General features: G+C 62.6%; 52 protein-coding genes and 2 tRNA genes (1 of these 54 only partly in view). 34 read left to right on the forward strand and 20 right to left on the reverse strand.

The window, feature by feature from the left end:
- Positions 1 to 44: 44 nt before the first annotated feature.
- Positions 45 to 236, reverse strand: a complete 192-nt coding sequence (locus PXK01_RS15775; protein ID WP_274860798.1) for a hypothetical protein — start codon at positions 234 to 236, stop codon at positions 45 to 47.
- Positions 237 to 454: 218 nt separating this feature from the next.
- On the opposite strand from PXK01_RS15775, the gene PXK01_RS15780 reads away from it, so the two are divergent.
- Complete coding sequence (locus PXK01_RS15780; RefSeq protein WP_274860799.1) at positions 455 to 2,374, forward strand: AsmA family protein; 1,920 nt, start codon at positions 455 to 457, stop codon at positions 2,372 to 2,374.
- A 107-nt stretch (positions 2,375 to 2,481) separates the two neighbouring features.
- Here PXK01_RS15780 and PXK01_RS15785 read toward each other — a convergent pair whose 3' ends face one another.
- From PXK01_RS15785 to PXK01_RS15800, 4 genes are read right to left on the reverse strand one after another with little or no spacing between them, the layout of a single operon-like run.
- Positions 2,482 to 3,978 (reverse strand): phosphomannomutase/phosphoglucomutase, encoded by a 1,497-nt coding sequence (locus tag PXK01_RS15785; protein WP_274860800.1) that lies wholly within the window; start codon positions 3,976 to 3,978, stop codon positions 2,482 to 2,484.
- Between the two features lie 19 nt (positions 3,979 to 3,997).
- Entirely contained in the window at positions 3,998 to 4,831 is an 834-nt protein-coding gene (gene kdsA / locus PXK01_RS15790; RefSeq protein ID WP_274848692.1) for a 3-deoxy-8-phosphooctulonate synthase, read from the reverse strand.
- Positions 4,832 to 4,835: 4 nt separating this feature from the next.
- A complete protein-coding gene (locus tag PXK01_RS15795; RefSeq protein WP_274860801.1) occupies positions 4,836 to 6,548 on the reverse strand; it encodes a capsule biosynthesis protein in 1,713 nt (570 codons plus the stop codon).
- Positions 6,526 to 7,185: an ABC transporter ATP-binding protein gene (locus PXK01_RS15800; protein ID WP_274848694.1), complete on the reverse strand. Its 660-nt coding sequence runs from the start codon at positions 7,183 to 7,185 to the stop codon at positions 6,526 to 6,528. The genes PXK01_RS15795 and PXK01_RS15800 overlap by 23 nt, the downstream gene beginning before the upstream one ends.
- Before the next feature lie 357 nt (positions 7,186 to 7,542).
- On the opposite strand from PXK01_RS15800, the gene PXK01_RS15805 reads away from it, so the two are divergent.
- The 3 genes from PXK01_RS15805 to PXK01_RS15815 all read left to right on the forward strand — a co-directional run bounded on the left by PXK01_RS15805 (position 7,543) and on the right by PXK01_RS15815 (position 9,963).
- Positions 7,543 to 8,145, forward strand: coding sequence for a uracil-DNA glycosylase family protein (locus tag PXK01_RS15805; protein WP_274848695.1), 603 nt, complete (start codon positions 7,543 to 7,545; stop codon positions 8,143 to 8,145).
- Positions 8,145 to 8,936: an SseB family protein gene (locus PXK01_RS15810; RefSeq protein WP_274860802.1), complete on the forward strand. Its 792-nt coding sequence runs from the start codon at positions 8,145 to 8,147 to the stop codon at positions 8,934 to 8,936. Before PXK01_RS15805 ends, PXK01_RS15810 begins: the two co-directional genes overlap by 1 nt.
- A 241-nt stretch (positions 8,937 to 9,177) precedes the next feature.
- A complete protein-coding gene (locus tag PXK01_RS15815; protein WP_274860805.1) occupies positions 9,178 to 9,963 on the forward strand; it encodes a hypothetical protein in 786 nt (261 codons plus the stop codon).
- Positions 9,964 to 9,977: 14 nt separating this feature from the next.
- Here PXK01_RS15815 and PXK01_RS15820 read toward each other — a convergent pair whose 3' ends face one another.
- From PXK01_RS15820 to PXK01_RS15840, 5 genes are all read right to left on the reverse strand, one after another.
- Positions 9,978 to 10,922, reverse strand: coding sequence for a hypothetical protein (locus PXK01_RS15820; protein ID WP_274848698.1), 945 nt, complete (start codon positions 10,920 to 10,922; stop codon positions 9,978 to 9,980).
- Positions 10,923 to 10,934: 12 nt separating this feature from the next.
- Entirely contained in the window at positions 10,935 to 12,248 is a 1,314-nt protein-coding gene (locus PXK01_RS15825) for a TRAP transporter large permease (protein ID WP_274848699.1), read from the reverse strand.
- Complete coding sequence (locus tag PXK01_RS15830; protein WP_274848700.1) at positions 12,245 to 12,958, reverse strand: TRAP transporter small permease; 714 nt, start codon at positions 12,956 to 12,958, stop codon at positions 12,245 to 12,247. Before PXK01_RS15830 ends, PXK01_RS15825 begins: the two co-directional genes overlap by 4 nt.
- Positions 12,959 to 13,087: 129 nt before the next feature.
- Positions 13,088 to 14,068, reverse strand: a complete 981-nt coding sequence (locus PXK01_RS15835) for a TRAP transporter substrate-binding protein (protein ID WP_274860806.1) — start codon at positions 14,066 to 14,068, stop codon at positions 13,088 to 13,090.
- 56 nt (positions 14,069 to 14,124) lie between these two features.
- A complete protein-coding gene (locus PXK01_RS15840; protein WP_274860807.1) occupies positions 14,125 to 15,366 on the reverse strand; it encodes an NAD(P)/FAD-dependent oxidoreductase in 1,242 nt (413 codons plus the stop codon).
- Between the two features lie 144 nt (positions 15,367 to 15,510).
- On the opposite strand from PXK01_RS15840, the gene PXK01_RS15845 reads away from it, so the two are divergent.
- The 16 genes from PXK01_RS15845 to PXK01_RS15920 all read left to right on the forward strand — a co-directional run bounded on the left by PXK01_RS15845 (position 15,511) and on the right by PXK01_RS15920 (position 31,544).
- Positions 15,511 to 16,416: a LysR family transcriptional regulator gene (locus PXK01_RS15845; RefSeq protein ID WP_274860808.1), complete on the forward strand. Its 906-nt coding sequence runs from the start codon at positions 15,511 to 15,513 to the stop codon at positions 16,414 to 16,416.
- 86 nt (positions 16,417 to 16,502) lie between these two features.
- The gene (locus PXK01_RS15850) at positions 16,503 to 17,237 is read left to right on the forward strand and encodes an aspartate/glutamate racemase family protein (protein ID WP_274860809.1); all 735 of its coding nucleotides are present in this window, start codon (positions 16,503 to 16,505) and stop codon (positions 17,235 to 17,237) included.
- A 115-nt stretch (positions 17,238 to 17,352) separates the two neighbouring features.
- Complete coding sequence (locus PXK01_RS15855; RefSeq protein WP_274860810.1) at positions 17,353 to 18,252, forward strand: MBL fold metallo-hydrolase; 900 nt, start codon at positions 17,353 to 17,355, stop codon at positions 18,250 to 18,252.
- 132 nt (positions 18,253 to 18,384) lie between these two features.
- Positions 18,385 to 19,230, forward strand: a complete 846-nt coding sequence (locus PXK01_RS15860) for an arsenate reductase/protein-tyrosine-phosphatase family protein (RefSeq protein WP_274860811.1) — start codon at positions 18,385 to 18,387, stop codon at positions 19,228 to 19,230.
- Positions 19,227 to 20,225, forward strand: coding sequence for an ArsJ-associated glyceraldehyde-3-phosphate dehydrogenase (locus PXK01_RS15865; RefSeq protein WP_274860812.1), 999 nt, complete (start codon positions 19,227 to 19,229; stop codon positions 20,223 to 20,225). Before PXK01_RS15860 ends, PXK01_RS15865 begins: the two co-directional genes overlap by 4 nt.
- The gene (arsJ, locus tag PXK01_RS15870) at positions 20,222 to 21,487 is read left to right on the forward strand and encodes an organoarsenical effux MFS transporter ArsJ (protein ID WP_274860816.1); all 1,266 of its coding nucleotides are present in this window, start codon (positions 20,222 to 20,224) and stop codon (positions 21,485 to 21,487) included. The genes PXK01_RS15865 and arsJ overlap by 4 nt, the downstream gene beginning before the upstream one ends.
- The gene (gene arsB / locus PXK01_RS15875; RefSeq protein WP_274860817.1) at positions 21,484 to 22,497 is read left to right on the forward strand and encodes an ACR3 family arsenite efflux transporter; all 1,014 of its coding nucleotides are present in this window, start codon (positions 21,484 to 21,486) and stop codon (positions 22,495 to 22,497) included. Before arsJ ends, arsB begins: the two co-directional genes overlap by 4 nt.
- A 335-nt stretch (positions 22,498 to 22,832) precedes the next feature.
- Entirely contained in the window at positions 22,833 to 23,420 is a 588-nt protein-coding gene (locus tag PXK01_RS15880) for a heme NO-binding domain-containing protein (RefSeq protein ID WP_274860819.1), read from the forward strand.
- Positions 23,417 to 24,427, forward strand: a complete 1,011-nt coding sequence (locus tag PXK01_RS15885) for a GGDEF domain-containing protein (protein WP_274848711.1) — start codon at positions 23,417 to 23,419, stop codon at positions 24,425 to 24,427. The genes PXK01_RS15880 and PXK01_RS15885 overlap by 4 nt, the downstream gene beginning before the upstream one ends.
- Positions 24,428 to 24,740: 313 nt before the next feature.
- Entirely contained in the window at positions 24,741 to 25,505 is a 765-nt protein-coding gene (locus tag PXK01_RS15890) for an SDR family NAD(P)-dependent oxidoreductase (protein ID WP_274848712.1), read from the forward strand.
- A gap of 14 nt (positions 25,506 to 25,519) precedes the next feature.
- Positions 25,520 to 26,287 (forward strand): crotonase/enoyl-CoA hydratase family protein, encoded by a 768-nt coding sequence (locus PXK01_RS15895; protein WP_274860821.1) that lies wholly within the window; start codon positions 25,520 to 25,522, stop codon positions 26,285 to 26,287.
- Positions 26,288 to 26,291: 4 nt separating this feature from the next.
- Positions 26,292 to 26,774: a MarR family winged helix-turn-helix transcriptional regulator gene (locus PXK01_RS15900; protein WP_274848714.1), complete on the forward strand. Its 483-nt coding sequence runs from the start codon at positions 26,292 to 26,294 to the stop codon at positions 26,772 to 26,774.
- 3 nt (positions 26,775 to 26,777) lie between these two features.
- Complete coding sequence (locus tag PXK01_RS15905) at positions 26,778 to 28,592, forward strand: feruloyl-CoA synthase (protein WP_274860822.1); 1,815 nt, start codon at positions 26,778 to 26,780, stop codon at positions 28,590 to 28,592.
- A 14-nt stretch (positions 28,593 to 28,606) separates the two neighbouring features.
- A complete protein-coding gene (locus PXK01_RS15910; protein WP_274860823.1) occupies positions 28,607 to 29,479 on the forward strand; it encodes an amidohydrolase family protein in 873 nt (290 codons plus the stop codon).
- Position 29,480: 1 nt separating this feature from the next.
- On the forward strand, positions 29,481 to 29,945 hold the full coding sequence (locus PXK01_RS15915) for a DUF3237 domain-containing protein (protein ID WP_274860824.1): 465 nt from the start codon (positions 29,481 to 29,483) through the stop codon (positions 29,943 to 29,945).
- Between the two features lie 3 nt (positions 29,946 to 29,948).
- A complete protein-coding gene (locus tag PXK01_RS15920) occupies positions 29,949 to 31,544 on the forward strand; it encodes an acyl-CoA dehydrogenase family protein (RefSeq protein ID WP_274860826.1) in 1,596 nt (531 codons plus the stop codon).
- Between the two features lie 15 nt (positions 31,545 to 31,559).
- Here the strand turns inward: PXK01_RS15920 and PXK01_RS15925 are convergent, their stop codons facing one another.
- Positions 31,560 to 33,185, reverse strand: a complete 1,626-nt coding sequence (locus tag PXK01_RS15925; RefSeq protein WP_274860827.1) for a hypothetical protein — start codon at positions 33,183 to 33,185, stop codon at positions 31,560 to 31,562.
- Between the two features lie 217 nt (positions 33,186 to 33,402).
- Here PXK01_RS15925 and PXK01_RS15930 point away from each other — a divergent pair, with 217 nt between their 5' ends.
- The 8 genes from PXK01_RS15930 to PXK01_RS15965 all read left to right on the forward strand — a co-directional run bounded on the left by PXK01_RS15930 (position 33,403) and on the right by PXK01_RS15965 (position 41,359).
- Positions 33,403 to 33,675 (forward strand): hypothetical protein, encoded by a 273-nt coding sequence (locus tag PXK01_RS15930; protein WP_274848721.1) that lies wholly within the window; start codon positions 33,403 to 33,405, stop codon positions 33,673 to 33,675.
- Entirely contained in the window at positions 33,672 to 34,037 is a 366-nt protein-coding gene (locus PXK01_RS15935) for a response regulator (protein WP_274860828.1), read from the forward strand. Before PXK01_RS15930 ends, PXK01_RS15935 begins: the two co-directional genes overlap by 4 nt.
- A 4-nt stretch (positions 34,038 to 34,041) precedes the next feature.
- Positions 34,042 to 36,108: a chemotaxis protein CheA gene (locus PXK01_RS15940; RefSeq protein ID WP_274860829.1), complete on the forward strand. Its 2,067-nt coding sequence runs from the start codon at positions 34,042 to 34,044 to the stop codon at positions 36,106 to 36,108.
- Positions 36,109 to 36,111: 3 nt separating this feature from the next.
- A complete protein-coding gene (locus tag PXK01_RS15945) occupies positions 36,112 to 36,600 on the forward strand; it encodes a chemotaxis protein CheW (protein WP_274860831.1) in 489 nt (162 codons plus the stop codon).
- 17 nt (positions 36,601 to 36,617) lie between these two features.
- A complete protein-coding gene (locus PXK01_RS15950) occupies positions 36,618 to 38,780 on the forward strand; it encodes a HAMP domain-containing methyl-accepting chemotaxis protein (RefSeq protein WP_274860832.1) in 2,163 nt (720 codons plus the stop codon).
- Positions 38,781 to 38,801: 21 nt separating this feature from the next.
- Positions 38,802 to 39,335 (forward strand): chemotaxis protein CheW, encoded by a 534-nt coding sequence (locus PXK01_RS15955; RefSeq protein WP_274860833.1) that lies wholly within the window; start codon positions 38,802 to 38,804, stop codon positions 39,333 to 39,335.
- A 72-nt stretch (positions 39,336 to 39,407) separates the two neighbouring features.
- Complete coding sequence (locus PXK01_RS15960; protein ID WP_274860834.1) at positions 39,408 to 40,280, forward strand: CheR family methyltransferase; 873 nt, start codon at positions 39,408 to 39,410, stop codon at positions 40,278 to 40,280.
- Between the two features lie 2 nt (positions 40,281 to 40,282).
- Positions 40,283 to 41,359: a protein-glutamate methylesterase/protein-glutamine glutaminase gene (locus tag PXK01_RS15965; protein WP_274860835.1), complete on the forward strand. Its 1,077-nt coding sequence runs from the start codon at positions 40,283 to 40,285 to the stop codon at positions 41,357 to 41,359.
- A gap of 109 nt (positions 41,360 to 41,468) precedes the next feature.
- Here PXK01_RS15965 and PXK01_RS15970 read toward each other — a convergent pair whose 3' ends face one another.
- From PXK01_RS15970 to PXK01_RS15995, 6 genes are read right to left on the reverse strand one after another with little or no spacing between them, the layout of a single operon-like run.
- The gene (locus PXK01_RS15970) at positions 41,469 to 42,842 is read right to left on the reverse strand and encodes an FAD-dependent oxidoreductase (protein ID WP_274860836.1); all 1,374 of its coding nucleotides are present in this window, start codon (positions 42,840 to 42,842) and stop codon (positions 41,469 to 41,471) included.
- Positions 42,823 to 43,689, reverse strand: a complete 867-nt coding sequence (locus PXK01_RS15975) for an isocitrate lyase/PEP mutase family protein (protein WP_274860838.1) — start codon at positions 43,687 to 43,689, stop codon at positions 42,823 to 42,825. Before PXK01_RS15975 ends, PXK01_RS15970 begins: the two co-directional genes overlap by 20 nt.
- Positions 43,686 to 44,306, reverse strand: coding sequence for a cysteine hydrolase family protein (locus PXK01_RS15980; protein WP_274860840.1), 621 nt, complete (start codon positions 44,304 to 44,306; stop codon positions 43,686 to 43,688). Before PXK01_RS15980 ends, PXK01_RS15975 begins: the two co-directional genes overlap by 4 nt.
- Positions 44,303 to 46,366 carry a hydantoinase/oxoprolinase family protein gene (locus tag PXK01_RS15985; RefSeq protein ID WP_274860841.1) on the reverse strand — a complete coding sequence of 688 codons (2,064 nt, stop codon included), beginning with the start codon at positions 46,364 to 46,366 and terminating at the stop codon, positions 44,303 to 44,305. Before PXK01_RS15985 ends, PXK01_RS15980 begins: the two co-directional genes overlap by 4 nt.
- Positions 46,363 to 48,057 carry a hydantoinase B/oxoprolinase family protein gene (locus tag PXK01_RS15990; protein ID WP_274860843.1) on the reverse strand — a complete coding sequence of 565 codons (1,695 nt, stop codon included), beginning with the start codon at positions 48,055 to 48,057 and terminating at the stop codon, positions 46,363 to 46,365. Before PXK01_RS15990 ends, PXK01_RS15985 begins: the two co-directional genes overlap by 4 nt.
- Positions 48,054 to 48,620, reverse strand: coding sequence for a nuclear transport factor 2 family protein (locus PXK01_RS15995; protein WP_274860845.1), 567 nt, complete (start codon positions 48,618 to 48,620; stop codon positions 48,054 to 48,056). The genes PXK01_RS15990 and PXK01_RS15995 overlap by 4 nt, the downstream gene beginning before the upstream one ends.
- A 145-nt stretch (positions 48,621 to 48,765) precedes the next feature.
- Here PXK01_RS15995 and PXK01_RS16000 point away from each other — a divergent pair, with 145 nt between their 5' ends.
- From PXK01_RS16000 to PXK01_RS16025, 6 genes are all read left to right on the forward strand, one after another.
- Positions 48,766 to 49,566, forward strand: coding sequence for a GntR family transcriptional regulator (locus PXK01_RS16000; protein ID WP_274849388.1), 801 nt, complete (start codon positions 48,766 to 48,768; stop codon positions 49,564 to 49,566).
- Positions 49,566 to 50,972, forward strand: a complete 1,407-nt coding sequence (leuC, locus tag PXK01_RS16005; RefSeq protein WP_274860847.1) for a 3-isopropylmalate dehydratase large subunit — start codon at positions 49,566 to 49,568, stop codon at positions 50,970 to 50,972. Before PXK01_RS16000 ends, leuC begins: the two co-directional genes overlap by 1 nt.
- Complete coding sequence (leuD, locus tag PXK01_RS16010; protein WP_274860849.1) at positions 50,972 to 51,583, forward strand: 3-isopropylmalate dehydratase small subunit; 612 nt, start codon at positions 50,972 to 50,974, stop codon at positions 51,581 to 51,583. The genes leuC and leuD overlap by 1 nt, the downstream gene beginning before the upstream one ends.
- Before the next feature lie 85 nt (positions 51,584 to 51,668).
- Positions 51,669 to 52,682, forward strand: coding sequence for a TRAP transporter substrate-binding protein DctP (gene dctP, locus PXK01_RS16015; RefSeq protein ID WP_274849391.1), 1,014 nt, complete (start codon positions 51,669 to 51,671; stop codon positions 52,680 to 52,682).
- 56 nt (positions 52,683 to 52,738) lie between these two features.
- Positions 52,739 to 53,239: a TRAP transporter small permease gene (locus PXK01_RS16020; RefSeq protein ID WP_274849392.1), complete on the forward strand. Its 501-nt coding sequence runs from the start codon at positions 52,739 to 52,741 to the stop codon at positions 53,237 to 53,239.
- On the forward strand, positions 53,239 to 54,546 hold the full coding sequence (locus tag PXK01_RS16025) for a TRAP transporter large permease (RefSeq protein ID WP_274849393.1): 1,308 nt from the start codon (positions 53,239 to 53,241) through the stop codon (positions 54,544 to 54,546). Before PXK01_RS16020 ends, PXK01_RS16025 begins: the two co-directional genes overlap by 1 nt.
- A 296-nt stretch (positions 54,547 to 54,842) precedes the next feature.
- Here the strand turns inward: PXK01_RS16025 and PXK01_RS16030 are convergent.
- The 3 genes from PXK01_RS16030 to recJ form a co-directional block, all read right to left on the reverse strand.
- A tRNA-Glu gene (locus PXK01_RS16030) sits at positions 54,843 to 54,917 on the reverse strand.
- 360 nt (positions 54,918 to 55,277) lie between these two features.
- Positions 55,278 to 55,352 (reverse strand) — tRNA-Glu (locus PXK01_RS16035).
- A gap of 100 nt (positions 55,353 to 55,452) precedes the next feature.
- Positions 55,453 to 56,337, reverse strand: partial view of a single-stranded-DNA-specific exonuclease RecJ gene (gene recJ, locus PXK01_RS16040; protein WP_274849395.1) — the 3' portion only. 861 nt of this gene lie beyond the right edge of the window; the window shows 885 of its 1,746 coding nt (coding positions 862–1,746); its start codon lies off the right edge, out of view — the gene reads right to left on this strand; it ends in the stop codon at positions 55,453 to 55,455.

Consider the following 56,337-nt stretch of genomic DNA (forward strand, 5'->3'; position numbering starts at 1 on the left):
CCACCATCAGAATCCATCCCGGTGTCAGCCGCAAGACGCGCCTGTCAGCTCGTCACCGCCATATGCGATTCCCCTGCGCGTTGTCCAAGCGATGAAAGCAATTCTGCGCCCAACTCTTCGACTTTTGACACGCAGGCCAGAACAATTGATGTCGTACGCCCTTCTTTGGATGTATTCGATAGAACCGGAAACAGGCGCGCTGCTTCGCCATGCAATAAATAATCAGGTTTTTCCATAACATTCCTCCACTCACTTAAATCGTGCATTGTTGTGGATTAAAATCAATCAAAAGTTTAAATCGGGATTTGACTCTAAGTCGGTCCGGGCACCGTTTGGTGACATATGCGTGCACAGTCGATTATGAGCAGCTTCGTTTGTTGTGACCTGTCCTACCTCTCTATTGCACCATTCCCGGCGCTCTGTATCCTTGGGGAAATTGGCAGGGGAGGGCGCTATGCGGCTGATCATTCGGGTTCTTTCGGCAATCATCCTGACGCTGGCGCTGCTCATCGGGGTGGTTTTGATGCTGCCCGGAGAGCGGGTGGCGACGCTGGCGGCGCAGCAGCTGGAGGCGCAGACCGGGCGCAAGCTGGAATTTCAGGGCGAGGTGGGCTTTACCCTCTGGCCGGTGCTGGGGATCAGGACCGAAGGGGTGACGCTGTCCAATGCCGATTGGGCCGGGCCTGCGCCGATGCTGGAGGCCGCGCGGATGTCTATCGGCATTTCCGCAGTGGATCTGTTGCAGGGAAACGTGCGGGTCACCGAGATCACCGCGCTGTTGCCGCAGCTGAACCTCGCGACCCGCGCCGATGGCACCGGCAACTGGGTTATGACACCGAATGAGGGGGCTGAAGCGGCTGCGCCCACGTCGCAGGAGAGCTCTCTGCCGGTGCAGATCGAGAAGCTCACCCTGACCGGGGCATCATTGCGCTATGCGCCTCATGGCAGCGCGCCGGTCGAGATGAAGGCGATTGACCTAGCCCTGCATTGGCCCGACCCAAGCGGCACGGTGAACATGGATCTGACCCTGCGCCCGGCCCATGTGCCGGTCGAGATTGCGGGTGAGATCGGAACATTCGCGGACTTCCTTGCGGGGAAGGTGTCCTCGGTGGGGGCCACGGTCAAGGCGCCGGGCGGCGTCTTGCGCTTTGATGGCCGCGCCGGGATCGATGGTGCGGGCAGCGGTCGGATCACGCTGAAGGCCTCTGACAGCGGCGGTTTCATTGCCGCGCTGGGGGGCGGGCAGATCGAGGTGCCAAAGGGGGCGGGCAGGTCGGCCGTTGTCGGTGCCGATGCCACCTATACGCCGGATGGCCGCCTGGCCCTGCGCGATCTGGCGCTGGATCTGGACGGCAACCGGATCCAGGGGGCTGTCGATCTTGTCATGAAGGAGGTGCCGGAGGTGACGGCACAGCTCACGGCGGGGGCCTTGTCCTTTCCGGGGTTTGGATCTGCCGGTTCGGGCAGCGGCCAAGGCGCGGCAAGCGAGGGCTGGCCGAAGGATCGCATCGATGTCTCGGCGCTTTCTGCGCTGAACGGCACGGCGGTTCTGACCTTCAAGAGCCTGTCGGCTGCGGGCTATTCCTTGGGTGAAAGCAAGCTGACGCTGACCATGGATCGGGCGCGGGCCGTCCTGAAGGCACAGCCCGCCGCCCTGTTCGGCGGGCAGGTGACGGGACAGATGGTGGCCAACAATCGCAATGGCCTGTCGGTGGGCGGCAAGCTCTCGTTCAACGGTATCCAGCTGGAGCAGGCGCTGGGGCAGACCGCAGGCTATACCCGCCTGCATGGCGCTGCGCTTGGCGAGTTGGAATTCCTGGGTGTTGGCAATTCGGTCGATGCCATCATGCGCTCGCTCAGCGGCAAGGGCTGGCTTGAGGTCGGCAAGGGCTTCTTCACCGGCTTCGATCTGGAAGGCTTGATGCGCGCGGGCCGGGGCAATGGTGGCAGCACCGTCTTTGAGCATCTGACGGGCAGCTTCACGATGCAGAATGGCAACCTGCAAAACCCCGATCTTCTGATCACCATCAAGGGGCTCAGGGCCGATGGCAAGGGCCGGATCGGCCTTGGTGCGCAGGATCTCGACTATCGCTTTACGCCCACATTGCAGGGGTCTGACGGCGGCGTGGGCCTGTCGATCCCGGTGGCCATCACCGGCCCCTGGAGCGCGCCCAGGATCCGCCCCGATCTGGAAGAGGCCCTGCGTCCCAAGATCGAAGAGGTCGAGGAACAGGCCAAGGAGCGGGTGCGTGAAAAGCTGAGCGAAGAGCTGGAGACGGAAATCGCCCCCGATGCGGATCTGAACGAGGTGATCAAGGACCGGATCGAACAGGAGGCGAAAGAGCAGCTCTTGCGTCTACTGCAGGGGAACTAGGCCGGGATTCTTTGAACTTGGCCGCGCCACGAGAAAACGCGCCCACCGAAGGTGGGCGCGCGGGTCGATTGGCGCAAGCCAGGCGAAATACCTTATAAGCTGTCGGATCAGATCGTCTGATCGTAGTCCCCGACCAGAGGCTCGGTGCGGATCACCGCGTCAATATCGGCAAAGATCGCCCGCATTTCCGCTTCGCTTTCGCTGCTTTCGCAGACCACCACCAGGTTCGGCGTATTCGACGAAGCACGCACCAGCCCCCAGGAACCATTGTCGAGGATCACCCGGGCGCCATTGACGGTCACCACCTCCTTGATGGCACGGCCTGCAATGGTGTCACCGGCGTCGGCCTTGGCCACCAGTTTCTCCACCAGACGCTCCAGCACCGTGTATTTCTCGGTATCGGCGCAATAGGGCGACATGGTCGGGGTCGACCAGGTCTTGGGCAGGGCCTTCCTGAGGTCCGACATCTTCATGTCGGGGTTGCGGTCCATCAGCTTGCAGATCTCCACGGCGACACGCATGCCGCAGTCATAGCCGCGCCCCACAGGTTCGGCGAGGAAGTAGTGACCGGATTTCTCAAACCCCGCCAGGGCGCCGATTTCCTTCACCCGCCGCTTCATGTGGCTGTGGCCGGTCTTCCAGTAGTCGGCGGTGACGCCGTTCTTTTTCAGCTCGGGGTCCGAGGCAAACAGCCCTGTGGATTTCACATCGGCCACGAAGGTTGCGTTGGGGTAGATCTTGGACAGGTCGCGCGCCATGATGACGCCCACCTTGTCGGCAAAGATTTCCTCGCCCTCGTCATCCACCACGCCGCAGCGGTCACCGTCCCCGTCAAACCCGAGGGCAAAATCCGCGCCCGAGGCTTTGACCGTGTCCGACATGTCATGCAGCATTTCCATGGCTTCGGGGTTGGGGTTGTAGTTGGGGAAGGTGTAGTCCAGCTCGTTGTGGCTGGGGACAACCTCGACACCGATCCGCTCGAACAGCTCCGGCCCAAAGGCGGAGGCGGTGCCATTGCCGGTGGCGCAGACCACCTTCAGCTTGCGGGACATCTTGAAGTCGCCCACCAGGTCGTCGAGGTAAGCTTCCTTGACGCCATCGACGAATTCATAGGATCCGCCCGGTCGCGCAACGCCCTCGCCGTTCAGCACGATGTCGCGCAGCTCGGACATCTCATCGGGGCCATGGGTCAGCGGGCGGTCAAAGCCCATCTTGACCCCGGTCCAGCCGTTGGGGTTGTGGCTGGCGGTAACCATGGCGACGGCGGGCACATCCAGGTGGAACTGCGCGAAATAGGCCATCGGAGACACCGCAGGGCCAATGTCCTTGACCTGGATGCCTGCCTGCATGAGGCCCAGGATCAGCGCCTGTTTGATGGCCAGGGAGTAGTCACGGTAGTCGTTGCCCACTGCGATGACCGGATCAATGCCACGCTTGTGCATCTGGGTGCCAAGGCCAAGGCCAAGCGCGGTCATGCCCGGAAGGTTGATTTCCTCGGGGTATTTCCAGCGCGCGTCATACTCGCGAAAGCCGGTGGGCGTGATCATCGGATCGCGCAGGAAGGACCAGGTGTTTGGGGTAACCGGTGAGATTGGTTTCGTCATCTATAATCCCTTTTCGGGGTCAAATCGCAATTGGGTTGGCTTTTGCCACTTGGTCGAAGGCCATCAGGGTTTCAACCAGTTTTGGCATCTCTGAAAGATAGATCATATTCGGCCCATCACAGGGGGCGTTGTCCGGGTCTTCGTGGGTTTCGGTGAAAACTGCGGCAATCCCGGTGGCAACTGCCGCCCGCGCAAGCACGGGTGCAAACTCGCGCTGACCGCCCGATGCTCCGCCAAGGCCGCCCGGCTGGGCCACCGCATGGGTCGCATCCATCACAACCGGATAGCCCGTGCGCGCCATTTCCGGCAGGGACTGCATGTCCACGACCAGGCGGTTGTAGCCGAAGGTCACGCCGCGCTCTGTCAGAAGGATGCGCTCGTTGCCGGTGCTTTCGATCTTCGCCACCACATTGGGCATGTCCCAGGGGGCAAGGAACTGGCCCTTTTTCACATTGATCGCGGCACCGGTTTTGCCCGCCGCCAGCAGGAGCGCTGTTTGACGGCACAGGAAGGCCGGGATCTGCATGATGTCCACCACCGCGGCCACGGGATCACACTGTTCCTTTTCGTGGATATCGGTGATGACCGGCACGCCGATCTCTTTCTTGACCGACTCCAGAACCTTCAGCCCTTGGTCCAGGCCCAAGGCGGGTTTCGCATTGAGCGAGGTGCGGTTGGCCTTGTCGAAGGAGCCCTTGAACACATATTGGGCGCCTGCTTTGTCGCAGGCCTCCTTCAGGGTTCCTGCGATCATCTGCGCGTGATCTGCGGATTCCAGCTGGCAGGGGCCGGCAATCACTGTCAGCGGACAGTCATTGCCGATGGTCAGCCCGGCGATGTCGATATGTTTCATGGCGTTAAGAGGATACCTGTTCCCGGAGAATGGATGCTGTGAGCGAACACATCAGGTAGATACCGGAAAAGATCAGGAAAGCCAAAATCGTATTTTCGAACTTGCGCGGATAAGAGGGTTCCTGGCTCGGGACCGGTTCCACCGCGGTGGTCAGATAGCGCACCTGTCGGTTGGCCTCCATGCGGGTGGTTTCCACTTGTTGCAAGGCCGATTGCAGCATCAGATCGCGGGTCGCCAGATCGGCCTGTGCCATCTGGATCTGCACGCTGAGGCTGGCAAGCGAGTTTTCGCCGGCCGAGGCATCGGTCATCCGATCATTCAATCGCTGGATCAGCGCCTCGAGCCGGGCGATATCCGCCTCGGCGCCATCGACCTTGGCCCGGTTCGGGCGGGCGTTGTCCAGAAGGGCGGCCAGTTCCAGCTGCTTTTCCTGCAATTGCACCTCGAAGGTGGAGATCTGCGAGCGCAGCGACATGATCACGCCTTCGGGGTCAAGCACGGCGCCCTTCTGCTGCAGGCGGACAAGGTGTTCCTGTGCTTCGCGGCGCTGGACCTCGGCGAGCTCCAGCGCGGCTTCGGCCTCGCCCACCTGATCGGCGCGCTTCTGTTCAGAGAGGTGATTGACCTTTTCCTGTGCATAGGAGATCAGCCGACGCGAGAATTCTGCCGAAACCTCGGGATCGGCGGCGGTCACTTCCATGCGGATCACGCCCTCGGTGGGATCATAGCCGATTTTGATGTTGCGCGCGTAGGTCTTGTAGGCTTCCTCGTTGGTCGGCGCGGGATCCAGACGTTGGATGGGGTCGATCCAGTCTTGCGTGAAATGCGATTTGAACCCGACCTCGTCATCCAGCCGCAGCATGGCTTCCTTGGATTGCAGATAGCTTTGCACTGCGATGGAATCCTGGCTGGTGGCAAACTGGGTGCCACTCAGCAATCCGCCAAGCCCGCTGCCACCGGCGCTATCGGCCTTGAGCACAAGGAATTCGGACTTCGCCGCATACATGGGCGTGGCAACCTTGTAGAAATAATACCCGGTGATCAGCGTCGGCAGCATCACGAAGAAGGCCAGCCGTGCCACCAGAAGCCCCAGCTTGCGGCGCCGCCGCCGGGCGATATCGCGCTGGATTTCCTGGATTTCGCGATTGCGCCGCTCGGCCGGGCTCAATTCGGTGGAGGGCAGGGTGGTCTTGGTCGCAGGCACCGTCTGCGGCAGTTGGATCGCCCCCGGCGTCGGGGTGCCTTCGGGGCGTGCGGTGTTCTGCGGGACAACCAGTTCCAGCATATTGGAGCGTTTGAACGGGTCGATCCCCTTCAGCCGAAGCAGGCGCACCGCGTCGAAATCCGATGTGACCGGCAGATTGTGCTGCTGTGCCACGCGTCGGGCCATGCGCAACTGACGGCCCGTCAGCCCCTCGCGGCGGATCTCGTCGATATCGGTGGAGGTCTTCACCTCGCGCGGGGTGCTGACCTGCCCCGAGAGCGCCGACCCCGAGCCTGCCTGCCCAAAACTTGCCTGCCCTGACGCAGCCTGTCCTGGCTCTGTCTTGCCCGGGGCACCTTGCGCGTTTGCGGCAGCCGCGCGGGCCGAGGCGCTGGCGGCTTCGGCGCTGCTGCCGGGGCCTGGGGCCTCAACCGGACGGGCCGCGGCGCTGGCACCTGTTTCAGTGCTGGTGCGGCGGATCCGGAACTTCTTAGCCTTGGGTTTCGTAGTCATAGAGCTGCTTCGCTTCTTCCAAGGTTTCAAACATGTGCAGTTTCCCGTCCAGCAGCACCGCGGCGGAGCGGGCGAACTTTTCCAGCGTCTTGGGCTGGTGGGAAACAATCACGATGGTGGTGGTCTGCAGCCGTTCCTGCAGGATCGAACCGGCCTTGCGGTTGAATTCCACATCGGTGGTGCTGGGCATGCCCTCGTCGATCAGGTAGATATCGAAGTCCAGCGCCAGCATCAAAGAAAAGCTGAACCGCGCCCGCATCCCCGAGGAATAGGTGCCCAGCGGCTGATCGAAATACTCCTTCAACCCGCAGAGCCACCGGCAGTAGGCCTCCACGTAATCGGGATCCAGGCCATAAAGCTTGGCGATATAGCGGCTGTTTTCCATCCCCGAAAGGCGGCTGATGACCCCGCCCATGAAGCCCAGCGGAAAGGAGATCTTGCAACCGCGCCGGATCTCACCCTCATCCGGTTTTTCCAGGCCTGCCATCATGTTGATCAGGGTGGTCTTGCCGGTGCCATTGGGGGCCAGGATACCCATGGATTTGCCAAGCTCCACCCGGAAGGAGACCCGGTCGAGGATCACCTTGCGCTGTTTGCCCGTCCAGAAGGACTTGCTGACATTTTCAAACTCAAGCATGCGCGTTCCGGTCTTGCCTGTCTGGTCCGTTCTCCGGGCTCTTTCCATCCTTGGGCGTCGGACGGGGCCGACTGCGGTGATTTGCCCGGCGCCACAGGCGTCGAGCGGGGTATGCGTGGACCAGGGTGTCTTGCGTCCAACAGATTTGATCCTGCCGGGAATACCTGATCTATATTAACGACCTACGCGTCGATTTGGGCTTTGTTATGTCAAATTGTGACATATTTCAGCAGTGAAGCGTTAACCTTCCTCGAGAAACCCTTCTGACGATGGGTCGTGAAGCAGGACGGTGCGGCAGCCAGCAGGGGGCGGATTTTTGCAAACTATACCCATATTGTTTCCAAATAGGAAACGGTGATGGTTGCTGTCGGACCAGCGAAAAAGACCCTGGAGGCCGAGATTGCCGCTTGTAGCTTGTGTGCGGAGCGGTTTGCGGGCACGGCCACGCAGCATGCGCCGCGTCCGGTGGTCTGGTTTCGACCCTCGGCCAGGATCCTGATCGCCGGGCAGGCGCCGGGGTTAAGGGTGCATGAAAGCGGCCGCCCCTTTACCGATCCGTCGGGAGATCGCTTGCGGCAGTGGCTGGGGATGAGCGCGGCGCAGTTCTACGATCTGGAGCGGGTCGCCATCGTGCCCATGGCCTTTTGTTTTCCGGGATATAGCGCGCAGAAAGCCGATCTGCCGCCGCCGCCCCTCTGTGCCGACACCTGGCGCGCCAGGGTGCTGGAGGCTTTGCCAAAGGTGGAGCTCACGGTGCTGGTTGGCGGCTATGCGCAGGCCTATCATTTCGAGGACAAGATGAACGTGTCCGACCGGGTCGCGGCCTGGCGCGCATATGCGCCGCAGATCTTTCCCTTGCCTCATCCCTCCTGGCGCAATACCGCATGGCTGAAACGCCACCCGTGGTTTGAGGCCGAATTGCTGCCGGTCTTGCGGACCCGGATCAAGGAGCTTTTGTGATGACGACGCCCACCCCTTTGGATCAGGCCCACGCACAGATGGAGGCAGACCCGGCATCGGATGCCGCGCGCCTGCGCTTTTACGAACGGCTGTCGGATTGCGAGCTGTTCCTGATGCTGGAAAAGGAGGTCGAGGGGGACAAGCTGGAGCCCGCCCTGTTCGACACGCCCGAGGGGCGGTTCGTGCTGGTTTTCGACCGCGAAGAACGGCTGGCGGATTTTGCGGGGCGCGCCGTGCCTTACGCGGCGCTGTCGGGGCGCGGCATCGTGGGGATGCTGGCAGGGCAGGGGATCGGGCTGGGGGTCAACCTGGAGGTTGCGCCCTCCGCCATGCTGATCCCGGACGAGGCCATCACCTGGCTGGCGGGCACATTGGAGCACGCTCCGGATCAGGTCGAGGCGGCGGTGGAGGTTTTTGAGCCGCCGGTCGGGCTGCCGGAGGTGTTGCTGAGCGCCCTGGATGGCAAGCTGGCAACGGCCGCGGGGCTGGCCGGATCGGCCTATCTTGTCTCGGTGCGCTACAAGGGCGGCGGGCAGGGGCATCTCTTGGGCTTCGTCGATGCCAAGGACGCGGCGCGCGGCGCCCTGGCCAAGGCGGTGAGCGAGGCGCTGACCTTTTCGGGGATCGAGGCCGGTGCGCTGGATGTGGGGTTCTTCGCTGGATCAGACACGGTGGCGGCCAGCCTGGCAAAGGTGGGCCTGCGTTTCGATCTGCCCGAGCCGGAGGCGCCGCAGGTCTACAGGCCAATCGCGCCTGGCAGCGACCCCGAGAAGCCGCCCCGCCTGAAATAGGGCCGCGCCCCCCCCTGAGAGAGAAATCAGGAGCAGAGGCGGGCAGCTCCCGCCCGTCAAGCAGCACCCGAATGGGTGCGCCTTTCCCGTTGGGCCTAGCGCCGCGCCTTGGCGCGGCGCTGTTGCACTCCGGCGCAGCCCGGGGCCGACATCGGGCCGGGAAAATGTGAAGTCTAAAGGAAATATCAATTCTGTGCGGTCATGGTCGGGGCTGACCACTTGATCGAACCAGAAGGTATTCATGCTCCACTCTGCCCGCGCCCTGGCTTTTGCCCTGTTGTCGCTTGCCCTTACTGCCACGCAGGTATTCGCGGCGGACAGGTTCTCGATTGTCAGCCAGCAGTTCTTTCAGACAGGCGCATCGGTCGCGCGACCGATGCTGACGGTGCCGGTCAAGGCCGAGGTCCAGCCCGGACCGGGGGCCGAGGCCCGGGCCAAGCCGGATCTGGAGGCGGAGATGGAAGCGGTCCAGGCCAACCTTGCCAGCGTGTTCATCGGGCGCAGCGGCAACAGCCTGTTTCGCACCCTGCCGCGGGCCGTTGTCGGCGGCAATGCGGTGCAAAGGCTGATGACGCTGATTGCCGGCGCCGAGGCGGGCAAGGCGCAATATGATGCCGTGCAATATGCGGCAACCATCAAACCGCCGAAACGCCCCACACAGATGACCATCGGCGAGATCTACAAGTGGATCGACGAAACGCCCGGGCAGCAGCATGCCATCGGACGCTATCAGTTCATTCCGGCCACCCTGCGGCGGTTGGTCAAACATGTGGGGGCCAGCCGCTCGGATCGGTTCTCACCGCTGCTGCAAGACCGCCTGGCGCATCAGCTCCTGGAGGAGGCGGGCCTGAGCGAAACCCTGGCGGGGGAGATGAACCGCCATGCCTTTATGCACAATCTGTCAAAGATCTGGGCCGGGCTGCCGACGTCGAGCGGGAAGTCTTATTATCACGGGCTGGCGGGCAACAAGGCGGTGCTGAGCTGGGCCAAGTTCGACGAGGAAATGGCGCGGTTGTTTCCGGGCTGAGACCCGCGCGGAACTCATCCGCTGTACTGGTCGGCTGGCACCGGCGCATAGAGGCGCCGCATGATCACGGCCGTCAGATACATCGGCACCTGGTAACACCCCAGAAAGATCAGCAGTTGATCGGTGGTGCTTGCGGGCAGGGCGATCAGGAACAGGGCAAAGTTGCGATTGCCCGCAACAATCGCATAGGGCACCGCAACCTGCATGTGGCCCTGCCACCGCAGCAGGCGGTAGGTTGCGAGCTGCAAGCCCAAGTTTGCCACCAGCACAAGGGCCATCCATTTGGCAACGAGCATCGGCGCGCTCTGCAGCGCAGGACCAAGGGCCGACATCAGCCCGACGACGATCACCGCAAGCGCAAGGGTCGTCAGCCCGTCGAGCGCTTGTACTTGATCCGGGCGCAGATCCGGCAGGGTCGCGCGCCGCAGGACCCAAGCCGCCGCCACCGTCACCCCGATGGCGCCGGTCAGGCGCAGGGCGGCCCAGATCACCTCTTGCAGCCCACCAAGGCTCGGCGCCAGCAGGAACACCGGAATGATGGTCAGCGGCATCAGGGCGGTTCCCAGCACCAGCACGCGAAAGGCCGGTTCCGGTGCATGTCCCAGCAGAAGGGTGATATTGGGGCTGCCGGTCACCGAAGGCGCGCTCAGCATCAACAGGATGGCAATGGCGGCGGGCGTCGTCTCTATCCCGATGAGCCAGAACAGCAACAGAGCCGCCAGCGGCAGCGCCAGTTGCAGGACCAAAACGGCGCGCAGGGAGGAGAGCCCGTCGGCAAGCCCTCCCAAGGCCGCCCGCGCACCGATGCGAAAGGCGGTCAGGAACAGAAGCAGGGCGACCAGCTGCGGGATCCAGGGCCGCAGGAGCCGGGCCAGATCGGGCAGCAGCAGCCCGGCCAATAGGCCCAGAACCAAGGCGGCCCGGCCATGCCGGGCCACGAAGGCAAGCAATGTCAGCATGCCGTCAGACCATCAACCCGACGGCGCTGCGCGGATGTTTTCGGGCAGCCAGGTAGCCAGTTCCGGCCAGGCCACGAGGATTACCACCATCACCAGCATCAGCCCGACCATCGGGATGGCGGTCTTGGCGATGTAGGAGATCTCGTGCCGGGTCATGCCCTGCAGCACGAAGAGGTTGAAGCCGATGGGCGGCGTCACCTGCGCCATTTCGACGACCACCACGATGAAGATGCCGAACCAGATCACATCGATCCCGGCCTGGCGGATCATCGGCTCGACAATGGCCATGGTGAGAACGACCGAGGAAATCCCGTCGAGGAACATCCCCAGCACCACGTAGAAGAGCGTCAGCGCCACGATCAGCACCAGCGGCGACAGGTTCATCTCGTCGATCCAGCCCGCCAATGCCCGCGGCAGGCCGGTAAAGCCCATGGCCAGCGACAGGAAGGAGGCGCCCATAAGGATCAGCGCGATCATCGCCGAGGTGCGTGTCGCGCCCATCAAGGAGGCGGTGAAGGTGCTCCAGTTCAGCGACCCCTGTGCAAGCGCCAGCGTCATCGAGCCCAGGACCCCCACAGCGGCAGCCTCGGTCGCGGTGGCGTAACCGAGGTACATCGAGCCGATCACAGTGGCGACCAGCAGCAGGACAGGGATCAGAAAGCGGCTTTCGGCCAGCATCTGCCCGAAGGTCATGCTGGGTTCTTCCTGCGGGCGTTCGCCCTTGGACAGGAAATGCCAGCCGATGATATAGGCCATGAACAACCCGGCCAGCACCAGGCCCGGCAAGATGCCCGCCATGAACAGCTTGGTGATCGATTCATTGATCGACACTCCGTAGACGATCAGCGTCAGCGAAGGCGGGATCATCAGGCCCAGCGTGGCCGCGCCCGCAAGGGTGCCGATGATCATGAACTCAGGGTAGCCGCGTTTGCGCAGCTCGGGGATCGACATCTTGCCCACGGTGGTCAGCGTCGCAGCGGAAGACCCCGATACGGCGGCAAAGATGGTGCAGCCCGCAATATTGGTGTGCAAAAGCCCCCCCGGTAGCCAGCGCATCCAGGGCGCAAGGCCACGGAACATGTCCTCGGACAGGCGCGTTCGATAAAGGATCTCTCCCATCCAGATGAACAGCGGCAGGGCGGTCAGCGTCCAGCTGGAGGCGCCGGTCCAGATGGTGGTGATCATCGCGTCGCCTGCCGGGCGCGAGGTGAACAGCTCCATCCCCACCCAGGCGACCCCCATCAGCGCAAGGCCGATCCAGACCGAACTGCCCAGAAGCGTGAAAAGGACAAAGAGAAAGATGATGGTGGCGTAGATCTCGCTCATTCGACGGCCTCCGAAATGATGCTGGCACGGCGGGTGATCAACAGGCGGCAGAGGTAGTCCCAAAGGGCCAGGGCCAGCAGCACGGTGCCAATCGACATCGGCAGCTGCGGCAGCCACATCGGCGTATAGATCCAGTCGGAACCGGTATTGGCCCAGAGGTCTCCCCATTTCGTGGGGGCGGTTGCGAACATGGCAAAGAAAGAGAGCAGCCATTCGGGCACGAAATCCTGCCCCTGGGTGCGGTCGTTCAGCATCTTGGAAAAGATGTTGGTCTTGATCGCGTAGCGGGCGAAATAGGTCGCTGTAAGAGCGCCGATCCACATGGCAAATGCATCCAGCACCAGGCCGACGCGGGGGCTGATGTTGAGGAAGATCGATACCCGGATATGCGCGCCCCGTGTCAGCGCATGGGCCAGCGCCAGGAACGACGTGGCCGCCATCGCATAACCCGCATATTCGGTTGAGCCGGGAAAGGTCAGGTTGCTCCAACGGGCGATCATCTGCGCCACGATCAGCAAGAGGATCAGCAGCATGAACCCCGCCGCCACGACGCCGGAGCCCAGATAGATCTTGTCACTCACCCGTTGCAGCGGGCGCAAGATGCGCCCCATGGGGCCGGGGGCCAGCAGGCAGGCCAGCGCCAGAAGGCTCGGAAGAACAAAAAGCCACAGCCACAAAGGCAGGCCCAGAAATGGTTGCCAGTCGCGCAAGATCGACACCCCCATTGATTGGATGAAGACAGTGATCGGATCAAGAAAGTGATCGGATGAAGAAAGCTGAGGGAATGCACGGCCCCACCCGCAAGCGGCAGGCGGGGCCGTTCAGATCGCTTCGAGCGATCAGTTGCCGTTATAGGCGTCCAGGATCGCCTTGCCGTCATCGCCGACAGAGGCCAGCCATTCCTCGGTCATCTTGGCGCCGATCTCTTTCAGCTCGCCCAGGAACTCGGGGCCGGCGTCAGTCACGGCCATGCCGTTGGCCGTCAGCTGTTCAAAGTACCAGTTTGCCAGTTCTTCCGACTTGGCGGCGCAGGCAGAGCCGGTCTCATCGGCGGCCTTCTGGATCGCGGCCTGGGTTTCACCGCTCAGACCTTCCCAGATCTGCTTGTTCACCATCACGTAGTTGCGCGGCAGCCAGGCGTTGACCTTGTAGTAATGGGTCAGGTGTTCCCAGACCTTGCGGTCATAGCCGGTGGAGCCCGAGGAAATGAAGGATTCCGCAACCCCCGTTGCCAGAGCCTGGCTCAGCTCGGCGGCTTCGATCTGCACCGGGATCATGCCCAGCTCTTCGGCAAAGGTGGCGGTGGCCGTGTTGTAGGAGCGGAATTTCACCCCCTGGGTATCGGCCGAGGATCCGACCTCTTTCTTGAAGTAGAAGCCCTGACCGGGCCAGGGGCAGGTGTACAGCGCGACAAGGTTGAGGTCCGCCAGTTGCGCGTTCACCTTGTCCTTGGCAGCATGCCAGAGTTTTTCGTTCTCGGCATAGCTGGTGGCCACGAAGGGCAGGTTGTCCCAGCCCAGGAGCGGCGCCTCATTGGCATGGGCAGACATGAAGCGCTCACCAATCGGGGCCTGGCCGGTCTGCACCGCGCGCTTGATCTCGCCGCCCTTGAAGAGCGAGCCGCCGGGATGGACGGTGATATCGATCTCGCCGCCGGTATAGTCGCGCACCTTGTCGGCAAAGACGACGCCCATCTCCGAATGGAAGTTGGTCGCCGCATAGGCCATCGGCATGTCCCATTTTTCAGCCGCGACGGCCGCGGCCGAAAGGGCCAGGGCAGATACGGAATAGGCAACTGTCTTTGTAAATTTCGCGATCATGACTGATCTCCCTGTTTTGGTTGGTTTTTGTTTTGTTTTCTTATGGTTTTGGCGCCTCAGGCGAACCGGCTCGGCTCATAGGGGCGCATGTCGATATTATTGGGCCTGCCTGCAATCATGTCGGCCACCATACGCCCGGTCTTGGCGCCGCCGGTGAGGCCCACATGGTGATGACCAAAGGCCGCGAAGACACCGGTTTTACCCACTTCGCCGATCAACGGCAGGCTGTCCGAGGGGGCCGGGCGGTATCCCAGCCATTCCTCTTCGCTCTCCGCGATCATCTGCGGAAAGCATTCCTTGACCTTGCGCCGCAAGAGCGCCAGCGGTGCCTTGGATTTGACCTCGCTGAGGCCGCCGAATTCAACCACGCCTGCACAGCGTAGCCCCTGATCCATTGCTGTCGCAACGAATTTCCCCGAGGTCAGCATCATCGGGCTGTTCGGCGTCTGGCTCGGGTTCTTGAAGACGATGTGATAGCCCCGCTCGGCCTCCAGCGGCACATTGAGGCCCAGTTTCTGCATCAAGGGCTTGGACCAGACGCCGGTGGCCAGCACCGCCTCGTTGCATGTAATGCGACCCTGATCGGTGTCGACAGCGCTGATGCGTCCGCCGGAAAGATCGAAATCCTTCACTTCGGCCCGCATGAACCGCCCGCCCATTTGCTGCAACAGGTTCACCAGGTCGCGCACGTAATTGCCGGGGTTGAGGATATAGCCGTGGTTCTTCATCACCGCGAGCAGCTGCATGTCGGGGGCCAGGATCGGCTCCCTTTCCTGCACGGCCGCACCTTCGACCAGTTCGGGGATGAAACCGGCCTCGCGGCGCAGCTCCCAGACGTATTTGTCCGCCTCAAATGCCGCGCGGTCACTGTAGGCAAAGCAATAGTCGCTTTCCTGCACCCATTTCGCGGCAGGCGTTCCTGCGGTCAGCGCCTGATGCTGTTCGACGCTGTCGCCGATCACATGGCTCAGCCCCTTGGCGATGCGGCGGGTGTCGCCGTCATTGGCGTTGGACAGGTACTTTATCAGCCAGGGCACCAGTTTCGGCCCATAAGACCAGCGCATGAACAGCGGGAAATCGGGGTCCATCAGGTATTTCGGTCCCTTGGGGATCAGCCCCGGTGTGGTCACTGGGACGATGGCGCAGCTCGCCAGAATGCAGCCGTTGCCATAGGAGGCGCCCATGCCGGGCTCCCCCTTGTCCAGGAGTGTGACCTCATGTCCGGCGCGGCGCAGCCAGATGGCGGTGGCGGCGCCCACGATGCCGGCGCCGATCACGACCGTATGCGGCGCACTCATGCGCGGGGGCCTTTAGGGAGGGTGGAAATAGTCATGGAGTATAGGGTCTTCTCAGGTGAATTTGCCCAACCATGCACGGCGCTATTCATCATTTCAAATACTAAGATATGGCTTGATCATCAGAAAAAGTGATATGCCTGCGGAATGAACCTCAGATTTCGCCAGCTTCAGGCCTTTCACGCGGTGATCGAGACCGGCACCGTTACCGGCGCTGCAACCAGCCTCGGGATTTCGCAACCCGGGATCTCCAACCTCTTGAACCAGCTGGAGCGCCAGACCGGGATCAAGCTCTTCGAACGGGTCCGGGGCCGACTGACCGCCACGCCCGAGGCGACGCTTTTGTTTCGCGAAATCGACACTGTGGTGCGCGGGTTCGATCATGTGACCCAGGCGGTGATCGATCTGCAGAACAAACAGGCCGGGCAGCTGCAGGTGGCCTCGCAGCATTCGATGTCCTTTGGCTTCATGCCGCGCCTCATTGCCGAGTTCGCCCGCGAGAGGCCGGATCTGTCGATCTCGTTTCAGTCGCAGTATTCCTCCAAGATCCAGGAATGGGTGCTCTCGGGTCTGTTCGAGATCGGGATCTGCGAAATGCCGCTCCTGTATGACGCGCTGGATGTGCACCCCGTGACCGTGGAATGCCGCATCGCCATGCCCGAAGGCAGCCCGCTGGCTCGCTACGATGTGCTGACGCCCGAACTCTTGGACGGCGAGCCGTTTATCGTGATGGGGCCGGATCACATGACCCATCGCCGCACGCGGGAGGCCTTCGTGCAGGCGGGCGTGCCGCTGAAGGCCAGGATCCACGCACATCTGTTCAAGAACCTGCTCAGTTTCGTCAAGGAAGGCATGGGGGTCGCCATCATCGATCCCTTCATCCTGGATTTCGACAAGGAGGGCGGCTTTGTCTCCCGTCCCTTCCAGCCCGCGGTGATGATGGAGATGGCGGTGATCACCTCCAGCGCCCGGCCACTGTCGGCGATCGGGCAGGAGTTCCTGGTGCTGCTCAAGCAGGCCCTGGCGCCCTATACCTCGGGGCAAACGGGCTGAGGGCGCGGAAAAGGGCATTCTGGGGCTTGGCTCCCGTCCGCCGTGCCGCCATGCTCTGGCGGGCGTGCTGAGGACAGGAGCGGTGGATGCAACAGGGCGGAAAGACGGTCTATGGCGCGGCGGTGGGCATCCTGATGCTGGAAACCCGGTTTCCCCGCATCCATGGTGACATGGGCAATGCCGCGACCTGGGATTTTCCGGTGCAATATCGAGTCGTCGATGGGGCCACGCCGGACCGTGTCGTGCGGGGTGATCCGCAGGCGTTGACCGAACGCTTTATTGCAGCCGGGCGCGACCTTATCCGTGCGGGCTGTGACGGGATCACCACCACCTGCGGGTTCCTGTCCCTGATCCAGGAGGACGTCAAGGCCGCGCTGGGCGTGCCGGTGGCGACCTCTTCCTTGATGCAGGTACCGATGGTGCAGGCCTTGCTGCCTGCGGGGAAACGCTGCGGGGTGATCACCATCTCGGAGCAGGCGCTCAGCCCTGCGCACCTGACCGCCGCCGGTGCCGCACCCGATACCCCTGTTGTGGGAACGGACGGCGGGCGGGCTATGACGCGTGATATCCTGGGGAATGCGCCCCAGATCGATTTCGAGGCCTGCCGTCTGGATATGATCGATGCGGGCAGGGCGATGGTCTCGCGGCACCCGGATGTGGGCGCGATCGTTCTGGAATGCACCAATATGGCGCCTTATGCGCGGGACCTGCGGCAGGTCACGGGGCTGCCTGTCTATTCGATCTACAGTTTCATCACCTGGTTTCAGGCGGGCCTGTTGCCGCGTCGCTTCCCGTTGGAGCTCGACGATCCGCGCTGGTAGCGCAGCCCCGCGCCCGCCCGTCATTGTCCTGCGTCGGATGGTCCCCTGTCTGGCGTCCGGCGCTTTTGGCAGGGTGGGGGCATAGCCACCGGGAGGGCCGCCATTGAAACCGTTTATGATGAGTCTCGTGCTGACCGCTGTTCCGATCATGTCTGTCGCGGATGTGCTGGAGCGGCAGCAGGTCACCGAGGATGTCTGGGCCCTGGTTGGCCCGCACAGCCAGCGCAACGCCGAGAACCTCGGCAATAATGCTACCTTCGGCGTGGTGGTGACGCGCGAAGGGGTTGTGCTGATGGATCCCGGCGGATCCTGGAAAGGCGCGGCGATGATCGACGCCGCCATCGATCAGATCACCGATCAGCCGGTTACTCATGTGATCGACACCGGCGGGCAGGATCACCGCTGGCTGGGCAATGCATACTGGCAGGCCCAGGGCGCGGTGGTGATCGCCTCGGATGCGGCCGTGGCGGATCACAAGGACCGTCAATCCATGCAGATGACGATGCTCTCGCAGCTTCTGGGCGATGAGCTGGCCGGGACCGAGCCGAGCTATGCCGATGTGACCTTCGACAGCGATCATAGCCTGTCCCTTGGCGGGCTGACCTTCCAGATCATGCACCGCGGCCAGGCCCATACTCCGGGTGACAGTTTCGTCTGGCTGCAAGAGCGGGACGTGATGTTCACCGGCGATATCGTCTATGTTGAGCGCATTCTTGGCGTCGGGCCGCAGTCCAATGCCAAAAGCTGGATCGAGGCCTTTGATGCCATGGCCGCCTTTGAACCTGCCCATCTGGTGCCGGGTCATGGCCGCGCCACCACGCTGAAGCGCGCCCGCGCCGATACCTACGACTACCTTGTGAACCTGCGTGCCCGGATCGGAGAACTGATCGAAGAGGGCGGCGATATCATGGAGGCGCCGGAGATCGACCAGTCCGCCTTTGCCGGGCTCGCGCAGTTCGACAGCCTGGCCGGGCGCAATGCGCAAACCGTCTATGAACAGATGGAGTGGGAATAGCCCCGCACGCCAGGATTTGATGTTCGACCCTGCCGCCTCCGTTTCGGGGGCGGTTTTTTTATCAGCCATCGTCATGGGGGTGTTACAAAAGCTTCACTGTATCAATCTTCTTATTTCGAATATTCATGAAGTATGGAAAAAGTGATTCCCTCCCGCCTCACCACCCTGGGCCATCCGCAGCGACTGGCCCTGTTTCGGCTGCTGATGCGCCGCTACCCGGATCGTCTGCCCGCCGGTGAAATCGCCGAGGTGCTGGATCTGAAGGCCAGCACATTGTCGGCCTATCTGGCTTCGCTGATGCAGGCGGGGCTGGTGACCCAGCACCGGGTGGGGACATCGCTGCTTTACATGATCAACATGGCAGCGGTGCGACAGACCTTCGACTATCTCTTTCTGGATTGTTGCCGCGGTCGCCCCGAGATCTGCGCCTCGGCTTCCTTTGCCGAGCCAGCAGGCAAAGTCGAGACGACGCATGAGAAATACAATGTGCTATTCATCTGCACGGGCAATTCCGCGCGCTCGATCTTTGCTGAAAGCCTGTTGCGGGATCTCGCGCCGGGGCGCTTCACTGTCTATTCCGCCGGAACGCGCCCGCAATCGGAGCTGAATCCCTTTGCACTGGAGGTGTTGAACTCCAAGGGCCATGACACCGCGCATCTGCGGGCCAAGAATACCGCTGAGTTCACGGGGGCAGATGCCCCCCGGATGGATTTTGTCTTTACCGTCTGCGATCAGGCCGCCAACGAGGAATGCCCGGCCTGGGATGGTCAGCCGATCAGCGGCCATTGGGGGATGCCGGACCCGGTAAAGGCCGATGGCACCGATGCAGAGAAAAGCCTCGCCTTCCAGCAGGCCTATGGCGCGTTGAAACACCGGATCGAGGCCTTTGCCGCCCTTCCCATTGAAACGCTGGACCGCATCGCGCTGCAACGGGCGGTGGATGGGATCGCCAGCCAAAATCAGGATACTGTCAAATGACCACCTATGCTGTAAACGGCCTTGGCCGGATCGGAAAACTCGCCCTGAAACCGCTGCTCGATCAGGGCGCCCATATCGCCTGGATCAACGACGCGGTGGGGGATCCGGAAATGCACGCGCATCTGTTGGAATTTGATACGGTGCATGGGCGCTGGGAGGCGGAGTTCTCCCATGATGCAGAGAGCGTCACGATCAACGACATGCGCCTGCCCTTCATCGGCACCTCGGATCTGAACGATCTGCCGCTGGAGGGTGTCGATGTGGTGATCGACTGCACCGGCGTCTTCAAGTCCGAGGCCAAGCTTGCCCCCTATTTCGAGGCGGGCGTGAAAAAGGTTGTGGTCTCGGCCCCGGTGAAGGACGGTGATGCGGCCAATATCGTCTATGGGGTCAATGAGGACACCTATGATCCCGCGCGCCATCGCATCGTGACGGCGGCCAGCTGCACCACCAACTGCCTTGCGCCGGTGGTCAAGGTAATCCACGAAAATCTGGGCATCCGTCACGGATCGATCACCACGATCCATGATGTGACCAACACCCAGACCATCGTCGACCGCCCCGCCAAGGATCTGCGCCGGGCGCGCTCGGCGCTGAATTCGCTGATCCCCACCACCACTGGCAGCGCCACGGCGATCACGCTGATCTACCCGGAGTTGACCGGGCGGCTCAATGGCCATGCGGTGCGGGTGCCGCTCTTGAATGCCTCGCTCACCGACTGTGTGTTCGAGGTGGAGCGAGAAACCACGGTTGAAGAGGTCAACGCCCTGTTCAAGGCGGCTGCCGAGGGAGAGCTAGAAGGGATCCTGGGCTATGAAACGCGCCCGCTGGTGTCGACCGATTACACAAACGACCGGCGCTCGTCGATCATTGATGCGCCGTCCACGATGGTGGTGAACGGCACCCAGGTGAAGATCTATGCCTGGTATGACAATGAAATGGGCTACGCCTGGCGCCTGGTCGATGTGGCTCTGATGGTCGGAGCCTCGCTGTGAGCCAGCGCCCCGAGGGCCTTTCGGCCTATATGGCGGTGACGGCGGCCTATTGGGCCTTCATGCTCACCGATGGGGCGCTCAGGATGCTGGTGCTCTTGCATTTTCACACGTTGGGGTTTTCCCCGGTGCAGCTGGCCTATCTCTTTGTTCTTTATGAGATCGCCGGGATGGTGACGAACCTGTCGGCGGGCTGGATCGCCGCGCGGTTTGGGCTGGCGGCAACGCTTTATGCCGGGCTTGCCTTGCAGATCCTGGCCCTGGGGGCGCTGACGCAGCTGGATCCCAGCTGGTCCATCGGCGCCTCGGTCGTCTTCGTGATGTGCGTGCAGGGGATTTCCGGCGTCGCCAAGGATCTGGCCAAGATGTCATCGAAATCGGCGGTAAAGCTCTTGGCCCCTTCGGCAAACGGCGGTTTGTTCCGCTGGGTGGCGGTGCTGACCGGATCAAAGAACGCGGTGAAGGGGCTCGGCTTCCTGCTGGGCGCGGCGCTTTTGGCAACGCTTGGCTTTTCCTGGGCGATCATCGCCATGGCCGTGGTGCTGGCACTGGTCTTTGCCGCCATCGTGGCCTTGATGCCGCCGGGGCTGCCGACCGGGCGCAAGGGCGCGAAGTTTTCCGAGGTCTTCTCCAAATCGGCCAATGTGAACTGGCTGTCGGCGGCGCGGGTGTTCCTGTTCGGCGCGCGCGACGTCTGGTTCGTGGTGGGCATCCCGATCTATTTCTACGCGGTCTTGTCGGATGGATCGGAGGCGGGCAACCGCGCGGCCTTCTTCATGATCGGCAGCTTCATGGCGGTCTGGATCATCCTTTATGGCGCGGTGCAGGCGGCGGCGCCCTGGCTGCTTGGGGCTGCGAAACGCCCCGAGGGCGCGCTGATCCGCGCCGCACGCGGCTGGGCGCTGGCGCTGTTTATGGTGCCAGCCGCACTGACCCTTGCGGTCTGGATGGCCGGAGCACCTGAAACCTGGCTGACGGTGGTCCTGGTTCTGGGCCTTCTGGCATTTGGCGCGCTTTTTGCGGTGAACTCCTCCCTGCATTCCTACCTGATCCTCGCCTTCACACGGGCCGAGCGGGTGACGATGGATGTGGGGTTCTACTATATGGCCAATGCGGGCGGGCGTCTGGCGGGCACGCTTCTGTCCGGGCTGACCTATCAGATCGGGGGACTTGCGCTTGTTCTGGGCACGGCGGCCCTTATGGTGGCCCTGTCGGCGCTTGCTTCGGGCAAGTTGCATGTTGAGGGGGCAAATGCCACGGCATGAGTATCTTTGAACGTTATCTGACCCTTTGGGTGGCGCTGGCCATGGTGGCGGGCATCCTGATCGGCAATGCGGCGCCCGCCCTGGTGCAGATGATCGCGGCGGCAGAATTTGCCAGTGTCAACCTGGTGGTTGCGGTGCTGATCTGGGCGATGGTCTATCCGATGATGGTCGGGGTGGATCCTGCCGCCGTGAAGTCGGCCGTCAAACAGCCAAAGGGGCTGGGCATTACCCTGGTGGTCAATTGGCTGATCAAGCCCTTCTCGATGGCGGCCTTGGGCGTGCTGTTCTTCGAAGGGATATTCGCCGATTTCCTCGCGCCCGAGGACGCGCAGCAATATATCGCAGGTCTGATCCTTCTGGGCGCCGCCCCTTGCACGGCGATGGTCTTTGTCTGGTCGCAGCTGACGCGTGGGGACGAGAATTACACGCTGCTGCAGGTCTCGGTGAACGATGTGGTGATGGTCTTTGCCTTCGCCCCCATTGTGGCCTTCCTGCTTGGGGTCACCGATATCGAGGTCCCTTGGGAGACGCTGGTTCTGTCCGTGCTCCTGTTTGTCCTGCTGCCGCTTCTGGCCGGGATCTGGACCCGGCGCAGGCTGGGGAGCGCGGCGCAGGTCAAGGCCTTTCAGGCGCGGGTGAAGCCCTGGTCGGTGGTTGGGCTGATTGCCACCGTTGCGATTCTCTTTGGTCTTCAGGGCCAGGTGATTCTGGACCGGCCTCAGGTGATTGCCCTGATCGCGGTGCCGATCCTGGTGCAATCCTACGGGATCTTCGCGGTCGCCTATGGAGCGGCCTTTGCGCTGAAGGTGCCCCATCGCATCGCCGCCCCTTGTGCCCTGATCGGGACATCGAATTTCTTCGAGCTGGCCGTGGCCGTTGCGATTTCTCTGTTTGGACTGAACTCCGGCGCGGCTCTGGCCACGGTCGTTGGGGTTCTGGTCGAGGTGCCGGTGATGCTGTCGCTGGTGGGCTTTGCCAACCGCACCCGGAGCCGGTTTCCCGGCAGGTGATCCGCCAGGAGCGGGTTGACGACAAAGCGGAAGCATCGCTACCCTTCGCGCCGACATTCGCTTTCTGCAGCCAGAGTGCGGGGAAGGTGTGCCAAGATCTGCTTGGGCGTCTTCGCGGCAGAGCCTGTTTTGCTCGGCTTCCTGTGATTTCAACCTCGTGCACGAACAGCGATTTGTCGCAGGTTCCGTTGGCCTGCGACGCTGTAGGGGTGTCCTGTTTTGGGGCGAGATATGATGTTCGACTGCGGATTTGCCCAGTCGTTTTTTGCATATGTTGGGCGTTTGTTAACAAAGAGGCCTCAATAGTGGGTTATGGTAGAGAGAGGGGCCAAGATATGCATGGTCTGATCAACAGGGCGATTCAGGCTTTTGTGACCAGCACCTATGGCGCGGACCGTTGGAAAGAGGTGATGGACCTTGCGGGGCTTGGCTTTCGCGAGTTCGAGGCCATGCTCACCTATACGGATGAGCAATCCAACAAGATGCTGCAGGCCATGGAGCAGGTGCTTGGGCGTCCTCTGCCGGAAATGCTGGAGGATATGGGCACCTTCCTGGTCTCCAATCCTCAGGTTGAAGCGCTGCGTCGGCTGTTGCGGTTTGGCGGCGTGAACTACGTTGAATTCTTGCATTCCCTTGATGATCTGCCGGGGCGCGCGCGCCTTGCCGTTTCCGATCTGTACCTGCCGGGGCTGGAGTTATTTGAACAGGCGCCGGGTCAATTCGAATTGGTATGCCAGCCCGGTCTTCCGGGCTATGCCAATGTCATGATGGGCGTTCTGCGGGCGATGGCCGACGATTACGGCGATCTTGTCATCCTGGAGTCCAGCGGCAGCCAGGATGGGGCAGATGTGATTTCAATTACCCTTGTGGAGCGGGAGTTTGCCGAGGGGCGAAGCTTTGATCTGGGGGCCCATTCGCTATGATGACAGACGAACAGCTCGCGGCCATCGCAGATCATATCTGCCCGATGTTCGCGATTGTCGATGGCAAGGGGCGGATCATGCGGGTCGGCCCCACTTTGCGAAAACTGCGGCCTGACCTGAAATGGGAAGGACGGCGGTTCTTCCGCGTTTTCGACCTGTCGCGCCCGCGCCGCGTCCGTTCGATGGAGGATCTGGTCAATACGGCTGGATCCAAGCTGCATCTGCATTTCCGCGATACCCCGCAGACCAGCCTCAAGGGCGTTCTTGTGCCGCTGCCCGACGGGCGGGGGGCCATCATCAACCTGTCATTCGGGATTTCCGTGCTGGAGGCGGTGCGGGATTACGATCTGACCAGCGCCGATTTCTCGCCCACCGATCTGACCATCGAAATGCTCTATCTGGTGGAGGCGAAATCCGCCGCGATGGAGGCGTCGCGACAGTTGAACCTGCGTCTGCAGGGCGCCAAGATCGCCGCCGAGGAACAGGCCTTCACCGACACGCTGACCGGTTTGAAAAACCGCCGTGCGATGGATCACATTCTGGAGCGGCTGATCACCAGCGGTCGGGACTTCGCCCTGATGCATCTGGATCTCGATTACTTCAAGCAGGTCAATGACACTCTGGGCCATGCGGCTGGCGATGCGGTGCTGCAACATGTGGCGCGGGTCATGGTCGACTGCACCCGGCAATCGGATACGGTTGCCCGCGTTGGCGGCGATGAATTCGTTCTGATCTTCAACGATCTGCGCGACGAGCGGCAGCTGCAGGCCCTGGCCGAGCGGTTGATCCGGGAGATCGAGGTTCCCATTCCCTTTGGGGGCAAGGAATGCAAGATCTCTGCCAGCGCAGGGACCACCCTGTCGATCTGGCATGATGGAACCGTATCGGCGGCAAGGATCCTCAACGAATCGGATGCGGCCCTCTATGCGGCCAAGGGCGCGGGCCGGGCGCAGCACTGTTTCTACCAAAAGGGCATGGAACAGGATGTCTTGGAGCAGCATTCCTAGGCGCAGGCAGCTTTTCTGATCTCAATCTTCCGCATCTTTGCCGGGCGGCGTTCGTTCTGTCCGAGCGCTGTTGTGCCGTGGCGTGATGGTCGTGTGTGTTTAAGGCAGACCGTGCGGCCAGGACTCCTGTCCGTGACGCGGGCTCTGCCGTCGAAGAGTGAGTCTGCCAAGCCTGCGCGGCATCAATCGTATATTTTTCAATACATTAGCCTCCCTCAAATACGGCTTGGCAAAATCTAGTTATGTGCTATATCTATATTCAAATAGATATGCGGAATAACGATGATGGTTGTTATTCAAGTGGGAGGGCATCATGCGTATCAATGGGCAAGTGGCTTTGGTCACGGGCGGCGGCAGTGGTCTGGGTGCTGCCACGGCGCGGCATCTGGCGGGCAAGGGGGCCAAGGTTGCCATCCTCGATTTCGACAGTGAACGGGCGGAGGCTGTCGCGGCCGAGATCGGTGGCATCGCGCTGCATGTGGACGTGAGCGATGAGGCCGCCGTCGGGGCGGCGGTGGACAGTGCCGTTCAGCAGCTGGGCAGCGCGCCCCGCATCGCGGTCAACTGCGCCGGGGTCGGCATGGCGGCGCGCATCGTCGGCCGCGAGGGCAAGCTTTCCTTCGATGTCTTTGAAAAGACGCTGCGGGTGAACCTGTTTGGTACCTACAATGTGATGAGCCACGCCGCCCGCCGCATGGCGGAGCTGGAGCCGCTGGAAGATGGCGAGCGCGGCGTGATCATCAACACCGCGTCGGTCGCCTATGAGGACGGCCAGCTGGGGCAGGCGGCCTATGCGGCTTCCAAGGGGGCGATTGCCTCGATGTGCCTGCCCGCCGCGCGCGAGTTTGCCCAAAGCGGCATTCGTGTCGTGGCCATCGCGCCCGGCCTGTTCCAGACCCCGATGATGGAAGGTCTGCCGCCCGAGGTTTCCGCCAAGATCACCGCCAATATCCCGTTTCCCGCCCGGCTTGGCGCGCCCGAGGAATATGCGCTTCTGGCCGAGCAGATCGTTACCAACCCCTTCCTCAACGGAACAACTATCCGGCTGGACGGCGCCGTGCGCCTGCCGCCGCGCTGAAGGACTCCTCCCCAATGAGCGACCCCATCCTGAAGATCGAGATCGAAGACAGCATTGCCACCCTGGTGATGAACCGCCCGGACAAGCGCAACGCCATGTGCGAAGAGCTGCTGGAGGCGCTGGACGCCTTCTTCTCGGCGCCGCCAAAGGAGGTGCGCGTGGTGATCCTGACCGGCAAGGCAGGGCATTTCTGCTCTGGCTTGGATCTGTCTGAACATGTGCACCGCTCGGCCGAGGAGAACCTTTATCACTCGCGCCAGTGGCATGGGGTGATGGAGAAGATCCAGTTCGGCGGGCTGGCGGTCGTCTCGGCCATGTTCGGTGCGGTGATCGGTGGCGGGCTGGAGCTGGCCAGTTCCACCCATGTGCGCATTGCCGAGCCTTCGACAATCTTCCAGCTGCCCGAGGGGCGGCGCGGGATCTTCGTGGGGGGCGGTGCCACCGCGCGGGTGGGGCGCCTGTTGGGCGCGGACCGCATGACCGAGATGATGTTGACGGGCCGCAAATATGACGCCGAAACCGGCGTCGCACTGGGCCTTGCGCATTACGCCGTGGGCGAGGGCGAGGCGATGGGGTTGGCGCGCACGCTGGCCGGAAAGATCGCCCGCAACGCGCCCCTGTCCAACTACCTGATGATCCAGTCCATCGCGCGTATCACGGATATGTCGCAGGCGGATGGATTGTTCACGGAGTCGCTCGCAGCGGCCCTGTCGCAGACCACGCCCGATGCCGAGGAGGGCCTGCGCGCCTTCCTTGAAAAGCGCGCGCCAAAGTTCAGGTGACCAGATGAAGAAAGCTGTATCCGATCGTGATCTGCAGCCCAAGGGCGCGGAGGTCAGTGATGCCACCCTGCGCGGCTTTATCGGCTATCACATGAAGCGCGCCTTCAACGTGCTGCAGGCGGATCTCACCCAAACGCTGAAACCCTTCGAGCTGCGCATGCTGACCTACACGGCGCTGACACTGATCGTGGACAATCCCGGCCTGCGCCAATCGCAGCTGGCCGATGCCATGGATGTGGAGCGGCCCAATCTGGTGATCGTCATTGATGAACTCGAGCGGCGCGATCTGATCGTGCGCGACCGGGTGCCGACCGACCGGCGCGCCTATGCGCTGCGGGTGACGCTGGCCGGGCGGCAGCTTTATGAAAAAGCCTTTGCCGCGATGAGGGACCACGAAAAACGGATGCTTGAAGGCTTGGATGCCGAGACCCGCAACACGGTGGTTGCGGCCCTTGAAGTGATCCAGAAACACCAGGCGAAAGGATGAGTGATGAAACGGACCTCTAGCTTTCTACCCCATGCGGTGAACCGCGAAGACCGGGCGGATGGCAGCATCCTGCTGCGCTCGGACTATGACCTGGGTCCGGTGACGGATCGCACCGGGGACTGGCTGCACCACTGGGCGGATGAAGCCCCGACCCGCGTGTTTCTGGCCGAACGCAGCGGTGCGGGCTGGCGCGAGGAAAGCTACGCTGCGACCCTGCAGCAGGTGCGCGCCATTGCGGCCTCCCTGCTGGCGCGGGGCATGGGGGCGGAGACGCCGATCCTGATCATGTCCGGCAACGGCGTCGATCACGGGCTTCTGTCACTGGGCGCGCAATATGCCGGTGTGCCCACCGTGCCCGTGGCCGAGCAGTATTCGCTGATCCATGGTGCCCACGGGCGGCTGCGTCACGCCATCGAACTGGTGCGCCCCAAGATGGCCTATGTGGTCGATGCCGATCAGTATGGCGAGGCGCTCAAGCTGGACGCACTTGAGGGCGTCGAGATCGTCGCCACCCGCACTGGCGGCGCCAATGTCACGCCTTTCGCGGAACTCTTGAAGGGGGATGCGGGCGTCGATGTGGATGCGGGCTTTGCCAAGGTGACGCCCGATACCGTTGCCAAGATCCTGATGACCAGCGGCTCCACCTCCAATCCCAAGGGGGTGCTGACCACCCAGCGGATGATGTGCGTGAACCAAGCCCAGCTGGCCGACAGCCTGCCGTTCCTGCGCGCGCGCCCGCCGCGTATCGTGGATTGGCTGCCCTGGAACCATGTCTTTGGCGGCTCGCATAACTTCAACATGATGCTGGCCAATGGCGGCAGCTTCTACATCGACGACGGCAAGCCGGTGAAGGGCCTCTTTGACCGCACCGTGGAAAACCTGTCGATGGTGACCGGCAGCCTGGTGTTCAACGTGCCCATGGGCTTTGCCATGCTGCTGGAGGCGCTGGAAAAGGACGCGGGCCTGCGCCAGCGGTTCTTTGAGGATCTGGACATGATCTTCTACGCGGGCGCCTCCCTGCCGCAGGAGGTCTGGACCGGCTTTGAAACCATGGCGATGGAGATCAAGGGCGAGGTTCCGCTGATGACCTCCTCCTGGGGGCTGACCGAAACCGCGCCTGCAACGATGATCCAGCAGGAGCCGACCGAAAGCTCGGGCGTGGTGGGGGTGCCGATGACCGGTGTGACCCTGAAGCTGATCCCGGACGATGACATGCGTTGCGAGATGCGCGTCAAGGGGCCGAACGTGATGCCCGGCTATTTCGAGGATCCGGAAAAGACCGCCGATGCCTTTGACGACGAAGGCTATTTCATCACCGGTGATGCCATGGTGTTTGTCGACAAGGGCGACATCAACAAGGGGATGCGTTTTGACGGCCGTATTTCCGAGGACTTCAAGCTGCTGACCGGCACCTGGGTGCGGGCGGCGGGCCTTCGCATTGAGATGCTTTCGACCCTGGCGCCGCTGGCCGCTGATCTGGTGGTCACCGGGCAGGACCGGGATGAGATCGGCGTGATGATCTTCCCCAACACGGAAGCCATCGAGGCGGCGGGCTACACCCTGGAGGAAGACGGCGGCGCCTTGGTCTGTCCGCAGCTGCTGTCCGAGATCCATCACCGGCTGAACGAACGCGCCGGGCGGATTTCCGGATCCTCCACCCGGGTGGCACGGGCCATCGTGCTGGCCGAACCGCCCTCCCTCACCGATGCCGAGATCACCGCCAAGGGCAACCTCAACTTCCGCAAGGTGCTGACGCGCCGCGCTAATCTGCTGGAGCGGCTTTATGACGATGCCGCCAGCGGTACTGCGAAACTCTGACAGGAACAAAGACAATGGTAGATTTTTCCAAGGTCCGTGCGATCGACTTTCACACCCACGCCGAAGAACCCTGCGGTTGCCATGCCGATGACGGCTATGATGAGCTGCAGGCCACCATGGCCAACTATTTTGGCGCGCCCTGGCAGCATCCGCCCACCGTGCCGGAAACAGCTGCCCACTATCGCAAGCAGAACATCGCCGCCGTGATCTTCCCGGTCGATGCCGAGCGCGAGACCGGCTATCGCCGCTACAAGAACGAGGAAGTTGCGGAACTGGCGGCCGAAAACGACGATGTGCTGATCCCCTTTGCCAGCATCGACCCGCATAAGGGCAAGATGGGCGCCCGCGAGGCACGCCGCCTGATCAAGGATTTCGGCATCAAGGGGTTCAAGTTCCACCCCACCATGCAGGGGTTCTATGCCAATGACCGCATGGCCTATGATCTATATGAAGCCATCGCCGAAGAGGGCGGTATCGCCCTGTTCCACACCGGCCAGACTGGCGTCGGCAGCGGCATGCCCGGCGGCAACGGGATGCGGCTGAAGTATTCCAACCCGATGTATATGGATGACGTGGCGGTGGACTTCCCCGAGATGAAGATCATCCTCGCGCACCCCTCCTTCCCCTGGCAGGAAGAGGCGCTGTCGGTGGCCCAGCACAAGCCCAACGTCTATATCGATCTCTCCGGCTGGTCGCCCAAATACTTCCCGGACATCCTGGTGAAATACTGCAATTCGATCCTGAAGAAGAAGGTGCTGTTCGGGTCTGACTGGCCGATGATCACGCCGGAACGCTGGCTGGCGGATTTCGAGAAGATCGCGATCAAGGACCACCTGCGCGAAGACATCATCAAGGGCAACGCCATGCGTCTGCTCGGGGTCGAGTAAGATGGAGATCCCCGCACCCAAGCTACGCCATGCCTTCCGCCTTCGGGTTGAGCTTGGCCCGCCGATGGAACTGGGGCAGGGGCGTGCGGGTGTGCGGCGGATCATACCGATCATCGGGGGCAGGGCGCTTGGCCCCGATTTGACCGGCGAGGTGCTGAACCTCGGTGCCGACTGGCAGACCATCTATGCCGACGGGGCTGCGCATCTCGATACGCGCTATGCGGTGAAGACCGAGGACGGCGCGGTGATCGAGATCGTCAACGTGGGCAGCCGCCATGGCCCGGCGGAGGTGATCGCGCGCCTGGCCAGGGGCGAGGACGTGGATCCCGCCAGCTACTACATGCGCACGGCGGCGCGGCTGGAAACCGGTGATGACCGCTATCTTTGGGTCAATCACATGCTGTTTGTCTGTTCCGGCATCCGGCGCGCCTCGGCCGTGGAAATCGACTATTTTGCAGTGGAGTAACCAGTGAAGCCATTTGTTGCACCGGTTGAGGATATCCTGTTCACCCTGAACCATGTGGCAGGCGCCAGGGATCTGCCCGATTGGGATGCGGAATTCGCATCGGAGATTGCAGGGCATTTCGCCGCCTTTGCCGAAGGTGAGATCGCGCCGCTGGATGAACCCGGTGATCTTGAGGGATGCACCCTGACGGATGGCCGCGTGACGATGCCCGCCGGGTTCAAGAAACTCTACGCCTCCTATGCCGAACAGGGCTGGCCGGGGCTGACCATCCCCGAAGAGTTCGGTGGTCAGGGCATGGGGGCGATGATGCTGGCGATCACGTCGGAGATTTTTTCCGGCGCCAACCATTCCATGCAGATGGTCACCGGGCTGGTCCCCGGCGCCGCGCGCACCCTGTTGCGGTTCGGCAGCGAAGACCAGCAGGCGTGCTACCTGCCGTCGCTTGCCTCGGGTGAAACACTGGCCACCATGTGCCTGACCGAGCCCGGCGCGGGATCGGACCTGTCGCGCGTGCGCTGCCGCGCGACCCCCGATGGAGGCGGCTGGCAGATCACCGGCGAGAAGATCTTTATCTCCGGCGGCGATCAGGACATGAGCGACAAGATCCTGCATCTGGTGCTGGCGCGGACCTCTGACAATGGCATCAAGGGGCTGTCGCTGTTCCTCTGTCCCTGCACCCGCGCGGATGGCAGTCGCAATGGTGTCACCGTCACCCGGATCGAGGAAAAGATGGGCCTGCATGCCTCGCCCACTTGCCAGCTGGCCTTTGACGGCGCCGAGGCAGAGCTGATCGGTGCCGAGGGGCAGGGGCTGATGGCGATGTTCACGATGATGAACCACGCGCGTTCCGATGTGGCGCTGCAGGGTGTGGCCCATGCGGCCCGCGCCTATGATGTGGCTGGATCTTACGCGGCGGAGCGTCAGCAGGGGCGCGGTGCGGAGGGGCAGACGGTCACCCTGGATGGTCACGCCGACGTGCGCCGCATGCTGGATGAGATCGACGCCGCTGCCCTTGGCGCCCGCGCCATTGCACATCTGGCCTTTGTCACCATGGAGCGGGGCGACACCCCCGATCTGGTGGAGTTCCTGACGCCGCTTGCAAAGGTCAGCGGCACCGAGGCCGGGATCCGCGGCGCCGAGCAGGGCATTCAGGTGCTGGGCGGCTATGGCTACCTGCGCGAATACCGGCTGGAACAGACCTACAGGGACGCGCGGATCTGCGCGATCTACGAGGGGGCCAACGGCATTCACGAACGAATGCTGGCCACGCGGCTGCTGGGCGCGGCGCCCGCCGATGCCTTTGCGGCATTTCTGGCCGGTGAAGGCCATCCGGAGGTCGCAGAGGCATTGGCCGATTGGCAAGAGGCGCGCCAGGATCTGCTGAACCAGGACGACCCGACTCCCTTTGCCCACGTGTTTTACCTGCTGACACGGGATGCGCTTTTGACAGCGCTGTGGCACCGGATGGTGGCGCAGGCCGCAGCGCATCCGCAGCCAGAGCGGCTTTCCCGTGTTGCTGCAGTTCAATTGGCGGAAATTGCTGCCTGGCGCCCGGCGCGTTTGACGCAGCTGCGGGCAATAGGCTCAGGGTCGGCGTAAACCGCGCCCAAAGGCTCAGAAAAAGACGCCGTCCAGATCGTCGCTGTCTGTCGCTGCTTCGGCAGGCGTTGTGATCTGTTGTCCGGCATTCGGGTAGAGTGCGGCGTGTACGGCGCGCTCATCATCCATGCTATAAGTGTCCCAGATCTCCGCAAGCACCGTTTCGTCGGGCGCCTGTGCAGGCGGCATGTCCTCAAGCGACGCGGCCATGTCACCCAGTTGATCGGATACCTCCAACACCTCCTGCATCGATTGAATGGCATCCTGGACCAGTTCCAACAGCCGTGCGGTGACGTCTGCCGCCTGGGTGCGCAGCTGGTCCAGCTGGTCCAGCCGGTGTTGCCCCAGTTCGATCTCGCTTTCATAGGCGGTGATGGCCTGATCCAGCGCGGTGCCGGTGCTGATCAGATCATCGACGCCGAACTTCGAGTTTTCCGCCAGGGTTTGCAGCTCTTTTTGGCTGCCCTGTACCGCCGCAAGACATTTGGCAGCGGTTGCGCGCACTTCAAAGGAAAGAGTTGCCATCGCATGACGGGCCTCTTCCGATCTTGAGGCCAGCAGCGAAGAGTTCATGGCGGAATAGGCCACCGATTTGGTGCTGCTTTCCAGGCGGTTAAAGCTCTGGTTGGCGGCTTCAATGGTCCCGGGCAGGGTATCGGCATCCTTGGCCGTGGAATTCAGGGCATCGCGGATTTCAGCGAATTGCCGCACGATGAAACGGGCGGTTTCCCGGCGTGTATCGAGACTGTCTTCGATGGAGCGGGCAATGGCGCCGGCCGAGTAGATTTCAGCCCCCTTGCGCCAGATCTCCGAGAGCGCCTGCATCGCCGTCGACACCTCCTCGGCGACCCCGGTAACATCGCCTGCGATGCTGCGGGCATGAGCTGCGGCCAGCGCCTCGACGTTCTGGCCGTCGCGGTTCAATATCTGCGCCAGGTGATCCAGGCGCTGCGCCAGACGGTCGGAAAACTGCACAGCGGTCACAAAAACCTTCATCTGCTGATTGCTGCGCTGCACCAGCGCATCTGCCGCCTCGGCAATGGCGGTTGCAGCCTGGCGTTCATCCGTATGCAAACGGCTGATCTCTTCGGCCCGCGCGCTGACGATCTGCATCAGGCGGCTGACCAGGGCCAGCCCATCCCGACAACTGGCCAGGCTTGTGCCCTCGCGGTCTTCGAGTTCAGCCAGGGTCGATAGGACAGATTCCGAGGCATCGCGAATGACAAGCGCGATTCGCGCCAGGTCATCCACATATTCGACAAAGGCAGATGTGCCGTAGGAGGCCGCGGTCGTCTTTGTCAGGGTCGCCACAACCGAAAGCGTCTGACCATGGCGATTGATGTCCGAAAGCTGCCGTTCAACCTCGGCATTGCAGGCATGCGTTTCGCTGGCCGCATGAGCGGTGCAAAAAACGTCCAGGGCGCGATGCATGGCTTGAATGCTGGTGCACAGGGCTTGCAAGGGATCCTTGCCACTGTCCTGCTCGCCTGCCGCCAATTCTGCAAAGCGGCCGAGGTCGGCCAGGGCTGTGGTCTGCAGATCCCGAACCGCTGACAGGCATTCAATCAACCGCGAGAACGCTTTGTTGCCATCGTGAGACAGTCGAATCGCAACGGTCGAGCATTCCGTGAATACATCCATAGAGAGCGATTTTGTTTTACGATCTTTTTGCGGAAGTTGCATGATTTTACTTTATTTTTGCGATGTGAGGATCTTTATATCTCAGCCTGACATTCTTTTGTGAATTTGAGGTAAAGCCGCCTTCTGAATTAGGTGATTATAAAAAATCCCATTAATTGAAATTTCACACTGATACTGCACTTTGGTGGTGAAAACAATCTGAGGGTAAGTTCTTGAGATGAGTGTTCCCGCGGAATTCAATCTGGCACATGATCTTGATGCGCATTCTGCAAAGGCGGAGCAAACGCTGCTGTTGGAGGCGATCGGAGCCTGTCGGGATCAAGAATTACTTATTGAAATCAAAGGGGAAAGCGCCAGTCAGGTGTCCCTTCAAATTCTGTTTGCCGGAATTGAAGAGATGCGCAAGCGCAGTCTGTCATATGTGTTGGGGCCAATCGCGTCGCAATTCGCGACACGGTCGAATGTAAAGAGGAATGAGGGTGAGGAATGACAAAAACCATTCTGACAATTGATGATAGTAAGGCCGTTCGTGATATGGTGGCATTTACTCTGGAGCCTCAGGGTTTCAGGGTTGTTTCCGCGGAAAATGGCGCCGATGGGCTGCAAAAGCTGAGATCGGAGCGGCCAGCATTGGTTATTACCGATCTAAACATGCCGGTCATGAATGGGATCGATTTCATCTCTAACGCGCGGCGTGACGCCGCCGGAACCGGCGTTCCGATCGTGATGCTGACCACCGAATCCTCGCCCGAAATGAAGGCCAAGGGAAAGGCCGCCGGTGCAACCGGATGGATCAACAAGCCGTTCGATACCGACAAGCTGATCGCGGTCACGAGAAAGCTGCTGGGATAAGGCGATGATCGAACAGGCGACCGAAGCATTTGTTCTTGAGGCGCGGGAATTGCTGGCCGAGCTTGAGGACTCGTTTCTGGAACTGGAAGACGATGTCACCTCGGCCAGGATCGACGAGATCTTCCGGGCGCTGCATACGGTCAAGGGATCGGGCAGCATGTTCGGCTATACGGCCCTGTCCCGCTTTACCCATCACTTCGAAAACGCCTATGACCTGGTGCGCGACGGGGCGTTGCAGGTGGAACGGGATCTGATCGATCTGTCGCTTGCGGCGCGGGATCTCATGGTGTCGTTCCTGGATCTGGGCGGCGACGGACCAGAGGCGGAGGCACTGCTTGTCTCGCCAGAGGTCTCTGCCATTGTGGAGCGGCTGTCAAACCTGACCGGGACGTCCGAGGAGAGTATCGAGGCCCCGGGTAAGGTCGAGGCAGATGCGGGCGAAACTGCGGCACCAGCGCCGACAGGGGTGCAGACCTTCCTGATCCGCTTCACGCCGGCACAGGATGCGCTGCGCAATGGCATGCGGCCCGATCTGTTGATGCGGGAGCTTGCCGATCTCGGCAAGATCCAGGTGTCGCTGGACGTTTCGGCGGTGCCGCGCTTGACCGAACTCGATCCGACAGAGGCAGTGCTGGGCTGGATCGTGGAGCTGGAAACCGCCGAAGGGCGCGAGGCGGTGGAAGATGTGTTCATCTTTGCCGATGACGCGGATCTTTCGATCACCGAAATGACGCCCGAAATCTCAGTTGAGGAAACCCCGGCGCCAGAAACCCCGGCGACAGACAGTGCCGAGCCCGCGGTGGCGCAGGTACCGGCTGCTGCGGCCCCGGCGCCCTCGCAGGCCGCAGCCCAACCCAAATCCGAACCGAAGGCAAAGCTGCCGACAGCTGCCAAATCCGAGAGCATCCGCGTCACCTCCTCCCGGCTGGACGACATGATGGATGCGCTGGGGGAATTGGTGATTGCGCAGGCACGTCTGGAGGCGGTGTCGGAGGAGATTTCCGATCCGACTCTGGAAACCGTGGTGGAAGATGTGCAGCGCCTGGTGATGGGGTTGCGCGACGCCACCCTTTCCATCCGCATGCTGCCGATCGAATCCGTTTTCGGCAAGTTTCGCCGCGTGGTGCGGGATCTGTCAGCCGATCTTGGCAAGGATATTCGCCTGATCACCGAAGGTGGTGAAACCGAAATCGACAAGAACGTCATCGACCGCATCAGCGAACCCTTGGTGCATATGATCCGAAACTCTGTCGATCATGGGCTTGAGACCGCTGAAGACCGCCAGGCTCAGGGGAAGACCCCGCAGGGCTCTCTCTGGCTTTCGGCCTGTCAGGAGGGCGGCGAGATCCTCGTTTCGATCGAGGACAATGGCAAAGGTCTGGATGCAGAGGCGATTCGGGCCCGCGCCATCGAGCGGGAGTTGATCGATCCCGAGGCCGAACTCAGCGAACAGGACCTGCACCATTTGATTTTTGAACCCGGTTTCTCCACGGCCAAGGTGGTGTCCTCGGTGTCGGGGCGCGGTGTGGGCATGGATGCGGTGAAAACCACCATCGATGCGCTGGGAGGCAGTATCCATGTGCTGTCCCGCGCAGGCCAGGGCACCCGCATCACCCTGCGGCTTCCCGTGACCATGGCGATCATCGATGGGCTGCGGGTGCGACTGGGAGAGTCGGTCTACGTGATCCCGCTCTCGGCGGTCGAGGAATGCGTCGAGATGGATGAAGCCGAAAGCAAACGCGACAGCGGCCGCTCCCTGCTGCAGATCCGCGATGAAATGGTGCCCTATCTGGAGCTGGACGCGCTGTTCGGTCAGACCGCCAAACCGGATGCCGGGCGCCGCGTGGTGGTGGTCCGGGTCGATGGCATGCGGGCGGGCCTGGTGGTGGACGATATCCTGGGACAAAGCCAGACCGTCATCAAGGGGCTGAGCGCCTATCACAAGGACATCCCCGGTCTGGGCGGCGCGACCATCCTGGGCGATGGCCGCGTGGCCCTGATCATCGATGTGGCCACCCTGATCAGATGGGCCGAGACCCGCCGTGATCAGGGCCCCAGAAAGGCGGCATGAGCGATGCAGACAGATGACATGACACAAGAGACCTCTAACACCGGAATGCTGCTGATCTTCCGCCTGGACGGAGAGGCCTTTGCAATCTCCGTCACTTGGGTGCATGAAATCCTCGATCCGCAGCGCGCCACGCCGGTGCCCAACGCAGGCCCCTTTGCGCCCGGGTTGATAAATGTCCGTGGCGCGGTGGTCCCGGTGATCGATATCCGCCACAGGCTGGGGCTTGCCCCGGGCGCGTCCGAGGACGATGGGCGGATGATCGTCTTCGAACATCCGATCGAATGCACACCGCAAAAACTGGCGTTCTGCGCCGACAGCGTGGAGCAGGTCATCGAATACGACCGCTCCTCCATGGAGCAGGTTCCGCAGCTTGGGGCCGCCTGGCCTCAGGCCTATCTGCGTGGCGCCATCCGCCACAACGGCGAACTTGTGATCCTACTTGAAACCGAAACGACTTTTGCGCCGGCCGCCGACCGTTCCGTGGCCGCCTGAACTCTGGAGACAATGGCATGAAGTTGACTATCAAAAAGAAATTGATCGGTGCTTTTGCCACCGTTCTGATCCTTATGAGTGGCCTGGCCTGGATTTCGATCACCCGTCTTGCAGGGTCGCATTCGGATCTTGAACATCTGGTCAGCGTGACCTCGAAAAGCGCGCTGATCGCGGCAGAGATGGAAGCGGAATTCCTGGAAATCGAGGCGCTGCAGGCGGAAATGCTGCTGGCACGGGACGCAGAAGAGCTGGACGCCTATGAGCATCACCTCAAGGAGGTTGTCGAGACCCTGCATGGCCATCGTGTGACCTTGGGAGAGATCGCGGATCAACAGGTGCAGGGGCAGCTTCAGGAGTTTGATGCGGAACTGGCGCGCTACCTCGCTCTGGAAAAGGAAATCTCGGCCCTTCTGCATGCCAACAGCAATGGGCGCGCGCTGGAGGTTTCGCAGGGCGAAGGTCATGATGCATATGTGCATTTTCAGGACAGTCAGGCCCGCTTTGCCGGTGGGGTAAGCGACCTGACGGGGGGCAGCACGTCTATTGCGCGGATGGCAGGCATCGTGGCTGCGGCCAAGATCGCCGAGAAGAACGCCCTGCTCGAAGCGGACCCCAAGAAACGCCAGGCTTACATTGAACTGGCCGAGACAAAGATGGCGGAAGCAGGATCGATCCTTGAAACCCTGCAGCGCAGCTATCGGCAGGCGGACAATGGCGCCCTCTCCGATTTGGCAAAGGCGTTGGCAGATGTCGAACGCACAAGTGGCCAAGCCCTTGCCTTGGTGCGTGAGGATACCAACGCAGAGGCTGCAGAGCTGTTTGCGGGTCCGACCGCAGAGGTCATTGGCGCCGCCAAGGCCATCCTGGGTGAGATCGTCGAACATAATATCGGTGCCATGCAGGAAGAAACAAATGTGTCGGCCGCGCATTACACCACGGCTCGCACCACGCTGCTGACGGGGGCCGCAGTTGCCATCGTGGTGGGACTTGCCGCCGCGATACTCTTGTCCGTGTCCATAGGGCGTGGGCTGGCCCGGGCGACCGCACTGGTGCGCAAGGTGGCAGCGGGGGATCGCCGGATCGATACCTCCAACACGTCGAAGGATGAGATCGGCGACCTGATGAACGAGATGAAGGCGATGAACGATGCGCTCTGCGGCATGGCCACGGTGGCGGAACGGATTGCCGATGGCGACCTGACGGTGAATGTCACCCGCCGTTCTGACTACGATGGTCTTGGCATTGCGCTGGAAAAGATGATCGAGAAACTGCGCGAAGTCATGGAAGGGGCGACAATCAGCTCTGCGGCTGTTGCCGATGGCAGCATCGCCATGAGCGCGACCTCCGAACAGCTTAGCCAGGGGTCGACCGAACAGGCCGCCGCGGCCGAGGAAGCCAGCGCCGCGATGGAGCAGATGACCGGCAATATCCGTCAGACCGCGGACAACGCGGCCCAGACCGAAAAGATCGCCGTTCAATCCTCCAAGGAGGCTGCCGAAAGCGGTGAAGCCGTGGCCGAAGCGGTGGTTGCAATGAAAACCATTGCCGAGAAGATCAACATCATCCAGGAAATCGCCCGCCAGACGGATCTGCTGGCCCTGAACGCTGCGGTCGAGGCTGCCCGTGCCGGCAGCCATGGCAAGGGCTTTGCGGTGGTGGCCTCCGAGGTGCGCAAGCTGGCCGAACGCAGCCAGCAGGCCGCCGCCGAGATTGGCGACCTGTCCGGGCGTACGGTTGAAGTCAGCGAACGCGCCGGAGACATGCTGCAGGCGCTTCTGCCCAGCATCCAGCGGACCTCGGATCTGGTGCAGGAAATCTCGGCCGCGACCCGCGAACAGAATGTGGGCGCCGATCAGATCAACCTGGCCATTCGCGAATTGGACACGGTCATCCAGCAGAATGCGGCGTCGGCGACCGAAGCGGCGTCGGTCTCTCAGTCGCTGGCGACGCAATCGGACCAGCTGCGCGGCCTGATCTCCTATTTCGATCTGGGTACGGCCTCAGCAGGGGCTTCGGCGCAACGCAGGCCAGCCCCCGAAAAGGCGGCACAGCCCAGCCCCGCAGCCAAACCGGCCCCGGTGCGGGTGGCGCCCAAGGCCGAAGAGGGCGGCTTTGCACTGGACCTTGGCCCGGAGGAACTCTCGGATGCGGAATTCGAGCGTCATCAGGCGGCCTCCTGAGCCATGACAGGGGGTCAGCTGATGAGAGCCGAGACACTCAGGGGCGACCAGCCGTCCGGCGGTGGCTCCTGGGAGATGGAAGCGTCAGAAGAGGCGACACAGGCCACCTATCTGATGTTCCGGCTTGGCGCGCGGATCTTTGCGGTGGATGTGCGCTCCGTGCGCGAGGTTCTGGTGGTTTGCGAAATCCTGCCGCTGCCAAAGGCGCCGCCGGATGTTGTGGGCGTCATTGACCTCAGAAACCAGGGCATCGCCATCGTGGATCTGGCAGCGCGGCTGGGAATGATGCCCGAGATCAGCCATGATGCCAGGATCATCGTCTTCGAAGTGGACGATGGCGGCAGCGCCTTGTCGATTGGCGTGGTTGCCGATCAGGTGCTGCGCGTCCGCGAGGTGCCGGATGAAGACATCGAACCGGTGGCAAAGACCGGTGCGGATTGGCAGGGCGACGGGGTTGACGGTGTCATTCGCACCCAGGACGGGATCGCGTTGATCCTGCAGATCGAACAGTTCCTGGTCACGACCGACAAGGTTGGCGACTTTGATTTTGGGTAATCATCGGGCGCTTTGTTCCGGGCCTGCCGGGCCGGATGCAAACGCTGATCTTGCGAGTATGGGACCTTGGACATGAACCTGGCTGCACCCCCCATTCACAGCCCTATGGTCGAGCCGAGCGCCGACCAGTGCCGCATCCTGGTGGATCGGGCCTTTGCGGCTTCGGGGGTCAAGATCAATCCGGGCAAGACCGAGTTCATCCATCTGCGCGTGTCCCGGCGCCTGAATGCCCTGGGGCTGGACGGCTATGACGCCTATATGGATCTTCTCGATGCCGACACTGCGGGCAGCGAACTGCGCTGCCTTGTGGAGGCGCTGACCACCCATACCACCAGCTTTTTCCGCGAGCGTCACCAATATGACTGGCTGGTCCGCGAGGGCCTGGAGCGGATCGGTGAACGCGGCGCGGGGTTTGAGCGTCCGCTGACGGTCTGGAGCGCGGCCTGTTCGACCGGCGCCGAGCTGTGGTCGGCGGCCATGGTGCTGGAGGATGCGGCCCGCAGCCCCGGTGGCCTCAGGAAATACCAGTTGATCGGGACCGATATCTCCCGCCCGGTGTTGAAGAAAGCCAAGGGCGCGACCTATTCCGCGATCGAGATCGAGGGCGTCGCCCCGGCACAGCGCCAGCGATACCTGATGCGGTCCCGGACCGCGACGGATCTGGAGCGGCGGCCCTACTACCGGATCGTTCCGGAGTTGCGTGAGCGGGCGACGTTCGAATGGGCCAATCTCAGCAACCTGGTCGGCGTTCGCGATTTTGGAGCGGATATTGCCTTTCTTCGCAACGTGCTGATCTACTTTCCCGAAGATGTGCAGGAGCGTGTCCTGTCCGCCGTGGTGGGGCGCTTGCGGCCCGGGGGGATCTTGTTCACCGGCCATGCCGAGGCGGTCTCTCCCCGCGCGGGCCTGCGCTCCATCGGGCCTTCAATCTACGAAAAGGTGTGAGCATGGGACTTGAACGTCGGCGTGGCCCGTGGAAGGTTCTTGTGGTCGATGACAGCGCCGTGGTGCGCCAGGCCATGCAGACAATCCTGGATGCAGACCCCGATCTGGAGGTCATCGGCGTGGCCTCGGATCCTCTGGTTGCGGCAGAGCGCATCAGGCGGCAGGTGCCGGATGTGATCACCCTGGACGTCGAGATGCCGCGTATGGATGGCATCACCTTCCTGCGGCGCCTGATGGCTCAGAAACCGATCCCGGTCGTGATCTGCTCGACCCTGGTGACCGACCGGTCGGAGACGCTGGCCCAAGCCTTGGATGCAGGGGCCGTTGATATCGTCCTGAAGCCGGAACTGGGGATCCGCGAGTTCTTCGAGGAGGCCTGCACCACCCTATGCGATACGGTCAAGGCCGCCGCCCAGGCGCGGTTGCAGATCGTGCGCAGGCCGAAGACCCAGAAGAAACTGAGCGCAGATGCCATGCTGGCGCCTCCGGTCAAGGCGATGGCCCGCACCACCGAAAAGGTCATCGCGATTGGCGCCTCCACCGGCGGCACAGAGGCGTTGCGGGTGGTACTGGAAAGCCTGCCGATCGATTGCCCGCCGACGCTGGTGGTGCAGCACATGCCCGAGACCTTTACCGCGGCCTTTGCCCGCCGGTTGGACAGTGTCTGCGATGTGACCGTCCGCGAAGCGCGCAGTGGCGATCGCATGCTGCGGGGCCATGTGTTGATCGCGCCGGGAAATCACCACACGCTGCTGACGCGCAGCGGAGCTACTTACGGGGTCGAGGTCAAGGATGGCCCCCTGGTGTCGCGCCACAGGCCGTCGGTTGACGTGATGTTCCGTTCGGTTGCGCAATATGCCGGCAAGAACGCGGTTGGTGTCATCATGACGGGCATGGGCGATGATGGGGCCAAGGGCCTGCTGGAAATGCGCGAGGCAGGCGCCCGCACATTGGGACAAAGCGAAGAAAGCTGCGTGGTCTATGGCATGCCCAAGGAGGCGATGAAGGCCGGAGGGGTGGAGGAAGAGGTGCATCTGGATCGTATTGCTGCCGCCATCCGGCGGCTCTCTGCGGCCTGATCGGCCCGGGCAGGGTACCGCAGTCCGCTGTCAGTTCACCTCATGTCCGTGTCGCATGCCCCGGGGACATTCGCGCGCGCCCCGCTGAAAAGGGGAGGACGCGCTGTTCTTACGTGAGGGCGGCGGTTCCGGCGATACGCCCAAGGACCACCGCGGCCAGCAGGCCGTTGCCGGACAGGTAGCCGCTGTCGGCGCGGCCCGACACGCCGCAGGCGGCGCCACCGCCAGCAAAAAGATTTGCAATCGGAACACCTTCGGCGGTGAGGGCGCGTGCTGTTTCGTCCACACGCAGGCCGCCCTGCGTATGAAACAAGGCCCCGGTCACCCGCACGCCGCAATAGGGTGGAGCAAGGCCAGTTGCGCCGAATGTGCGGCCAAAATCATCGGTGCTGCCCGTTGGGATAGTGGCGATGGTTTCATTGAGCGCATCGGCGGGTAACCCCAGGATGCGGGCCAGTGCGTCCAACGTGTCGGCACTCTTGACCGCACCTTGGGCTTCGGCGCGCTTGAAATCTTCGAATTGCCGGGCAATGCCCGCGATACGGGCGTCAAAGATGGTGAAGGCTTCGCCGCCCGGCTGCGACAGCACGGCGCGGGCCGCCTCGGAATAGCCCTGTGCCTCGTTCCAGAACCGTTTGCCGTCGCGGTTCACCTGCACGCCGCCTTCGGTGATCGTGGCCCAGGTGATCAGGATCCCATGAGGATGAGCAACATTGCCGTGGCCCTGATAGGCGCCAAGATGCTCCGTCGCGGCCCCAATCTGATCGGCCCAAAGCACGGCCTCGCCCCGGTTGCCGTCATGTCCGAACCACAGCCCGCTTTCGATCTCTGGCATATGCTGGGCGACCAATGCGCGGTTGCCGCCATAGCCGTTGCAGGCCAGGATCAGGCGCCGGCAGCCGATGGTTTCCACCCCGCCATCGGGGCGGCGCGCGGCGATGCCATGCACCAGGCCGCCCGCAAAGAACAGCGTCTCGGCGCGGCGTTCGCAGATGATGTCGATCCCGGCCTCCTCGGCAGCGCTGCGCAGCGCGTCGATCAGTTCGGTGCCCGCGCGCGTCGGCAGCCCATGCATGCGACGGGCCGAGTGGCCGGGATAGTCGAAATCATCGACAACCGAAAACGGCAGGCCATGTTTCTGCACCAGCCAGTCGATCACCGGGGCGGCATTTTCTGCCAGAAGAGTCACCAGCGCCGGGTCGTTCTCACTGTGGGCCTTGGCCTGGATGTCGGCGGCGAACCGGGTCGGGCTGTCTTCGATACCCGCCTCCTGTTGCAGCCTTGTGCCCGCCGCCGGGATCAACCCCGCCGACAGGGCGGTGGAGCCGGAGGGGATGGCATCGGCCTCGATCACCAGAACTTCTTGTCCGGCTTCTTGCGCGGACAGCGCGGCAACCAGCCCGCAGGCACCGGCGCCGATGATGAGCGTTTCAACCTCAAGGTCAAAACGCGCGGGCGGGGTGTCAACTGTCGGTGCCGTCATAGCGCGCACCCTTTTTCAGCATCTCATCCGTCCCGATCACGCCGTTGAGACCGCCAAAATCGAACATCCGGTCGGCAAAGGGCTTGTTGGAGCCGTGCCGCGCCAGGCTCTGGTAATAGTCCTGCGCGGTGCGGGCCAGCGCGCGGACAATGCCGCCGGGAAAGATGACGATGGAAAAACCTAAGCTTTCAAGGTCGTCCGCGCCGGTGATCGGGGTGGCGCCGCCTTCGACCATATTGGCCAGAAGCGGCATGCGTGTTGCGAAACGCTGTGCAATGGTTTCAAGCTGATCGCGGTTCTGCGGCGCCTCGATGAAGAGCACATCCGCGCCTGCCTCGAGATAGGCCTCGGCGCGGTCTTCGGCGGCGGCAAATCCCTCGACGGCAATCGCATCGGTGCGGGCGATGATCAGCGTCTCGTCGCTGGTGCGGGCGTCGGCCATGGCGGCGATCTTGCCCACCATTTCAGAAGGAGGGATCAGCGACTTGTCCGCCAGGTGGCCGCAGCGCTTGGGGTAGGTCTGATCCTCCATCTGCAACGCCGAGGCGCCCGCGCGTTCATAAAGCCGCATGGTGCGCTGGGCGTTGAGCGCATTGCCAAAGCCGGTATCGGCGTCGATGATCACCGGCAGCGGGGTGCGGTCGGCAATCAGCGTCATGGTATCGGCCATCTCGGAGGCGGTGGTGAGGCCAATGTCAGGTCGTCCCAGTCGCGTATAGGCGACCGCGGCGCCACTGAGATACAGCGCCTCAAAACCTGCGGCTTCGGCCAGAGAGGCGGTCAACCCGTCATAGACCCCAGGTGCGACGACGATGTCCTTGTTCTGAAGGCGTGTGCGCAGGCTCATGACGCACCCTCGATCAGGGCCAGCGCCTCAGCGCAGCTCATCTGGTGGGTCACCGTGCCCAGCGACAGGAGCGTGGCGTCATGCACCTCCTGCCGGAAGGCGGCGCAGCCATCCGTCAACATCACGGTGTCTATGTTGCGCAGATGCGCATCGCGTAAGGTCGAGGCCACGCCGCCATTGGTCACGATGCCGCCGACGATCAGGTGGTCGATGTCCAGTGCGCGCATCAGGTATTCCAGCCGCGTCTGGTAGAAGGCCGAATAGGCGACCTTCTCGATCACGAAATCCGCAGGCTGCAGCCTGTCCACAAGGCTGTGCCCAAAGCTGCCCGGCGCGAAGTCGCCCTTGCCGAGAAAGGGCCGCAACTCCTTGAGGTGCGGCGCGATCAGCGGCTCGCCATCCTTGTCCGGCACCAGGGTGAACTGTGCCGAGAAATAGCGCCCGCCCCTGGCCTGCAGGGCCCGTGCCAAGGGTGCGATGCGATCGGGCAGGGCGGCGATGCTGTCCGCCGTCTGGCCCGCGCGGCCATAGGCGCCTTCGGGGTGGATGAAATCGTTCTGCAGATCAATCGTCAGAAGCGCCGTGCGCGCCATGTCCCATGCGGCTGGATTGCTCATGATGCCTCCTCCGAGGGTTCGATGATGGTGTTGCCGAACCGGTCCACGCGCCCCTGCAAGTCGGGCTCGACCAGAACAGTGGTGTCGGGTTGCGTCAGAATTGCAGGGCCTTTGATCACAGTTCCCACCGGCAGGGCAAGCCGGTCATAGATCGCGGTGTCATACCAGGCGTCGGCAAAATGCACCTGTCTCTGGCCGATCGGCTTGGCCGAGCCTGCCCCGGAGGGCGCCAGAGCGTGCAGGTCGAATTTCGGGCGTTTGCCGGTGATGGCGCTGCGCAGGTTCAGGATGCGCCGCACACCGTTCTGCAACAACCGGCCAAAGGTGGCGCGATAGGCGGTGTCAAAGGCCTCTTCGATCTCGGCGCGCGTCGGAGGGGTCACCTTGCCGCCTGCCGTTTTCACGGTCAGGGGCACCGATACGGTATGGGTTTGCCCGATATAGGCCATGTCCAGCTCGAAACTCAGCTCACGCGCTTCAAAAGTGGTGCGGGCGGCATCCAACAGCGCCATGCCCTGGTCCGCGTGATCCTGCATGAAGGCTCCCAGCGCCGCTGCGTCCAGCGTGTCGACCAGCGAGTTGATGGTTTGCACGAAATCCTGGCGCATATCGGCGATCACACAGCCCATGGCGGATGTAACCCCGGGATAGCGCGGCACGATGGCCCGGGAAATGCCTACCTCGGCCAGCATCGCGCCCGCATGAAGCGCGCCGCCGCCGCCAAAGGGCATGAAGGCAAAGCGCTTGGGATCAAAGCCGCGTTCGATGCTGACCAGGCGGATTGCCCCCGCCATGCGGCTGTTGGCAACCTTCAGGATGGCCTCGGCGGCTTCGACGGTGCTGAGACCCAGCGGCGCGCCCACATGCGTGTCGATTGCCCGGCTCGCGGCCTCGACGTCCAGACGGTCCAGCTTGCCGCCAATGGGGTTGTCCGGGTCGATCCGGCCCAGCACCACATTGGCATCCGTCACGGTGGGCCGCGTGTTGCCAAGGCCGTAAGCCACGGGGCCGGGATTGCTGCCCGCGCTTTCGGGGCCGATGTTGAGCAATCCGCCCTTGTCGACCCAGGCGATGGAGCCGCCGCCTGCGCCAATCGTGGTGATCTCGATCATCGGGTTGCGCACCACCATGCCGAAATCGATCGCGGTCTGCGGCGACAGCATGGATTGCCCTTCGGCGATCAGCGACACATCAAAGCTGGTTCCGCCCATATCCCCGGTGATGATATTCTCGAACCCTGCCGACTGGGCGATATAGCCCGCGGCGATGACCCCTGCGGCGGGACCGGAGAGCGCCGTGCGCACCGGCAGGCGGCAGGCGGTATCGACTGCCATGACGCCGCCATTGGATTGCACGATCATGAATTCGCCATCAAAGCCCCCCGCCTTGAGCGCGTTTTCCAGCCGCCCCAGGTAGCCCGAGACCTCGGGTTGCAGATAGGCATTGAGCGCGGTGGTGGAGAAACGTTCGAACTCGCGGATTTCCGGCAGGATCTCGGAGGAGGCCGAGACATGTTCATTGTGCCAGACCTCGCGCAGCGCGGCGACGGCGGCATCTTCGTTGGCGGTATTGGCATAGGCATTGGCAAAGAGGATCGCCACGGCTTCGCAGCCCTGTTCCTGCAGCGTTTTGGCCGCCTTGCGCACGGCATCCAGGTCCACAGGGGTGCGGATGGTGCCATCGGCCAGGGTCCGCTCGGGCACTTCCAGCCGGTTGCGGCGGTCCACCACCGGTTCGAAATCCCCGCGCAAGCCCCATGTGCGCGGTCTGTCGCGGCGGCGCATTTCCAGGACATCGCGCAGACCTTCGGTGCAGATCACTCCGGTTTTTGCGCCCTTGCGTTCAAGCAGCGCATTGGTGCCCGCCGTGGTGCCATGCACCACCACGGCAATCTCCGAGAGATCCTGAACCTCGCGCCCGATCCCATCCAGAAAGCCGCCCGATTGATCGGGGCGCGTCGTGGGGACCTTGGCGACGCTTGCGGTGCCTTCTGCCTCGTTCAGGACGAAAACATCCGTAAAGGTGCCGCCAACATCGACACCAATCATTCGGCTGCTCATGCTGCGCCCTCCCGCCAATTCGTGCCATAGATGGCATCTGCCTGTTCTTCGCTGACCAACCCGCGTGCAACGTCGCGGGCCACGGCCTTGGGGTCGCGCTCGGACGTTGCGCCATAGCCGCCGCCGCCCGGTGTTTCGAGGCGCACGGCCTGGCCAGCCTTCAGGGTGATGCCGCGCATTTTTGAGGCCAGCGGCGGGCTGTGCCAGCCGTCATCCTGTTCATACTGAAAGGCATTCATCGCCGCATCGCCGCCGCCTGCGATACCCTTGGGGGCAAATCGCCCGCGTTCGCCAAACAGAAACGCCTCTGCGCCGTTTTCTTCCAGCACTTCGATCTCATAGACCGCGCCCATGCCACCGCGATGGGCGCCTGCACCGGCGCTGTCGGGGCGCAGCGCCCATTTGCGGAACATCACCGGATAGGCGGCCTCCAGAATTTCGAGCGGCGGGATCGTCGCGGTCGAAATGGGCGCATTGCCGTGGTTGAGCCCGTCCGTCTCGATCGAGCCGCCATGTCCGCCGCCATAGAAGGAGAACATCACCCATGGCTGTCCGTTCTTGCGCTTGCCCGCGATGGAGAGCGCGTTGATCGTGCCATAGGCATTGGCGACCACACGGTCCGGCGCTGCCTGGGCAAAGGCGGAAAACACCACGTCGATCATGCGCAGGATGGTTTCTGTATAGCCCCCCGTGGGCGCGGGAAACTGCGCCGCCAGCAGGCTGCCTTCGGGCACGATCACATCGATGGGCCGCATTACGCCGGCATTGGCGGGCAGGGCGGGAAAGACATGTTTGATCGCCACATAGGCGGTTGCCACGGTGGTTGGCAGGGCGATGTTCACAGGCCCCGCGCATTGCGGCGAAGACCCGGTGAAATCCAACGTCATTTCATCGCCCTTGATCTCGAGCGCGATGCGGATCTTCAGCGGCTCATCGGTGATCCCGTCATTGTCGAGATAATCCTCTGCCTCCCAGCGGCCATCGGGCAGATCGGTCAGTTCCGACCGCATCAGCGCCTCGGCACGGTGGCCCAGTGCTTCCAGCGCGGCGGTGATCGTCTTGGCGCCATATTCGTCCAGCAATTCGTCCATCCGCTTGACGCCCAGATCCAGCGCGCCGAGCTGGCCGTTCAGATCCCCCATGGCCGATTGCGGCAGGCGGGTGTTGCGCAGCAGGATATCGATGATGTCCTGGTTGATCTTTCCGCCGCGGGCGAGTTTCACCGGCGGCAGGTTGAAGGCTTCCTGGAACACATCTGTTGCGGCCGGGTTGTAGTTGCCCGGCACAGCACCGCCCACGTCATGCCAATGCCCGACCGAGGCGAGATAGCAGAACAGCTTCCCATCGCGGAAATAGGGCCGCACCAGGCGCATGTCCGACAGGTGGGTGCCGCCGATATGGGCGTCGTTGAAGATATAGATGTCGCCATCCTGCAGGTCGCCATCCCTGGCGGCCTTTTCGATCACGGCTTTCACCGCAAAGGACATGACGCCCACGAAGATGGGCAGGCCCGATTTCCCCTGCACCAGCGTATCGCCCGATGTCGCGTGATAAAGACCATGGCTGGCATCATGCGCCTCGGCGATGATCGGGTTGAAGGCGGCGCGAAACAGGGTCGCGTCCATCTCGTCGGCGATCTGCTCCATGCGGCCCGCCAGAACCGAAAGGGTGATGGGATCAATCTCGCTCATGTGCTTGCCTTTACTTCGGCCATGTCGTTCCAGACCTCTTGTTTCGTGATCTTGCCGCCTGTGACCTCGAAGCGGTCGATAAAGCGAATGCCGTCAAAGGCGCCGCCATCGTGGTATTCGCCCTGCAGCGTGCCGCGGCAATAGACGAGTGCGGCCTCTTTTGTGCCCATCATCGCGTCAAAGCCTTCATAGGTCTTGGTGACGAATTTGTAGCGCGGTTTCGACCATTCGATCAGCTCTTCGAGACTGTGCATGGGGCGGGTTCCGGGGAAGGTCATGCTAAAGCCATCGCCCAGCAGGCCGTGCGCGGTTTCCAGATCGCGGGCTTCCATCGCGGCGAGGTAGTCTTTGACGATCTGCGCGGGATCCGGGCGCGCCGGTGCCGGGCTGCGCTGCCTGCGGCCCCGGTAATAACTGTCTGTCGGCATATCGTGGATCATCACCGTCACGAGATCGGGCGCGGCCGGCACGACGAATCGCACCGCATCCGTCAAAGCCTCGCCAAGGCGTTGTTTTTCCTGACTGTTATAGCCCTCTAAAACATGCAGTTCGACAATCGGCATGGCAGCATTCCTCGGTTAATCGGTATTATCTGTAATACATATATTGTATCTTTCCAGAGAAAAATTTTGGATATTGATGTTACTAATCCTTGCTTTTGGATCGAACGCATTTACGCTCGGCCCTGGATATTTGGGGGAATCACAGGTGCAGGCCGAAGCTGTTCAAATACTGCCAGAAGGGGTCAAGGCGCGGCGCGTTTACCTGTCGCTGCGCGATCAGATCACCGCCGGCGACCTGCGCGAGGGCGAGAGCCTTCCGGGCGAACAGAAGCTTGCCGAAACCTTCGGGGTCAGCCGTGTCACCGTGCGCCGCGCGCTGGAGGCACTGGCCCAGGGCGGCCTGATCGAGCGGCGCGCGGGCAGCGGCACCAAGGTGCGTGCCCGTGCCGGCGGTGGTCAAGCTGCCGCGATGGATTTCAACACGCTGATGCCGCAGCTTGTGGAGATGGGGCAGCAGACCACGGCGCGCTTGTTGTCCTTCTCCTATGGCAGCGCACCCGATTTCGTCGCCGCGGCCATGGGGCTTGAGGGGGGCAGCAAGGTTCAGATCGCCACCCGTGTGCGCCTGGCCGGGGATGTGCCCTTTTCTCATCTGACAACATATGTGCCGGCCCAGATCGCGCAGAACTATTCCGAGAACGATCTTGCCACGACACCGCTGTTCAAGCTCTTGGAGCGCAGCGGCGTCCAGATCAAGGAGGCGCATCAATCGGTGAGCGCCACGCTTGCCGGTCCCGATGTGGCTGCGGCGTTGGAGGTGGCCGAGGGATCGGCGCTCTTGTCGCTGCGCCGGGTTGTGCGCGATATCGACGGCAATGGGGTTGAATATCTCTCGGGGCTTTATCGCCCGGACATGTTCCGGCTTGAAATGCCGCTGACGCGGGTCGGCCGGGGGGCGGCGCGCCATTGGGAACCTGCCATTGGTCAAAGCGAGGGCGAAGAGTGATGGGCACCCCGCAGACCATGCTGGACAAGCTATGGGCCGCGCATGAGGTGCTGCGGCGCGAGGATGGCGTGTCCCTGCTGTGGGTCGATCGGCATCTGGTGCACGAGGGCTCGCATCACGCCTTTGCCAAGATCAAGGCACGTGGCCTGCCGGTGGCCGAACCGGAGCTAACCTTTGCGGTGGTTGATCACTATGCGCCCACGCGGGGGCGGTCCCGGATCGCCGACCCGCAGATCGCCCGGATGATCGATACGCTGCGCGGCAATGCCGCCGCGCATGGGCTGCGGATCTACGATCTGGACGACCCGCATCAGGGCATCGTGCATGTTGTCGGCCCCGAAGAGGGCCTGACGCTGCCCGGTCTTCTGATCAACTGCGGTGATAGCCATACCTCCACCCACGGGGCCTTTGGTGCGCTGGCCTTTGGTATCGGAGCCACGGAAGTGGCCCATGTTCTGGCCACGCAAACGGTCTGGCAGCGCAAACCCAAATCGATGCGGATCACCGTTGAGGGCCAGCTTGGCGCCGGAGTCACGGCCAAGGATATCGCGCTGTGCTGGATCGCCCGGCTGGGCACCGATGGCGCCCATGGCCATGCGGTGGAATATGCCGGCAGCGCCATCAGGGATCTGTCGATGGAAGCGCGGATGACGCTGTGCAACCTGTCGATCGAAGGCGGCGCCCGGTTCGGCATGGTGGCGCCGGACGACACCACTTTTGCCTATCTCCAGGGACGCCGTTTTGCGCCCAAAGGCACGGATTGGCAGGCGGCCTGCGCCGATTGGGCGGCGCTTGCCAGCGACGCGGGCGTGCGGTTTGATCGCGAGGTCACGCTGGACGCCGCCGAGATTGCGCCGACCGTCACCTGGGGCACCAGTCCCGAACAGGCCCTGCCGATCACTGCCACCATCCCCGATCCCGCCGATTTGCCGCCCGAAAAGGCCGAAGCCTCCCGCGCGGCGCTGGACTACATGGGGCTGCGGGCCGGGGCGATGCTGGAAGGCACCCCGGTGGACCAGGTTTTCATCGGCTCCTGCACCAATGGCAGGATCGAGGATCTGCGCGCTGCGGCTGCCGTGCTCAAGGGGCGCAAAGCCGTGGTGCCGGGCCTCATTTCGCCAGGCTCTGCCCAGGTCAAGGCGCAGGCCGAGGCCGAGGGGCTGGACCGTATCTTTACCGAGGCGGGCCTTGAGTGGGGCGCCTCCGGCTGTTCCATGTGCGTGGGCATGAACGGAGACCTGGTTGAAGAGGGCAAACGCTGTGCCTCCTCCACCAACCGCAATTTCAAGGGCCGTCAGGGCCGCGGCGCGCGCACCCATCTGATGAGCCCGGCGATGGTGGCCGGGGCCGCCGTGACCGGCAGGCTCACCGATGTGCGCAAGCTTCTTCAAGGACGGGCGGCGTGATGGCGGGGTGGCGCAGACATAGGGGTAGGGCCGTTTCCCTGCCGGTTGCAAATATCGATACCGACCAGCTGATCCCGGCGCGCTTCATGTCGGTGCCGCGCGCCGAGGGCTATGGCTCTTACCTGCTGCATGACATGCGCCGCGACGGGGCGGGGGCGCTGCGCCCGGAGTTTCCGCTCAATGCCCATCCCGACGCCAGCGTTCTTGTGGCGGGGCGCAATTTCGGCAGCGGATCCTCGCGCGAAGCGGCGGTCTATGCGCTGGTGGATGCGGGCATCCGCGCGGTCATCGCGCCCAGCTTTGGCGATATCTTTGCCGCCAATGCGATCAACAACGGTCTTCTGCCGGCAAAGGTCGAGGATGCAGGCTTTGCCGCCCTGGAAGCGGCTCTTGCGCATGCTCCGCAAGAGATTGCCATCGATATCGAGACCCGCAGCATCACGCTGGACGGGGCGCAATTCGGCTTTGTCCTCGATGACAGCTGGGCCGCGAAACTGATCAACGGCTGGGACGATATCGATCTCACCCTGAACCACAGCGCGGCCATCACCGCCTTCAAGCAGAAACGCGGACAAACCGCGGCTTGGGCATGGCCGAAAGAGATGGAATGAAAACAGCCGTGTCACGCGGCAATCACGGCCCAAAACGGGCCCGACAAACGAGGCACAGACCTCAAAACAGCGGAGGTACTACAAAATGAAAATGAAACTGATGGCAAGCCTGCTTGCGGGAGCCACGCTTGTTGCGGGCGTGGCCAAGGCCGAGGAAACCATCTCGGCGGTGCATGCTTTCCCTGAAACGCTGATCTACACCAAGAGCTTCCTGAGCTTTGTCGACAAGGTCAACGAAGCGGGCAAGGGCGTGGTTCGGATCGATGTGCGCGGTGGTCCCGAGGCGATCGGCATGTTCCAGCAGCCTGATGCGGTGCGCGACGGGATCGTGGATATGGTCTATACCCCCGGCTCGTTCTACGGCGGTTCGCTGCCTGAAAAAGACGCCATGGTCGCCTCGAACCTGACAGCCGTGGAAACACGCGAAAACGGCGGCATCGCGCTGATCGACCAGATCCACCAGGAGAAGATGGGCCTGAAATACCTCGGCTGGTTCGACAGCGGCGTGTGCTACAACCTGTGGACCCGTGAAGAGCCGACCTTTGATGACGCGGGCAACCTCGAGGTCGAGGGGCTCAAGCTGCGCGGCAACAACGTCTACAACGCCTTCTTCACCAACTACCTGGGCGCGCAGGTGATCGACCTGCCCACCGGCGAGGTCTATTCGGCGCTGCAACGCGGTGTGGTGGATGCGACTGGCTGGACCCAGATCGGCCTGATCGACCTGAAGTGGAACGAATTCCTGAACTATCGGATCGAGCCGTGCTTCTTCTCGACCGACCTTGGCGTGATCGTGAACAACGACAAATGGAATTCGCTGTCCGAAGAGGCCCGCACAATCGTTCAGGATGTGGCCATCCAGCACGAGAAAGACAGCGTTGCCGCCCTGCGCGCCAAGCGTGACGAAGACTTCGCCGCGCTGGATGCGGCGGGCATGAAGGTTGTCTCGCTCGAAGGGGAGGCCAAGGCCAACTACCTTGCCGCGGCCCGTGAAAAGACCTGGGAGCGGATGAAAGAGGTGATGTCCGGTCAGCCCGGTGGCACCGCCAACTATGACCGCCTGATCGAGCTGTTCTACGATCTCGACGCAGCCAACTAAGCCCCTTTGCAGGCCTGCCCGTTCCGGGTGGGCCTGCTTTTTCGGAGTCCTCGGCAATGATCAACACGACCTACAAGGCACTGCTCTACGGCATGGCTGGCATATCGGGCCTCACGCTTGTGTGGATCATGGTGTCGGTGATTACCTCGGTGGTGATGCGAAACCTCGGGCTTCAGCCCTTCGCGTGGCTGTTCACCTCTGCTGAATACGGTCTTCTCTACATGACGATGCTCGGGGCGCCCTGGCTGGTGCGGGAAAAGGGCCATGTGCATATCGAACTGCTGACGGCCGCCTTGCCCGAAGGAGCCCGTCACCTGCTGAGCCGTGCCGTGGCCGCCGCCTGCGTCCTGGTCTGCGCGATCCTGACGTGGAAGGGCGCGGAGCTGGTGATGACCAATATCGCGCGCGGCGATTTCGACACCCGCGCCTATTATTTTCCGCGCTGGCTTCTGACCATCGCCTTCCCGCTGTCCTTTGGCCTGATGGCGGTTGAGTTCTCGCGTTTTGTCTTTGGCCAGGAATTGATGCATAGCGGCGAAGCAGGGATACACGAATAATGGAATGGTTCGAGGCGCTGGCCCTGTTGATCGGGACGATCATGTTGCTCATGGCGGTCGGGATGCCGATTGCCCTGGCCTTCCTGGCGGCCAATATCGTCGGCGCATGGGTCTTCATGGGCGGCGAACGCGGCGTGATGCAGCTTCTGAACAACGGCCTTGGCGCGCTCACCAAATATGCGCTGATGCCGATTCCGCTGTTCCTGCTAATGGGGGAGATCTTCTTTCACACGGGCCTTGGCGGGCGCATGTTCACCGCAATCGACAAGCTTCTGGGGCGCCTGCCGGGGCGGCTCAGCTATGTCACCGTGCTGGGCGGCACCGCCTTTTCCACGCTGTCGGGCTCTTCCATGGGCTCAACCGCGCTGCTTGGCTCGCTTATGGTGCCCGAGATGAGCCGCCGGGGCTATAAATCGCATATGAGCATCGGTCCGATCCTGGGCACGGGTGGTCTTGCGATCATCATTCCGCCCTCCGCGCTCGCCGTGCTTTTGGCGACCCTGGCGCAGATCGAGGTGGCGGCCCTGCTGATCGCGGGCGTGATCCCCGGCCTGATCCTGGCCGGTTTGTACATCGCCACGATCTGGCTGCAGACCCGGATCGATCCGACAGCCGCCCCTGCCTATGACGTGCCGCCTATGTCATTCGGGGCCAAGTTGAAACTGCTGTTGCGTGAAGTCATCCCGATGGTCAGCGTCATGGTCATCATCATCGCGCTGATGATCAAAGGCTTCGTCACCCCTTCCGAGGCCGCCGCCTTTGGCGCGCTCGGGGTGCTTATCTTGGCGGCCCTCTTTCGGTGCCTGACATGGGAGGCGATGAAGAAATCCGTTATCGGCGCGCTCAGGGTCACGCTGATGGCCTACCTCATCGTCTTTGGCTCGGCCACCTTCAGCCAGCTTCTGGCCTTCTCCGGGGCATCGCGCGGGCTGGTGCATTGGGCAACCAGCTTTGATCTTGCCCCTTTGGCGATGCTCTTGGTGATGTTTGCCGTGCTCTTGCTGCTGGGCATGTTCATGGAGCAGATCTCGATTATGCTCCTGACGGTACCGATCTTCTTTCCCTTGGCGCAGACGCTTGACTTCGATCCGATCTGGTTCGCGCTTATCATGCTTTTGTCGCTGGAGATCAGTTTTACCACGCCGCCCTTCGGATTGCTCCTGTTCGTCATGAAGGGTGTGGCACCTCCGGGAACGACCATGCGCGAGATCTACACCTCGGCCTTTCCGTTCATCTTCTGCTCGCTGTTGCTGGTGGCCTTGCTGATCGCCTTCCCGCAATTGGCGCTCTGGTTGCCGTCACTCTGACTGGGGGCGTCCGACTGGGCTGAACGATCCGGGGCGCCGGAGGATATGCTGTGAATTGGCCGCTGCTCTGCACCCGCGATGAGGACCCGGTGCCAAGACCGATCGGCCAAGGCAACCTCTTGATCGAGGAGCGCCGCGATCCAGACCTGCCCGGTGCGGGCCGTGGAGGGCGCAATCGCGTCGAAGGTCGCGCGGTCTTCCCCCCGGAAATCTTGCAGAGACTTTTCCAAAGACGCGAATACCCTGAGATACTTCCTGTCAGGACGCTGCGTTGCTTTCAGAAATCAGGGAGGAAGTGGCAGCCCGTAGGGGAATCGAACCCCTCTTTCCAGGTTGAAAACCTGGCGTCCTAACCGATAGACGAACGGGCCACTTTGGTGCGTGAGCGGTGTTTACTCAGTGTACTCTGGGGGCGCAAGAGTGTTTTTCGGGCAATTCGCAAGAAAATCCCCGGGGCCGGAAAACACCAGTCCGGGGCCACTCATTCCTTGCCGTTGCGCGCTCAATGGCAGATCTGGAGCACCCAGACCTGTCCTCGCAAGCATTAGCGACCATTACCTTTTCCGGAGCAGCCACCACGGGTTGAGAGAGGATCAGAGCAGCGCAGCGGCAGAGGAGGCGCGCCTTTCGGGGGCACCTCGTGTGCGTCCTGGCCAATGGTCAAAGATGCACGCCGACAGACATGTCACGTCGCTTCAAAGGTTGAGCGCTGGTGAATGATCTGGGGAAAGTGGCAGCCCGTAGGGGAATCGAACCCCTCTTTCCAGGTTGAAAACCTGGCGTCCTAACCGATAGACGAACGGGCCACTCTGGTGCGTGAGCGGTGTTTAGTTATTCCCGCTTTGCGCCGCAAGCGAAAAAATGCGCGCATCGAAAGATTCTTTTGCGCCCACCACAGAGGCGCCATCAGGCGGCTGGTGCGGCGTCTTCTAGGCGCAGTTGCGGGCTTTGGCGGCCTCCCCAGGTGTTGACCTCCAGCCGCCCGGCAAAATGGAACCTTGCACCGCCATGGTCGAGCAGGCGCTGCCCCATAGCCGTGTCGAAGGCCCCGAAACAGATCGCGTCGATGCCACCGCCCAGACCATCGCTGAGCGACAGTTTCAGGTGCGATTCTCCAACCCGCTTGGCAAAACGCACCTCAAGATCGCCAAAGGCATAGCGCGGGGCAGGGGCTCCGGCACCGAATGGGCCTGCCTGCTCGATCTGTTCGATCAGATCGACCGTGGCCGCACCGGGCATCAGCATGCCGTCCAGTTTCAGATCTGCGGGGCCGAGGTCGCCTGCGCCCTGTTTCGCCAGTAGATCGCCAAGGCGTGCCATCGCCTCTTCCAGCTTGTCGCGCGCCACCGTCAGGCCCGCCGCCATCTTGTGACCGCCGCCCTTGATCAGGTGGCCCTCGCTGGCGAGGCGCTGGATGGCAGCGCCAAGGTCGATGCCGCTGACCGACCGGCCCGATCCCTTGCCCTCGTCCCCGTCAAGGCCGATCACCACGGCAGGGCGGCCTGCGGCCTCTTTCAGGCGCGAGGCAACGATGCCGACGACGCCCGGATGCCAGCCTTCACCGGCGGCCCAGACCAGCGGTGCGTCCAGCCCGCGCGCCTCGGCCTGCTCCAGGGCGGCGGCGCGCACTGCGTTCTCGATGTCGCGGCGTTCGGTGTTCAGCTGGTCGAGCCGCTCGGCGAGCGCTGCGGCCTCATGCGGGTTGTCCGTCGCCAGGAGCCGCGCGCCCAGATCCGCCTTGCCGATGCGCCCGCCCGCATTGACCCGCGGGCCAAGCAGAAAGCCAAGGTG

The organism is Phaeobacter sp. PT47_59 (genome assembly GCF_028890025.1).
Classification (GTDB): Bacteria; Pseudomonadota; Alphaproteobacteria; order Rhodobacterales; family Rhodobacteraceae; genus Phycobacter.

Bases quoted from the DNA above. Each gene is read 5' to 3' on its own strand.
- PXK01_RS15775 (WP_274860798.1), bottom strand. From the start codon at position 236: ATGGAAAAACCTGATTATTTATTGCATGGCGAAGCAGCGCGCCTGTTT.
- PXK01_RS15780 (WP_274860799.1), top strand. From the start codon at position 455: ATGCGGCTGATCATTCGGGTTCTTTCGGCAATCATCCTGACGCTGGCG.
- PXK01_RS15785 (WP_274860800.1), bottom strand. From the start codon at position 3,978: ATGACGAAACCAATCTCACCGGTTACCCCAAACACCTGGTCCTTCCTG.
- kdsA (WP_274848692.1), bottom strand. From the start codon at position 4,831: ATGAAACATATCGACATCGCCGGGCTGACCATCGGCAATGACTGTCCG.
- PXK01_RS15795 (WP_274860801.1), bottom strand. From the start codon at position 6,548: ATGACTACGAAACCCAAGGCTAAGAAGTTCCGGATCCGCCGCACCAGC.
- PXK01_RS15800 (WP_274848694.1), bottom strand. From the start codon at position 7,185: ATGCTTGAGTTTGAAAATGTCAGCAAGTCCTTCTGGACGGGCAAACAG.
- PXK01_RS15805 (WP_274848695.1), top strand. From the start codon at position 7,543: ATGGTTGCTGTCGGACCAGCGAAAAAGACCCTGGAGGCCGAGATTGCC.
- PXK01_RS15810 (WP_274860802.1), top strand. From the start codon at position 8,145: ATGACGACGCCCACCCCTTTGGATCAGGCCCACGCACAGATGGAGGCA.
- PXK01_RS15815 (WP_274860805.1), top strand. From the start codon at position 9,178: ATGCTCCACTCTGCCCGCGCCCTGGCTTTTGCCCTGTTGTCGCTTGCC.
- PXK01_RS15820 (WP_274848698.1), bottom strand. From the start codon at position 10,922: ATGCTGACATTGCTTGCCTTCGTGGCCCGGCATGGCCGGGCCGCCTTG.
- PXK01_RS15825 (WP_274848699.1), bottom strand. From the start codon at position 12,248: ATGAGCGAGATCTACGCCACCATCATCTTTCTCTTTGTCCTTTTCACG.
- PXK01_RS15835 (WP_274860806.1), bottom strand. From the start codon at position 14,068: ATGATCGCGAAATTTACAAAGACAGTTGCCTATTCCGTATCTGCCCTG.
- PXK01_RS15840 (WP_274860807.1), bottom strand. From the start codon at position 15,366: ATGAGTGCGCCGCATACGGTCGTGATCGGCGCCGGCATCGTGGGCGCC.
- PXK01_RS15845 (WP_274860808.1), top strand. From the start codon at position 15,511: ATGAACCTCAGATTTCGCCAGCTTCAGGCCTTTCACGCGGTGATCGAG.
- PXK01_RS15850 (WP_274860809.1), top strand. From the start codon at position 16,503: ATGCAACAGGGCGGAAAGACGGTCTATGGCGCGGCGGTGGGCATCCTG.
- PXK01_RS15855 (WP_274860810.1), top strand. From the start codon at position 17,353: ATGATGAGTCTCGTGCTGACCGCTGTTCCGATCATGTCTGTCGCGGAT.
- PXK01_RS15860 (WP_274860811.1), top strand. From the start codon at position 18,385: ATGGAAAAAGTGATTCCCTCCCGCCTCACCACCCTGGGCCATCCGCAG.
- PXK01_RS15865 (WP_274860812.1), top strand. From the start codon at position 19,227: ATGACCACCTATGCTGTAAACGGCCTTGGCCGGATCGGAAAACTCGCC.
- arsB (WP_274860817.1), top strand. From the start codon at position 21,484: ATGAGTATCTTTGAACGTTATCTGACCCTTTGGGTGGCGCTGGCCATG.
- PXK01_RS15880 (WP_274860819.1), top strand. From the start codon at position 22,833: ATGCATGGTCTGATCAACAGGGCGATTCAGGCTTTTGTGACCAGCACC.
- PXK01_RS15885 (WP_274848711.1), top strand. From the start codon at position 23,417: ATGATGACAGACGAACAGCTCGCGGCCATCGCAGATCATATCTGCCCG.
- PXK01_RS15890 (WP_274848712.1), top strand. From the start codon at position 24,741: ATGCGTATCAATGGGCAAGTGGCTTTGGTCACGGGCGGCGGCAGTGGT.
- PXK01_RS15895 (WP_274860821.1), top strand. From the start codon at position 25,520: ATGAGCGACCCCATCCTGAAGATCGAGATCGAAGACAGCATTGCCACC.
- PXK01_RS15900 (WP_274848714.1), top strand. From the start codon at position 26,292: ATGAAGAAAGCTGTATCCGATCGTGATCTGCAGCCCAAGGGCGCGGAG.
- PXK01_RS15905 (WP_274860822.1), top strand. From the start codon at position 26,778: ATGAAACGGACCTCTAGCTTTCTACCCCATGCGGTGAACCGCGAAGAC.
- PXK01_RS15910 (WP_274860823.1), top strand. From the start codon at position 28,607: ATGGTAGATTTTTCCAAGGTCCGTGCGATCGACTTTCACACCCACGCC.
- PXK01_RS15915 (WP_274860824.1), top strand. From the start codon at position 29,481: ATGGAGATCCCCGCACCCAAGCTACGCCATGCCTTCCGCCTTCGGGTT.
- PXK01_RS15925 (WP_274860827.1), bottom strand. From the start codon at position 33,185: ATGGATGTATTCACGGAATGCTCGACCGTTGCGATTCGACTGTCTCAC.
- PXK01_RS15930 (WP_274848721.1), top strand. From the start codon at position 33,403: ATGAGTGTTCCCGCGGAATTCAATCTGGCACATGATCTTGATGCGCAT.
- PXK01_RS15935 (WP_274860828.1), top strand. From the start codon at position 33,672: ATGACAAAAACCATTCTGACAATTGATGATAGTAAGGCCGTTCGTGAT.
- PXK01_RS15940 (WP_274860829.1), top strand. From the start codon at position 34,042: ATGATCGAACAGGCGACCGAAGCATTTGTTCTTGAGGCGCGGGAATTG.
- PXK01_RS15945 (WP_274860831.1), top strand. From the start codon at position 36,112: ATGCAGACAGATGACATGACACAAGAGACCTCTAACACCGGAATGCTG.
- PXK01_RS15950 (WP_274860832.1), top strand. From the start codon at position 36,618: ATGAAGTTGACTATCAAAAAGAAATTGATCGGTGCTTTTGCCACCGTT.
- PXK01_RS15955 (WP_274860833.1), top strand. From the start codon at position 38,802: ATGAGAGCCGAGACACTCAGGGGCGACCAGCCGTCCGGCGGTGGCTCC.
- PXK01_RS15960 (WP_274860834.1), top strand. From the start codon at position 39,408: ATGAACCTGGCTGCACCCCCCATTCACAGCCCTATGGTCGAGCCGAGC.
- PXK01_RS15965 (WP_274860835.1), top strand. From the start codon at position 40,283: ATGGGACTTGAACGTCGGCGTGGCCCGTGGAAGGTTCTTGTGGTCGAT.
- PXK01_RS15970 (WP_274860836.1), bottom strand. From the start codon at position 42,842: ATGACGGCACCGACAGTTGACACCCCGCCCGCGCGTTTTGACCTTGAG.
- PXK01_RS15975 (WP_274860838.1), bottom strand. From the start codon at position 43,689: ATGAGCCTGCGCACACGCCTTCAGAACAAGGACATCGTCGTCGCACCT.
- PXK01_RS15980 (WP_274860840.1), bottom strand. From the start codon at position 44,306: ATGAGCAATCCAGCCGCATGGGACATGGCGCGCACGGCGCTTCTGACG.
- PXK01_RS15985 (WP_274860841.1), bottom strand. From the start codon at position 46,366: ATGAGCAGCCGAATGATTGGTGTCGATGTTGGCGGCACCTTTACGGAT.
- PXK01_RS15990 (WP_274860843.1), bottom strand. From the start codon at position 48,057: ATGAGCGAGATTGATCCCATCACCCTTTCGGTTCTGGCGGGCCGCATG.
- PXK01_RS15995 (WP_274860845.1), bottom strand. From the start codon at position 48,620: ATGCCGATTGTCGAACTGCATGTTTTAGAGGGCTATAACAGTCAGGAA.
- leuC (WP_274860847.1), top strand. From the start codon at position 49,566: ATGGGCACCCCGCAGACCATGCTGGACAAGCTATGGGCCGCGCATGAG.
- leuD (WP_274860849.1), top strand. From the start codon at position 50,972: ATGGCGGGGTGGCGCAGACATAGGGGTAGGGCCGTTTCCCTGCCGGTT.
- dctP (WP_274849391.1), top strand. From the start codon at position 51,669: ATGAAAATGAAACTGATGGCAAGCCTGCTTGCGGGAGCCACGCTTGTT.
- PXK01_RS16020 (WP_274849392.1), top strand. From the start codon at position 52,739: ATGATCAACACGACCTACAAGGCACTGCTCTACGGCATGGCTGGCATA.
- PXK01_RS16025 (WP_274849393.1), top strand. From the start codon at position 53,239: ATGGAATGGTTCGAGGCGCTGGCCCTGTTGATCGGGACGATCATGTTG.